This window comes from Limnobacter litoralis (assembly GCF_030160455.1).
In the GTDB taxonomy this organism is placed as follows: Bacteria; Pseudomonadota; Gammaproteobacteria; order Burkholderiales; family Burkholderiaceae_B; genus Limnobacter; species Limnobacter litoralis.
Genome location: NZ_BSOJ01000018.1, coordinates 57,307 through 104,502, shown reverse-complemented (window position 1 = coordinate 104,502; position 47,196 = coordinate 57,307). Strand labels below are relative to the sequence as shown.

Annotated in this window: 45 protein-coding genes and 1 tRNA gene; 10 read left to right on the top strand and 36 right to left on the bottom strand. The window is 52.0% G+C overall.

Annotated features, from left to right (window positions below):
* The coding region (locus QQJ87_RS09840; RefSeq protein ID WP_284281512.1) for a transposase at positions 1-336 on the bottom strand (336 nt) is incomplete at its 3' end.
* 177 nt (positions 337-513) lie between these two features.
* Here QQJ87_RS09840 and QQJ87_RS09835 point away from each other — a divergent pair.
* Positions 514-981, top strand: coding sequence for a hypothetical protein (locus QQJ87_RS09835; RefSeq protein ID WP_284281510.1), 468 nt, complete (start codon positions 514-516; stop codon positions 979-981).
* 23 nt (positions 982-1,004) lie between these two features.
* Here the strand turns inward: QQJ87_RS09835 and htpG are convergent, their stop codons facing one another.
* From htpG to QQJ87_RS09710, 25 genes are all read right to left on the bottom strand, one after another.
* Positions 1,005-2,903 carry a molecular chaperone HtpG gene (htpG, locus tag QQJ87_RS09830; protein WP_284281508.1) on the bottom strand — a complete coding sequence of 633 codons (1,899 nt, stop codon included), beginning with the start codon at positions 2,901-2,903 and terminating at the stop codon, positions 1,005-1,007.
* Positions 2,904-2,977: 74 nt separating this feature from the next.
* Positions 2,978-3,268, bottom strand: coding sequence for a DUF2818 family protein (locus QQJ87_RS09825; RefSeq protein ID WP_284281507.1), 291 nt, complete (start codon positions 3,266-3,268; stop codon positions 2,978-2,980).
* 31 nt (positions 3,269-3,299) lie between these two features.
* Positions 3,300-4,775 (bottom strand): NADH-quinone oxidoreductase subunit NuoN, encoded by a 1,476-nt coding sequence (nuoN, locus tag QQJ87_RS09820; protein ID WP_431310093.1) that lies wholly within the window; start codon positions 4,773-4,775, stop codon positions 3,300-3,302.
* A 12-nt stretch (positions 4,776-4,787) separates the two neighbouring features.
* Entirely contained in the window at positions 4,788-6,269 is a 1,482-nt protein-coding gene (locus QQJ87_RS09815; protein ID WP_284281506.1) for an NADH-quinone oxidoreductase subunit M, read from the bottom strand.
* A 35-nt stretch (positions 6,270-6,304) separates the two neighbouring features.
* Positions 6,305-8,293: an NADH-quinone oxidoreductase subunit L gene (nuoL, locus tag QQJ87_RS09810; RefSeq protein ID WP_284281505.1), complete on the bottom strand. Its 1,989-nt coding sequence runs from the start codon at positions 8,291-8,293 to the stop codon at positions 6,305-6,307.
* A gap of 9 nt (positions 8,294-8,302) precedes the next feature.
* On the bottom strand, positions 8,303-8,608 hold the full coding sequence (gene nuoK / locus QQJ87_RS09805) for an NADH-quinone oxidoreductase subunit NuoK (protein ID WP_284281504.1): 306 nt from the start codon (positions 8,606-8,608) through the stop codon (positions 8,303-8,305).
* 23 nt (positions 8,609-8,631) lie between these two features.
* Entirely contained in the window at positions 8,632-9,246 is a 615-nt protein-coding gene (locus tag QQJ87_RS09800) for an NADH-quinone oxidoreductase subunit J (protein ID WP_284281503.1), read from the bottom strand.
* 29 nt (positions 9,247-9,275) lie between these two features.
* Complete coding sequence (nuoI, locus tag QQJ87_RS09795; RefSeq protein WP_284281502.1) at positions 9,276-9,767, bottom strand: NADH-quinone oxidoreductase subunit NuoI; 492 nt, start codon at positions 9,765-9,767, stop codon at positions 9,276-9,278.
* A gap of 12 nt (positions 9,768-9,779) precedes the next feature.
* Positions 9,780-10,844, bottom strand: a complete 1,065-nt coding sequence (gene nuoH / locus QQJ87_RS09790; protein WP_284281501.1) for an NADH-quinone oxidoreductase subunit NuoH — start codon at positions 10,842-10,844, stop codon at positions 9,780-9,782.
* Positions 10,841-13,120, bottom strand: a complete 2,280-nt coding sequence (nuoG, locus tag QQJ87_RS09785) for an NADH-quinone oxidoreductase subunit NuoG (protein WP_284281500.1) — start codon at positions 13,118-13,120, stop codon at positions 10,841-10,843. The genes nuoH and nuoG overlap by 4 nt, the downstream gene beginning before the upstream one ends.
* Before the next feature lie 45 nt (positions 13,121-13,165).
* Positions 13,166-14,461, bottom strand: a complete 1,296-nt coding sequence (nuoF, locus tag QQJ87_RS09780; RefSeq protein WP_284281499.1) for an NADH-quinone oxidoreductase subunit NuoF — start codon at positions 14,459-14,461, stop codon at positions 13,166-13,168.
* The gene (nuoE, locus tag QQJ87_RS09775; RefSeq protein ID WP_284281515.1) at positions 14,458-14,934 is read right to left on the bottom strand and encodes an NADH-quinone oxidoreductase subunit NuoE; all 477 of its coding nucleotides are present in this window, start codon (positions 14,932-14,934) and stop codon (positions 14,458-14,460) included. Before nuoE ends, nuoF begins: the two co-directional genes overlap by 4 nt.
* 18 nt (positions 14,935-14,952) lie before the next feature.
* Positions 14,953-16,206, bottom strand: coding sequence for an NADH-quinone oxidoreductase subunit D (locus tag QQJ87_RS09770; RefSeq protein ID WP_284281498.1), 1,254 nt, complete (start codon positions 16,204-16,206; stop codon positions 14,953-14,955).
* Positions 16,207-16,806, bottom strand: coding sequence for an NADH-quinone oxidoreductase subunit C (locus QQJ87_RS09765; protein WP_284281497.1), 600 nt, complete (start codon positions 16,804-16,806; stop codon positions 16,207-16,209).
* 8 nt (positions 16,807-16,814) lie between these two features.
* Positions 16,815-17,291, bottom strand: a complete 477-nt coding sequence (locus QQJ87_RS09760) for a NuoB/complex I 20 kDa subunit family protein (protein ID WP_284281496.1) — start codon at positions 17,289-17,291, stop codon at positions 16,815-16,817.
* Positions 17,292-17,318: 27 nt separating this feature from the next.
* Positions 17,319-17,678: an NADH-quinone oxidoreductase subunit A gene (locus QQJ87_RS09755; protein ID WP_284281495.1), complete on the bottom strand. Its 360-nt coding sequence runs from the start codon at positions 17,676-17,678 to the stop codon at positions 17,319-17,321.
* 86 nt (positions 17,679-17,764) lie between these two features.
* Positions 17,765-17,850, bottom strand: a tRNA-Leu gene (locus QQJ87_RS09750).
* An 8-nt stretch (positions 17,851-17,858) separates the two neighbouring features.
* Complete coding sequence (gene secG, locus QQJ87_RS09745) at positions 17,859-18,221, bottom strand: preprotein translocase subunit SecG (protein WP_284281494.1); 363 nt, start codon at positions 18,219-18,221, stop codon at positions 17,859-17,861.
* Positions 18,222-18,228: 7 nt separating this feature from the next.
* Positions 18,229-18,996 (bottom strand): triose-phosphate isomerase, encoded by a 768-nt coding sequence (gene tpiA, locus QQJ87_RS09740; RefSeq protein ID WP_284281493.1) that lies wholly within the window; start codon positions 18,994-18,996, stop codon positions 18,229-18,231.
* Positions 18,993-20,000, bottom strand: a complete 1,008-nt coding sequence (locus QQJ87_RS09735; protein WP_284281492.1) for an NAD(P)H-quinone oxidoreductase — start codon at positions 19,998-20,000, stop codon at positions 18,993-18,995. The genes tpiA and QQJ87_RS09735 overlap by 4 nt, the downstream gene beginning before the upstream one ends.
* 3 nt (positions 20,001-20,003) lie before the next feature.
* On the bottom strand, positions 20,004-22,163 hold the full coding sequence (gene pnp, locus QQJ87_RS09730; RefSeq protein WP_284281491.1) for a polyribonucleotide nucleotidyltransferase: 2,160 nt from the start codon (positions 22,161-22,163) through the stop codon (positions 20,004-20,006).
* 130 nt (positions 22,164-22,293) lie between these two features.
* Positions 22,294-22,563 carry a 30S ribosomal protein S15 gene (rpsO, locus tag QQJ87_RS09725; RefSeq protein WP_284281490.1) on the bottom strand — a complete coding sequence of 90 codons (270 nt, stop codon included), beginning with the start codon at positions 22,561-22,563 and terminating at the stop codon, positions 22,294-22,296.
* Positions 22,564-22,681: 118 nt separating this feature from the next.
* Complete coding sequence (locus tag QQJ87_RS09720; RefSeq protein ID WP_284281489.1) at positions 22,682-24,223, bottom strand: 2-isopropylmalate synthase; 1,542 nt, start codon at positions 24,221-24,223, stop codon at positions 22,682-22,684.
* Positions 24,224-24,247: 24 nt separating this feature from the next.
* On the bottom strand, positions 24,248-25,069 hold the full coding sequence (gene pssA, locus QQJ87_RS09715) for a CDP-diacylglycerol--serine O-phosphatidyltransferase (RefSeq protein ID WP_284281487.1): 822 nt from the start codon (positions 25,067-25,069) through the stop codon (positions 24,248-24,250).
* A gap of 2 nt (positions 25,070-25,071) precedes the next feature.
* Positions 25,072-25,716 carry a phosphatidylserine decarboxylase gene (locus QQJ87_RS09710; protein ID WP_284281485.1) on the bottom strand — a complete coding sequence of 215 codons (645 nt, stop codon included), beginning with the start codon at positions 25,714-25,716 and terminating at the stop codon, positions 25,072-25,074.
* 198 nt (positions 25,717-25,914) lie between these two features.
* Here QQJ87_RS09710 and QQJ87_RS09705 point away from each other — a divergent pair, with 198 nt between their 5' ends.
* On the top strand, positions 25,915-27,813 hold the full coding sequence (locus QQJ87_RS09705) for an inositol phosphate phosphatase SopB (protein WP_284281484.1): 1,899 nt from the start codon (positions 25,915-25,917) through the stop codon (positions 27,811-27,813).
* Between the two features lie 69 nt (positions 27,814-27,882).
* On the opposite strand, the gene ilvC is transcribed toward QQJ87_RS09705, so the two are convergent.
* From ilvC to QQJ87_RS09690, 3 genes are read right to left on the bottom strand one after another with little or no spacing between them, the layout of a single operon-like run.
* On the bottom strand, positions 27,883-28,899 hold the full coding sequence (gene ilvC, locus QQJ87_RS09700) for a ketol-acid reductoisomerase (RefSeq protein WP_284281483.1): 1,017 nt from the start codon (positions 28,897-28,899) through the stop codon (positions 27,883-27,885).
* Positions 28,900-28,945: 46 nt separating this feature from the next.
* Positions 28,946-29,437, bottom strand: a complete 492-nt coding sequence (gene ilvN / locus QQJ87_RS09695) for an acetolactate synthase small subunit (protein WP_284281482.1) — start codon at positions 29,435-29,437, stop codon at positions 28,946-28,948.
* 18 nt (positions 29,438-29,455) lie between these two features.
* Complete coding sequence (locus QQJ87_RS09690; protein ID WP_284281481.1) at positions 29,456-31,168, bottom strand: acetolactate synthase 3 catalytic subunit; 1,713 nt, start codon at positions 31,166-31,168, stop codon at positions 29,456-29,458.
* Positions 31,169-31,280: 112 nt separating this feature from the next.
* Between QQJ87_RS09690 and QQJ87_RS09685 the strand changes: the two genes are divergently transcribed.
* From QQJ87_RS09685 to QQJ87_RS09665, 5 genes are all read left to right on the top strand, one after another.
* Positions 31,281-31,403, top strand: a complete 123-nt coding sequence (locus QQJ87_RS09685; RefSeq protein WP_284281480.1) for a hypothetical protein — start codon at positions 31,281-31,283, stop codon at positions 31,401-31,403.
* 116 nt (positions 31,404-31,519) lie between these two features.
* Complete coding sequence (locus QQJ87_RS09680; RefSeq protein ID WP_284281479.1) at positions 31,520-32,086, top strand: RNA polymerase sigma factor; 567 nt, start codon at positions 31,520-31,522, stop codon at positions 32,084-32,086.
* The gene (locus QQJ87_RS09675; protein ID WP_284281478.1) at positions 32,079-32,621 is read left to right on the top strand and encodes a DUF3619 family protein; all 543 of its coding nucleotides are present in this window, start codon (positions 32,079-32,081) and stop codon (positions 32,619-32,621) included. The genes QQJ87_RS09680 and QQJ87_RS09675 overlap by 8 nt, the downstream gene beginning before the upstream one ends.
* Positions 32,596-33,117 carry a DUF3106 domain-containing protein gene (locus tag QQJ87_RS09670; protein ID WP_284281477.1) on the top strand — a complete coding sequence of 174 codons (522 nt, stop codon included), beginning with the start codon at positions 32,596-32,598 and terminating at the stop codon, positions 33,115-33,117. The genes QQJ87_RS09675 and QQJ87_RS09670 overlap by 26 nt, the downstream gene beginning before the upstream one ends.
* Positions 33,114-33,614: an RDD family protein gene (locus tag QQJ87_RS09665; protein ID WP_284281476.1), complete on the top strand. Its 501-nt coding sequence runs from the start codon at positions 33,114-33,116 to the stop codon at positions 33,612-33,614. The genes QQJ87_RS09670 and QQJ87_RS09665 overlap by 4 nt, the downstream gene beginning before the upstream one ends.
* Here the strand turns inward: QQJ87_RS09665 and QQJ87_RS09660 are convergent.
* The 6 genes from QQJ87_RS09660 to QQJ87_RS09635 all read right to left on the bottom strand — a co-directional run bounded on the left by QQJ87_RS09660 (position 33,600) and on the right by QQJ87_RS09635 (position 43,902).
* Positions 33,600-34,586 carry an aminotransferase class I/II-fold pyridoxal phosphate-dependent enzyme gene (locus tag QQJ87_RS09660; protein ID WP_284281475.1) on the bottom strand — a complete coding sequence of 329 codons (987 nt, stop codon included), beginning with the start codon at positions 34,584-34,586 and terminating at the stop codon, positions 33,600-33,602. The two genes, QQJ87_RS09665 and QQJ87_RS09660, sit on opposite strands and share 15 nt — an antisense overlap.
* Positions 34,576-36,042: a SpoVR family protein gene (locus QQJ87_RS09655; protein WP_284281474.1), complete on the bottom strand. Its 1,467-nt coding sequence runs from the start codon at positions 36,040-36,042 to the stop codon at positions 34,576-34,578. Before QQJ87_RS09655 ends, QQJ87_RS09660 begins: the two co-directional genes overlap by 11 nt.
* The gene (locus tag QQJ87_RS09650; RefSeq protein ID WP_284281473.1) at positions 36,039-37,343 is read right to left on the bottom strand and encodes a YeaH/YhbH family protein; all 1,305 of its coding nucleotides are present in this window, start codon (positions 37,341-37,343) and stop codon (positions 36,039-36,041) included. Before QQJ87_RS09650 ends, QQJ87_RS09655 begins: the two co-directional genes overlap by 4 nt.
* A 37-nt stretch (positions 37,344-37,380) precedes the next feature.
* Positions 37,381-39,345 (bottom strand): PrkA family serine protein kinase, encoded by a 1,965-nt coding sequence (locus QQJ87_RS09645; protein WP_284281472.1) that lies wholly within the window; start codon positions 39,343-39,345, stop codon positions 37,381-37,383.
* Between the two features lie 200 nt (positions 39,346-39,545).
* The gene (locus QQJ87_RS09640; RefSeq protein WP_284281471.1) at positions 39,546-41,321 is read right to left on the bottom strand and encodes an MFS transporter; all 1,776 of its coding nucleotides are present in this window, start codon (positions 41,319-41,321) and stop codon (positions 39,546-39,548) included.
* Positions 41,322-41,406: 85 nt separating this feature from the next.
* Entirely contained in the window at positions 41,407-43,902 is a 2,496-nt protein-coding gene (locus tag QQJ87_RS09635; protein ID WP_284281470.1) for an acyl-CoA dehydrogenase, read from the bottom strand.
* A gap of 366 nt (positions 43,903-44,268) precedes the next feature.
* On the opposite strand from QQJ87_RS09635, the gene QQJ87_RS09630 reads away from it, so the two are divergent.
* The 3 genes from QQJ87_RS09630 to QQJ87_RS09620 all read left to right on the top strand — a co-directional run bounded on the left by QQJ87_RS09630 (position 44,269) and on the right by QQJ87_RS09620 (position 46,289).
* Positions 44,269-44,733, top strand: a complete 465-nt coding sequence (locus QQJ87_RS09630) for an SRPBCC family protein (protein WP_284281469.1) — start codon at positions 44,269-44,271, stop codon at positions 44,731-44,733.
* A 66-nt stretch (positions 44,734-44,799) separates the two neighbouring features.
* A complete protein-coding gene (locus QQJ87_RS09625; RefSeq protein WP_284281468.1) occupies positions 44,800-45,855 on the top strand; it encodes a saccharopine dehydrogenase family protein in 1,056 nt (351 codons plus the stop codon).
* A gap of 89 nt (positions 45,856-45,944) precedes the next feature.
* On the top strand, positions 45,945-46,289 hold the full coding sequence (locus QQJ87_RS09620) for a DMT family protein (protein WP_284281467.1): 345 nt from the start codon (positions 45,945-45,947) through the stop codon (positions 46,287-46,289).
* A gap of 43 nt (positions 46,290-46,332) precedes the next feature.
* Here QQJ87_RS09620 and QQJ87_RS09615 read toward each other — a convergent pair whose 3' ends face one another.
* Complete coding sequence (locus QQJ87_RS09615) at positions 46,333-47,196, bottom strand: L,D-transpeptidase Cds6 family protein (protein WP_284281465.1); 864 nt, start codon at positions 47,194-47,196, stop codon at positions 46,333-46,335.

The following is a 47,196-nucleotide window of genomic DNA, read 5'->3' as shown; positions in this document are numbered from 1 at the left end:
CAGCGTCAGGATTTGATCATCCATCTGCGTCAGGCGGCTTTGGTGTTTCTTCAAAAGCTGTGGCTCAAACGATCCGTCGCGGTCTCGCGGGGTGTCGATTTGAACTTCGCCGTGCTGGCTCTTCAAACGTTTGGGCGTGCTGCCATTTCGGCTGTTGCCCTTGGCGGGCTTGCTGTCAGCGTGTTTGTCGTAGCCCAGGTGATCCGTCAATTCGGCGCCCAGCGCTGTTTCTACGGTCAGTTTCAGCAGTTCCCGGGACAACGCGTTCAAGTCTGCTTCAGTCTTGATGTCCTTGGCCAGCTCGCTGGCCAAGGCTTGTAATTTGCTACGATCCATTGTGTGTGTACTCATCATCGGTCATTTCCTCAAAAGAGGTTAATTGGCCGAATGCACTTACACAAATTTATTTACAGCCTCGCTTTTTTTATTCCCAACTGTTGAATATCGAAGGGAACTTCATGGGCTCCCATGTGGACACAAAGCCATCAAATGGCCTAACTAAACACAATGCCTATGCACCACCTGTTGGAAAAAGATCTTTTAAGTACCCTGGCGCAATGGGTCAACCGACTTCGGAACCCTTATGAAACCTCCAATCCGAGCCAGGAAACCTCGATTACCTTACGGCCAGGCAGCTTTCCCGATTCCACCCTTCATATCAGCACCGGCCCAAGTCAATCCCTGTCGCTGACCATCGTTCATCCTCTGGCTTGTCTGGAGGAAGAAGATCAATTAAGGGCATTCAGAAAAGAATCAAAACAATTCAACCTAATCATGGAACAGGTGCGTCTCCCGGTTTATGTCTGGGAAAACAAATCCGACAATCGTTTCGAATTGAGATGGGAGGAGAAGCTCGCAAACCGGACGGAACTGGAAGTGCTAAGCACACTGTTCAAACAGTCACTCTACCTGTCCAATGTGCTGAGCAGTAGACTCGGATGGGGTCTAGCGCAGAAGTCCATACCAAAAACCCTGCACTGACCCCTCTCCGTCAATTGAAATAATCAAGCCTTGACGGTCAACAGCAACATGTTCAGTCGACGAACAAAGCCTGCAGGATCTTCCAGTTGTCCGCCTTCAGCCAAGGTTGCCTGGTCAAAAAGAATATTGACCCACTCGTCAAAGTGATTCTTTTCAATTTTCAAACGCTGAATCAAGGGATGCTCAGGATTCAACTCCAGAATTGGCTTGGTGTCTGGCGCTTGCTGACCCGCCTGCTTCAACAAACGCTTCAAGTGCTCACTCATGCCTTGCTCATCCGCCACCAAACAAGCAGGGCTGTCAGTCAGGCGCAAAGTGACGCGGGCTTCCTTGATTTTGTCTTTCAGAAGTTCTTCAATTCTCTTCAGAACATCCTTGAATTCGCCCTCCACCTTCTTCTTGGTCTCCTTTTCCTGCTCATCCTCAAGTTGACCGAGATCCAAGCCACCTTTCGCGCAGGACTGCAGGGCCTTGCCATCAAACTCAGACAAATGGGACAACATCCACTCATCCACTCGATCACTGAGCAGCAGCACTTCAACCCCCTTCTTCTTGAATACTTCAAGGTGAGGGCTGTATTTGGCAGCGGTGTAGGTGTCGGCAGTCACGTAGTAAATTTTGTCCTGCCCTTCCTTCATTCTGCCCACATAATCGGCGAGTGACACTGTTTGATCGGCGGTGTCAGTGTGGGTTGAGGCAAAGCGCAGCAGCTTCGCAATGCGGTCGCGATTGGCCTGATCGTCGCCAACGCCTTCTTTCAACACTTGGCCAAACTCATTCCAGAAGGTGGTGTATTTTTCAGGCTGATTCGTGGCGAGGTCCTCCAACATGCCCAGGACCTTCTTCACAGATCCATCCCGAATGAGTCGAACGTCCCTGCTCTCCTGCAAAATTTCGCGGGAAACATTCAATGGCAAATCGGCAGAATCAATGACACCTTTCACAAAACGCAGGTAGGCGGGCATCAACTGATCCGCATCGTCCATGATGAACACACGCTTGACGTAAAGCTTGATGCCTTTCTGCTGGTTTCGATCCCAAAGATCAAACGGTGCTTTGGCCGGAATGTACAACAGTGAGGTGTACTCTGAAGCGCCACCCTCTACCTTGTTGTGGGTGTGAGCGAGTGGATCCTGAAAGTCAAAGCTGATCGACTTGTAAAACTCGTTGTACTGCTCTTCTGTAACCTCGGACTTTGAACGGGCCCACAGTGCATTGGCCTTGTTGACAGTTTCCCACTCACCAGTGGCCTTCATGCCACCCGACTCTTCATCCCACTCCTCTTTCACCATCTGGATGGGCAATGAAATATGATCCGAATAGCGGGTCAGAATGGATTTCAATTTCCAGCCAGACAGCAATTCATCCTCATCTGCTTTCAAATGAAGCGTGATCTCAGTGCCTCGCTCTGCTTTCTCAATGGCTTCCACCGTGAATTCACCATCGCCTTTGGAAGTCCACTCAACCCCTTGATCAATAGGTAGGCCAGCACGGCGAGAACGCACTTTCACTTCGTCGGCCACAATAAAAGCCGAGTAGAAACCCACACCGAACTGTCCAATCAGTTCTGCGTCTTTTTTCTGATCCCCACTGAGCTTTCCAAAAAACTCCTTGGTCCCTGATTTGGCAATCGTACCCAAATGCTCGACAGCCTCATCGCGGCTTAAACCAATGCCGTTGTCTGTAATGGTGATGGTGCGCTGATCTTTGTCAAACTGAACCCTGATTTTTAAGTCGCTGTCGCTTTCAAACAGTGAGGCGTCGTTAATCGCTTCAAATCGCAACTTGTCGCAGGCGTCTGATGCATTCGACACCAGCTCACGAAGAAATATTTCTTTGTTGGAATACAGTGAATGAATCATCAAGTGAAGCAACTGCTTCACTTCGGTTTGAAAACCCAAGGTTTCTTTCATGGCACCCATTTCATCTCCCAATGCAGTAATTGTTTCAACTGCAAGGAAATGGGGGCGTTTGAATGAAATTCAAGAGCGCGGCTTTATCGCCACAAAAACCGGTAGACGAACCCGGGGAAGCCGAGCACCAGAAACAGACAGAAAGAGACCGCGTAAAACTCCCAGCCTTGCGGTGAATGCTGGCTAACGGTGGCCTCCAGATACATACCCAGAAGGCCGGTCAAACCATATCCGAGCAGAACTTCGCAAACGCGGGCCCAGCCTCCTTTTCGAGAGACCTTAACGACACCGAGCAAGCGATTGCTGACAAATGGAAGATTGGCGAGAAACACACCGAGCAAAAACAGCAACAGATAAGCCAGGTTTTCGCTCAAGGTGGTGTGCCCCTCTGATTTGAAGTGTTATTTATCCAGCCAGTGCTTTCTGGATCACGAAAGCACACAAAGCCATCAACGGCGCTGGCAGAAGACCCAAGCCAATAACAGCCAGACCATTCAAACCCAACATTGCACGTGAACCAGCACCCACAACAGGTGGAGCGAGGTCGTTCTCAGTTGTGTCGAAGTACATGGTCTTGACAACACGGATGTAGTAAAAGGCGCCGATCAAGCTCATCATCACAGCGTAGACCGCCAACCACACGTTACCCGTGGCCAACAAAGCCTTCAAAACCGCCAGTTTGGCTGCAAAACCCACCATGGGTGGAATGCCCGCCAAAGAGAACATCAACAGGAGCATGATCAAGGCCAACCAAGGGGCGCGTTTGTTCAAGCCCTTCAAGTCGCTGATGTTTTCAACTTCAAGACCCTTGTGAGACATCACCATGATCACCCCGAAAGTGCCCAGGGTCGTCATAACATAGGTCACTGTGTAAAACATAGCGGACGAGTAGGACTGCTCTGCATTGACCGTGCTGTTGCCCATCACACCCGACAACATGCCCAACAGCATGAATCCCATCTGGGCAATGGTTGAATACGCCAGCATGCGCTTCAGATTGGTCTGGGCAATCGCGGTCAGGTTTCCAATTGCCAGCGAGGCCACGGACAACACCATCAGCATGTGTTGCCAGTCAATGGCCATGGCCAGCAAACCGTCGACCAACAGGCGCATCATGATTGCGAATGCTGCAATTTTGGGCGCACCGCTAATCAGCAAGGTCGTGATGGAAGGAGAGCCCTCATACACATCGGGCACCCACATGTGGAAGGGAACAACGCCCAATTTGAATGCGAGACCGGCAACCAGGAATACAAGCCCGAATACGTAAATAATCGTATTCGCGTGCGTAGACACACTGGCCCGAGCAATTTCACCCAGTTCCAGCGAGCCAGTTGCACCGTAGATCATGGACATACCGTACAGCAGAAAACCCGAGGCCAAAGCACCCAGAACGAAGTATTTCATCGCTGCTTCAGTGGACCGCGTGCTGTCACGCTGCATGGCCACCGCGGCGTAGAGTGAAAGGGACAGCAATTCCACGCCGAGATAAACCATCAAAAGGCTATTGGATGAAATCATCACCATCTGACCCAACAAAGTGAACATCACCAAGGCGTGCAACTCACCCTTAAACATGTTGCGGTCTTTGGCGTAATCTCCACCAAGAATCAGGGTAACTGCCACCGCGATGGCAGAAAAACCTTTCAAGGCCAGACCCATGGCGTCACTGACGTAAGCCCTGGAAAAAGCCACTTCGGTTTGTGCACCAGGCACCAGCGAGAAACAGTAGACGCCCAACCCAATACAGAAAAGGATCACCAAATTGTGCAACTGGGGAAGAATCCGCCCTTTGGTGAAGCTGTCTACGATCAAAAATGCACAGGCAAAAACCGCCAGGGCAATTTCAGGCAAAGCCAGACAAATATTCAATTGATCCACGGATATTCCTCTTTAAATCTTGGTCTGGGCGACATGATGCAACAAGGCATCCACTGACACTTGCATGACATCGGTGAAAGGCTTGGGGTATAGGCCCATGGCCAGCACAAACACTGCCAACGCAGCCAGCATCAAAAACTCTCTGAGATTGACGTCTGACAAGTCTTTGACGTGCTCGTTTGCCACTGCACCGAAAACAACACGTTTATACATCCACAGGGAGTAGGCAGCGCCAAAAATAAGGGTGGTTGCCGCCAAAGCGCCAATCCAGAAATTAAATTTCACAGCCCCCAGAATCACCATGAATTCGCCAACGAAACCGCTGGTTGCGGGAAGACCCGAGTTGGCCATGGCGAACAACAAAAACAGCGCGGCAAACTTGGGCATGGTGTTCACGACCCCGCCGTAGGCTGAAATTTCCCGACTGTGCACCCGGTCATAAAGCACGCCGATACACAGGAACATGGCACCTGACACAAAGCCGTGTGAAATCATCTGGATGATGGCGCCCTGCATGGCCAGGTCTTGAAACATGAAAAAGCCCAAAGTCACAAAACCCATGTGCGCAATGGAGGAATACGCCACCAGCTTTTTCATGTCACCCTGAATCAGGGCCACCAGGCCGATGTATACAACCGCAATCAGGGAAATGGTGATCATAAAACCAGACAGCGCGTGGCTGGCATCGGGTGCAATCGGCAATGAGAATCGCAAGAAACCGTAGGCACCCAACTTCAACATAATCGCTGCCAAAACCACCGAGCCGCCAGTTGGAGCTTCAACGTGTGCATCCGGCAACCAGGTGTGCACTGGCCACATGGGAACCTTCACCGCGAAAGCCATCAGGAAAGCCAGGAAAATAAAGACCTGTTCCTTCATGGTCAAAGGCAGTTTTTGCCAAGCCGCAATTTCGAATGATCCACACTTGGACTGCAGATAGATGATGGCCACCAAAGTCAGCAAAGAGCCCAACAAGGTGTACAGAAAAAACTTGAAGGCCGCATAAATCCGGTTTGGACCACCCCAGATACCGACGATGATGTACATCGGAATCAAAGTTGCCTCAAAGAACACATAAAACAGCAGACCGTCTGCTGCGGCAAATACGCCGATCATCAGCCCTGACAAAATCAGGAAAGCGGCCATGTACTGCGCAACACGCTCAGTGATGACTTCCCAGGCTGCGACAACCACGAATATAGTGATCAAAGCAGTCAGAATGACAAACCAGACGGACAAGCCATCGACGCCGAGAGAATAACTTGCACCAAACGATTCAATCCAGGGATGAACCTCAGTGAACTGAAGCGCAGCCGTACTTGGATCGAAATGAAAGTAAAGTGGCAGGGTCACCAAAAAGCTGACGATTGCAGCAAACAACGACATGGAGCGCACCATCGGTGCATTTTCATCGTTACCCACCGCCATGATCAGCACACCGAAGGCAATCGGCAACCAGATGGCCAAACTAAGATAAGGAATAGTGTTATGCATTGATAGTATCCGGTTTAAGGGAATTCAACCCCGCCTCAGTATTTAAGTGAAACAAAAGTGATCACCATGCCCAGCACGCCCAAAATCATGGCGAATGCATAGTGGTAGATGTAACCACTTTGAGCAAATCGAATCACACTGGAGAACAAGCCGACCAAGCGGGCTGATCCATTGACGAACAAACCGTCAATGATGATCTTGTCACCCACTTTCCAGAGACCGCGTCCCAACCCTCGGGCACCGCCCGCGAAAAACACCTCATTGAACTTGTCCATGTAGTATTTGTTGTCCAGCAATACATAGAGAGGCTTGAATGCCTTCATCAAGGCAGCTGGAATCGCAGGCGCCACCAGGTAGCAAACCGCAGCAGACACCACACCCGCCAGTGACAGCAGGAATGGCAACGAGGTCAGGGCATGAATCGCCATTTCGGTTGAACCGTGGAAACCTTCGCGAAGCTCGGCCATGGCGCCGTGCGCTGGAAGAACCTTGATGACCCCATCAAAGTAGGTGCCAAACAGCAGCGGCTCGATGGCGATGTAACCGATGATCGCAGAAGGAATTGCCAGCAGAATCAGCGGAAGCGTGACAACCCATGGTGATTCGTGAGGCTGGACCGGTCCATGGTGATGCCCATGATCGTCGTCGTGACCATGGTCATCGTGTTGAATGTCATGGAAACGCTCTTTCCCGTGAAACACCAGGAAGTACACCCTGAATGTGTAGAAGGCGGTGATGAACACACCTGCTACCACTGAGAATGTTGCAAATCCTGCGGCTGGCAGATGACTTACGTGCACTGCCTCAATGATGCTGTCCTTGGAATAAAAGCCTGCAAAAAATGGAGTACCAATCAAGGCTAGTGAACCAATCAAAGACGTTATCCAGGTGATGGGCATGTGCTTCCAGAGGCCGCCCATGTGGCGAATGTCCTGATCGTGATGCATGCCAATAATGACTGAACCAGCACTAAGGAACAGCAAAGCCTTGAAGAAAGCGTGCGTCATCAGGTGGAAAATTGCCACGGGATACGCGGACGCCCCCAGTGCAACAGTCATATACCCCAACTGAGAGAGCGTGGAATAAGCAACCACTCGCTTGATGTCGTTTTGAATAATGCCCAGGAAACCCATAAACAGCGCGGTGATTGCGCCAATGATCAAGATGAAGTTCAGGGCAATGTCCGACAACTCAAACAGCGGCGACATGCGGCTGACCATAAAAATACCGGCCGTAACCATCGTCGCCGCGTGGATCAAGGCGGAAATGGGAGTTGGACCTTCCATGGAATCAGGCAACCAGACATGCAAGGGAAATTGTGCTGATTTACCCATTGCCCCGATGAAGAGGCAAATGCAGGCCACTGCCAACAAGGGCCAGTCGGTTCCGGGGAAGGTCAAACCGACCAGCGAGTCTGCCTTCGCAAACACATCCGAATAATTCAGTGAACCCGTGTAGGCGAGCACCAGACCAATACCCAGCAGAAATCCGAAATCACCCACCCGGTTGATCAAAAATGCCTTCAGGTTGGCGTAGATCGCGGTGGGCTTTGTGTACCAGAAACCGATCAACAGGTAAGACACCAAACCAACTGCTTCCCAACCGAAAAACAGCTGAAGGAAGTTGTTGGACATCACCAACATCAACATGGAGAAGGTGAACAGTGAAATATAAGAGAAGAAGCGTTGATAACCTGGGTCCTCCTCCATGTAACCGATTGTGTAGATATGAACCATCAAAGACACAGAGGTGACAACCAACATCATGGTCGCGGTCAGGGCATCAATCAGGAAACCGACCTCAAACTTCAAGGTGCCGATGGTAGCCCATTCATACAGGGTGCCATTGAAGGTGTTGCCCTTCATGACATCCATGAACACCAAAATTGAGGCAATCAAGGAGATGGCCACACCTGCAATGGTGACCGTGTGCGCACCGGCTCGGCCGATTTTCTTACCGAAAAAACCCGCCAGAATTGAACCGACAAGTGGTGCAAAAGGTACGATGAGATACAAAGGATTCATTTCTCTCTCTTAGCCCTTCAGTTGGTCGAGGTCTTCGACATTGATCGAACTCAAATTGCGGAACAGCACAACCAGAATGGCCAAACCGATCGCTGATTCAGCGGCCGCCACAGTCAAGATGAAGAACACAAAAAGCTGTCCGGACAAATCACCCATGTAATGCGAAAAAGCCACGAAGTTCATGTTCACGGCGAGAAGCATCAGCTCGATTGCCATCAACAGCACGATCAGGTTTTTCCGGTTGAGGAAAATGCCGATCACGCTGATTGAAAACAGAATGGCACCGAGCACAAGAAAATGCGCTAGAGATATCATCGTTCTTAGGTCCTGATTAGAATTTATTGACCAGCTTTGGTTTGCTTGCGTTCAAGGTCTGCTTTCATGCTGACCAGACGCACGCGATCACCGCGCTTGACGCGTACCTGCTGAGAGGGAATTTGTCCTTTTGTGTCTTTGCGTTTGCGAAGCGTCAGCGCAATGGCAGCAACCATGGCCACCAACAAAATCAATGCCGCGACTTCAAACGGAAACAGATAGCTTGTGTAAAGCAGTTTTCCAAGTTCCAAGGTGTTGTTGCCGGCCTGAGCAGGCACGGATGCCTGTGGGTTCCAAAAGCCACGCAACAAAATGACCGACATTTGGAATGCGATCAATGAACCCACCACAGCTGCAACCGGCAGACTTTTCCAAAAACCGGCGCGTATTTTGTCCATGTTGATGTCGACCATCATCACGACAAAAAGGAACAACACCATGACAGCGCCGACGTAGACCAACACCAAGGAAATGGCCAAAAACTCCGCTTCAAGCAACATCCACAGAGCTGAAGCCGAACAGAAAGCCAGCACCAGATACAAGGCTGCGTGCACAGGGTTTCGGGCGGTGATTACTCTCAGGGCCGCGAAAACCAGAATGGCCGAGAAAACGTAAAAAAAGGCAGAGAACGCGTTCATGAATTGTGTCTTTTGCGAATTGAATCAGGTTATCGGAATGCGGCGTCAGCCAGTCGGTTGTCCGCAATCTCTTTCTCGTAGCGATCACCCACAGCCAGAAGCATCTCTTTGGTGAAATACAGATCTCCCCTCTTCTCACCGTGATACTCGTGAATGTGCGTTTCCACGATGGAATCCACTGGGCAAGACTCTTCACAGAAACCGCAGAAAATGCACTTGGTCAAATCGATGTCATACCGTGTCGTGCGGCGGGAGCCGTCGTCGCGCTGCTCAGACTCAATGGTGATGGCCATTGCAGGACAAACTGCTTCACAGAGCTTGCATGCGATACAGCGCTCCTCGCCGTTTTCATATCGGCGCAGAGCATGTAGTCCACGAAACCGCGGGGACATTGGGGTCTTCTCCATTGGATAAAGCACTGTAATTTTCGGACTGAACATGTATTTCATGGTCAAACCCATGCCTTTCAGCATTTCCAGCAACAACAGGCTTTTGAAGAAATCTCGGATAACTAGGAACATGTCGACTCTCTATTAATTCCAGATGTTCAGGGGCGTCTTCATCCAGACAGCCACAACCACAAGCCAAACCAGGGTTAGTGGAATGAACACTTTCCAACCCAGACGCATGATCTGGTCATAACGGTAACGCGGGAATGAAGCGCGGAACCAGATAAACAGGGACACCACCAGGAAGGTCTTCAGGCCCAACCAGATCCAGCCTGGGATCCAGGTGAACGGTGCAAATCCAAGAATGGGCTCCCAACCACCAAAGAACATCACAGAGGCCAGGCAGGAAATCAGGATCATGTTGGCGTATTCAGCCAGGAAGAAAATGGCGAACGTCATGCCTGAATATTCAACCATGTGACCGGCCACGATCTCAGACTCGCCTTCAACCACATCGAAGGGATGACGGTTGGTTTCGGCAACACCGGAAATCACATAAATAACCAGCAAAGGCAACAAAGGCAGCCAGTTCCAGGACAGGAAGTTGAGTCCGTGGCTAACAAACATGCCTTTCGTCTGTGTCATTACGATGTCTGTCATGTTGAGGCTGCCGGTGACCAGCAGAACCGTGACCAACACAAACCCCATCGCCAATTCATAGGAAACCATTTGGGCAGACGCACGCATTGCAGCGAGAAACGCATACTTCGAGTTGGATGCCCAACCGGCAATGATCACGCCATACACCTCAAGAGAGGTAATCGCCATCAAATACAGCAAACCGGCGTTCACGTTGGACAGCACGGTTTCAGGCCCGAATGGCACAACAGCCCATGCGGCAAGAGCCGGCATAATGGTCATAATCGGCGCAATGATGAACAGCCCTTTGTTGGCATTCAAGGGAACAATAATTTCCTTAAACATCATTTTTACGGCGTCAGCAATGGGCTGCAACAAACCCAAAGGCCCTACGTAACTCGGGCCACGGCGAATGTGCATCCAGCCGATCATCTTGCGTTCCCAAAGGGTCAAGTACGCAACGCATCCCAGAAGCGGAAGTGTAATGCACAAAATTTTGATCAGCGCCCACACTGGCGTCCACACGGGCCCAAGCAAACTCGAGCCATATTGCGTAATCAGTTCAATCATGCCTGCACCTCGCTTGCAGCCACGAGGGCTTCAATTTTTACAGCGCCCGAAAGGGTCTTCAAGTTCATGCTTTCTTCGCGACAGGCAGCAACCAAAACGGTGCCATCGGCCACATCATTGTTCAGTGTCAACCTGGCACGCAGAACACCACCTTTGGCGTCTGTCAGCTCCACTTCGGCTTCATTGCTTACACCAAGCGCAAACAACGTTGCCTGGTTGGCACGAACGATTGCCGGATTGGCTGCTTTCGTTTTGCGCAGCGAATCAGCACGACGAACCAGTGAATCTGTGTCGTAGATTGGGACGTAAACGGCCATCTCGACGCCCTCAACCGAGGCACCGGTGGCTGAAGCAGCAGCACTTACCCGGTTGTTCAAGTTCGCAGCAAAACCAGGATTCAAGAACTTGGCTTTGACGTCCTCAGAGCTGTTGTAATCGAACCCATCCAACTCAAACAGATTGCCCAATACACGAAGCACTTTCCAACCTGGACGAGCTTCACCGGCTGGGCGCACTGTCGCCTTGAAGCTTTGAGCTTGACCAGCCATGTTAATGAATGTGCCAGAGGTTTCAGTGGCTGGAGTAATCGGCAGAAGTACATCGGCGTACTCTTTGGCAGCCCCCACGAAGGCGCTTGCGACAACCACAAACTCTGAGTCCTGCAGGGCGCGCTTTGCCGCTTCTCCAAGCCCTGAATCCAGTTCAGGCTCGGTGCCGAATACCAACAAAGCCTTTGACTTTTTGGTCAGCATGTCATGTGCACGCTTGGCGCCATTGGCGGCGCTTTGCACGCCGGCTACAAACGAGCCGACCCAGTTTGCGCCGTCGCCCAGGTAAGCCAGCTTGGCACCTGTTTTGTCGGCAAGTACTTGCGCACTGGCCACGATGTCGTTTGCAAATTCTGACATCAGGACCTGCGGGCCGAGCACCACGAACCGAGACTCACCTGCATTGGTCAATTCATTCACCAAGTCACTGCCAGCCAAAGCCGAGGCCCACTTTGAGGGCGCAAGCTTCATCCATTTGGCTTTTGGCATCAGTGGGTTGGTCCCGCCGGCGTTTACCAACAATACAGAGGCACCCTGCTTGGCTGCTTGACGAATACGCTGAGTCAACAAGGGTTGATCATTTCTTGGGTCAGTACCAACAAGCAAAATTGCATCCGCGTTGGCGAATTCAGTCACAGACGCACCCAACCATGGCTGGGCACCCTCAAGATTCAAATTGGCTGCGTGACGCAACCCCGCGTCAACGCTGCTAGAGCCAACACCATTCATCAACGCTTTGGCCAAAGCCATTTCTTCAAACGTGGAATTGGGTGACAACACCAGACCAATGGCGTTCAAATCCTCAGATTCGCGGCGGGCTTTTTTGAAGCCTTCCAGCGCGGCATTCAACGCTGTTTGCCAATCGGTGGTTACCCACTGACCCGACTTTTTGATCATGGGCTGCAACAAACGATCAGAGGCTTGCAGGCCTTCGTAGCTGAAGCGGTCACGGTCAGAAATCCAGCACTCATTCACGTCATCGTTTTCGAGCGGGACTACTCGCATGACCTTGTCGTTCTTGACTTGCACAACCACGTTGGAGCCCAGACTGTCGTGTGCTGCAACCGATTTTCTGCGGGCCATTTCCCAGGTACGGGCGTTGTAACGGAATGGCTTGGAGGTGAGCGCGCCGACCGGACACAAATCGATCATGTTGCCAGACAATTCAGAATCCACAGAATTGCCGACAAAGCTCAAAATTTCCGAATGTTCGCCACGGTTGGCCATGCCCAGTTCCATGACGCCAGCTACTTCCTGGCCGAAACGCACGCAGCGTGTGCAATGAATACAGCGGCTCATTTCCTGAGCAGAAACCAGAGGCCCGATGTCTTTGTAAAACACCACGCGCTTTTCTTCTTCATAGCGTGACTTCACGCCACCGTAACCAACAGCAATGTCCTGCAACTGACACTCACCGCCCTGGTCGCAAATCGGGCAATCAAGCGGGTGATTGATCAACAGAAATTCCATCACACTCTTTTGGGCATTTACAGCCTTTTCAGAGTTGGTGCGGACGATCATGCCCTGCGAAACGGGCGTGGCGCAGGCGGGCAGCGGTTTAGGCGCCTTCTCAACGTCAACCAGACACATGCGACAGTTCGCTGCAATCGACAATTTCTTGTGGTAACAAAAGTGAGGGACATAGCTACCCGCTTTGGTTGCAGCATCCATCAGCATGCTGCCCTCGGGCACCTCAACCTTCACTCCATCAATCTCTAATTCGACCATTTTTTTATCCCGCCTGGGCCTGCCAGGAGATCAACAATATTTGGATTAAACGTAAGCTGGCACTACACACTGCTTGTGTGTGATGTGATGCTCGAACTCTTCATGGAAATGTTTCAGGAAAGCTCGAACCGGCATCGCTGCGGCATCACCCAAAGCGCATATCGTGCGGCCTTGAATGTTGTCAGCAATCGAGTTCAAAAGATCCAGGTCCTCGGGCCGGCCTTGACCGTTTTCAATCCGGTGGACAATTCTGTAAAGCCAACCAGTGCCCTCGCGGCATGGCGTACACTGACCGCAGCTTTCTTCGTAGTAAAAGTAAGACAAGCGCAGAAGCGACTTCACCATGCAACGGGTTTCGTCCATGACGATGACAGCGCCTGAACCCAGCATGGAACCCGCTTTGGCAATCGAATCGTAGTCCATGTCTGTTGCCAGCATGACGTCGCCTGGAAGCACCGGCATGGAAGATCCGCCAGGGATAACAGCCTTGCACTTGCGCCCACCTTTCATGCCGCCAGCCAATTCAAGCAGCTTGGCAAACGGTGTTCCAAGTGGAATTTCATAGTTGCCCGGCTTCTCAACATCGCCAGAAATCGAGAAAATCTTTGTTCCACCATTGTTGGGCTTGCCAAGCTCGAGGAACCAATCACCACCATTTTGAAGAATGAAAGGCACCGCAGCAAAGGTTTCGGTGTTGTTGATCGTGGTGGGCTTGCCGTAAATACCGTAAGAAGCTGGAAATGGAGGCTTGAATCGAGGTTGGCCTTTCTTGCCCTCAATGGACTCAATCAGCGCTGTTTCTTCACCGCAAATGTACGCGCCATAACCTTGGTGAGCGTGCAGTTGAAACGAAAAGCTTGAACCCATGATGTTATCGCCAAGGTAGCCTGCTGCTCTGGCTTGCTCAAGCGCCTCTTCGAAGCGCTCATAGGTTTCCCAAATTTCACCGTGAATGTAGTTGTAACCCACACTAATGCCCATGGCATATGCGGCAATGGCCATTCCTTCAATGACCGAATGCGGGTTGTAGCGCAGAATGTCCCTGTCTTTGAATGTACCGGGTTCGCCTTCATCTGAATTACAGGCCAGGTATTTTTGACCAGGGAACTGACGTGGCATGAAGCTCCATTTCAGACCTGTCGGAAAACCTGCGCCTCCACGACCACGCAAGGCCGACTTTTTCACCTCAGCAATCACGTCCTCTGGGGAAATTCCCTCGGTCAGAATCTTGCGCAAGGCTTTGTATCCGCCACGCGCCTCGTACCCTTTGAGATCCCAGTTGTTGCCATCCAGGCCAGCAAGAATAACTGGATTAATGTGTCGATCGTGCAAACAAGTCATGACTTCAACTCCTCAACCAAAGCGTCCAGTTTGGCGTTGCTCATAAAGCTACACATTCTGTGATTGTTCACGAGCAGCACGGGTGCATCTCCACAGGCCCCCATGCACTCACCTTCTTTCAGCGTGAAAAGGCCATCAGGCGTTGTTTCGTTGTAATCAACACCCAACTTCTTTTTCAAATATTCAGCCGCGTCAGTGCCACCAGACAGTGCGCACGGCAAATTGGTACACACAGTAATTTTCGAATTCCCTGGCTTTTTCAGGTCGTACATGTTGTAAAACGTTGCCACCTCATAGGCTGCAATCGGTTCAATTTCCAGATAACGTGCAACCGCCTCAATGGCTTCAGATGGCAGCCATCCCAACTCGGTCTGCACGATTCTCAAACCAGCCATCACCGCAGATATCTTTTGGTCGGCGGGGTATTTGGTCAGCTCTTTGTCAATAAGGCGCTGGGCCTGTTCACTCAACATCATGATCATTTGTCCAAATTAGCGGTCGATTTCACCAAACACGATGTCCTGGGTGCCGATGATTGTCACTACGTCGGCCAACATGTGGCCACGGGCCATTTCATCCAACGCTTGCAAATGCGCAAAGCCGGGCGCACGGATCTTGAGGCGGTAAGGCTTGTTTGCCCCATCAGCAACCACATAAATTCCGAATTCGCCCTTTGGATGCTCTACTGCAGCATAGGCTTCACCTTCCGGCACGTGCATTCCTTCGGTGAACAATTTGAAGTGGTGGATCAACTCTTCCATGTTGGACTTCATGTCCACGCGCTTGGGCGGTGCAATCTTGTGGTTGTCACTCATCACGGGGCCTGAATTCGCCCTGAGCCATTGAACGCACTGCTGGATGATCCGGTTGGATTGACGCATTTCTTCAACACGAACGAGGTAACGGTCGTAAGAATCGCCATTGGTTCCGACGGGGATGTCAAAGTCCAGCTTGTCATACACTTCGTAAGGCTGCTTTTTGCGCAAATCCCAAGCGATACCGGAACCGCGCAGCATGGGTCCAGTGAAACCCATTGACAATGCGCGTTCAGGTGAAACAATGCCGATATCAACCAGACGCTGCTTCCAGATTCGGTTGTCGGTCAACAGTGTTTCGTATTCGTCTACGTACTTGGGGAAGCGCTTTGTAAAATCGTCGATGAAGTCCAGCAGAGAGCCGTGGCGATTTTTGTTGAGTTCATCCACTTTCTTGGCAGAACGCACCTTTGACGGCTTGTATTGCGGCATGCGATCTGGCAGATCACGGTAAACACCACCGGGCCGATAATAAGCAGCATGCAGGCGAGCACCTGAAACGGCTTCGTAACAGTCCATGAGGTCTTCGCGTTCGCGAAATGCGTACAAAAACACAGCCATCGCACCCACGTCCAGAGCGTGCGCACCGATCCAAAGCAGGTGATTCAAGATTCGAGTGATTTCATCGAACATGACCCGGATGTACTGGGCACGGATCGGCACTTCGACGCCAAGCAGCTTCTCAACGGCCATGCAATAGGCGTGTTCGTTGGCCATCATGGACACATAGTCAAGCCGATCCATGTAGGGAAGACTCTGGATGAAGGTCTTGTGCTCGGCCAGCTTTTCCGTACCCCTGTGCAACAAGCCAATGTGGGGATCAGCGCGCTGAACAACCTCACCGTCCAACTCCAGCACGAGGCGCAAAACGCCGTGCGCCGAGGGGTGCTGAGGACCAAAGTTGAGCGTGTAATTCTTGATCTCTGACATTTACTTTACTCCACCATACTGTGGCTCACGAATGACACGGGGCGTAATTTCACGAGGCTCAATGGTGACTGGCTGATAAACCACTCGTCCAAGCTCGGGGTCATAGCGCATCTCGACGTGTCCTGAAAGCGGGAAGTCCTTGCGGAATGGATGACCGACAAAACCATAGTCCGTGAGAATACGGCGCAAATCTGGATGGCCTTCAAAGACAATACCAAAGAGATCAAAGGCTTCTCTTTCATACCAGTTTGCAGCCGACCAAACCTCTGCCACCGATGGTAGCGTTGGCAGATCATCGTCTGCGCAACACACTTTAACCCTCAGACGCTGATTGTTTGTAACGGATAGCAAATGCAGAACGACCCAAAAGCGACGAGACTCATTCAGTTCGTTGCCATAGTCGCTGTAGTCCACACCACATAGATCGATCAGTTGCTCAAATTTCAGGCCAGCATGGTCTCGGAGCTTTGTACAACTGTCGATGTAAGACTGGGGATCGAGTTCAACCGTCACTTCACCAAACTCAATTTTTATGGCTTTCGCGGCGTCACCCAAGACGCTTTGGAGTGACAGTTGCAATTCATTTAAGTTCTCTGACATGGAACAAATTACCTCGCGATGGTTGAATTGGCCTTGATTTTGTTTTGCAATTGCAGCAAACCGTACATCAAGGCTTCCGCCGTGGGAGGACAACCTGGCACATAGATGTCAACCGGCACAATGCGATCGCATCCACGAACCACAGAATAGGAATAGTGGTAGTACCCACCGCCATTGGCACAGGAACCCATCGACAAAACCCAGCGAGGCTCAGCCATTTGGTCGTAAACCTTGCGCAATGCGGGCGCCATCTTGTTGCACAAGGTGCCTGCGACGATCATCAGATCAGATTGCCTCGGAGATGGGCGAAAAATAATGCCAAAACGGTCCAAGTCATAACGACTTGCACCCGCGTGCATCATTTCAACCGCACAACAAGCCAAACCGAAGGTCATAGGCCACAAAGACCCGGTACGCCCCCAGTTGATCAGCTTGTCAGCTGTGGTTGTAATAAACCCTTCGTTCAAAACGCCATCAATACCCATTTTTCATCACCTTCACGAAAACGGTGCTCATTCCCAGTCCAAAGCGCCACGGGTCCATTCATAAATGAAACCCACCACAAGAATGCCGAGAAAAATCATCATCGACCAAAAACCCACTGCGCCAATTTCACGATAGGCCAAAGCCCAGGGGAAGAGGAACGCGATTTCCAGATCGAACAAAATAAACAGGATTGCCACGAGGTAATAGCGCACATCGAATTGCATTCGCGCGTCTTCAAAGGCCTCAAAGCCACATTCGTAGGGGGAGAGTTTTTGACCGTCCGGGCGGTTGGGAGAGAGAATTCGGCCGACCAGCATGGCACCACCGCCAACACCAATACCCACCAAAATGAACAGCAACACCGGAAAATAAGACTGTAGATTCACTTGAACTCCGTGTTTAACCAACCAAATTACAACAATCATAAAAAAACCGGTCGTTCGTTATTCACAAAGACCGGCTTTATTTACCTTGGTGCCGACGGCGAGACTCGAACTCGCACAGCCTGTGGCCACTACCCCCTCAAGATAGCGTGTCTACCAATTCCACCACGTCGGCTTGTATATCTACTTCGGAATGTCAGGGGCCGCAGGCACTGAATTCTTGGGAACATCTGCAGCAGGGGGTGCCGTTCCCTCTACTTTTGAAACAGGTGCTTTTTCGATGACGCCCTTATTTTCTGCGCGATTTTCAGCGCGAGAATAGAACGTCAAACCCAATGTACAAAGCAGGAAGATTGTAGCACAAACCGCAGTTGCGCGACTCAGAAAGTTTGCAGAACCCGTTGCACCAAACAAACTTCCAGAGGATCCGCTACCGAAGGCTGCGCCCATGTCTGCGCCTTTGCCGTGCTGCAGCAAAACAAGCACAATTACCGCCACAGCGGCGATCACTTGGGCAATTGCCAGAATTGTATGAAATATCGTCATTTTTAATTTAACCTCTCGCGGCGCGTATTATTCCAGAGAAATCACTCGATGACAAAGCCGCACCGCCAATCAAGCCTCCATCAATGTCGTTTTTTGCAAAAATCTCTGCTGCATTACTTGGCTTGACACTGCCCCCATATAAAACCCGGGTGCTCTGTGCCACTTCAAGGCCCAATTTTTCCTGAACTCGCTGACGAATAGCCGCGTGAACTTCTTGCGCTTGCTCGGGGCTGGCCGTTACGCCGGTACCAATCGCCCACACAGGTTCATAAGCGACAATGACGGGCCACTTCCCATTTTGTGCGTAGCGACCGCAGCGATCAAAAACCGGGTCCAGCTGCGCATTAATCACCTCAACAACACGTCCAGCTTCACGTTCCTGAAGGGTTTCTCCAACACAGACAATCGGAACGATCGACGCCTCGATCGCCGCGAGCGCCTTGTCTGCAACAGCATCGCTGCTTTCAAAGTGATAAGTGCGCCTTTCGGAATGACCTACCAGAACGTGCGTGACGCCAAATTCTTCCAGCATGGGCAACGAAACCTCACCAGTGTAGGCACCATTGGGCATTGACGAAACGTCCTGCGCACCCCATTTGACAGCGCTACCCTGACACAAGCCCTGCACCTGAGCCAAATAAGGCGCAGGCACAAACACCACCACGTCCACAGCATCAGTCACTTCAGGCAAAAAGCCCTTGATCAGAGTCTCGTTAGCCACAAGACTTCCGTTCATTTTCCAGTTACCGGCCACTAGTTTCTTTCGCGCAATCATACGCACCCACCCACTTTCAATACAATTTTTCCAAAATGATGGCCCGACTCCATGCGCTTGTGAGCCTGAACAACGTCAGCCATCAAAAATTCACTGTCAACAACCGACCGCAACAAACCCGATGAAAAACCTTCGTTTAAAACAGGCTGCAATTGGCGACACAGTTCGGATTTGAAACCGATTGACTGCGGCCTCAGCGTTGTGCCATGCATCGAGGCCTGTTTGAACAGTAATTTCGCGGCATCTATGGATGCATTTCGACCACCCAACAGCGCAATCACAAGAATTTTCCCACCAACCGCCAAACATGCCAGGTCTTTGTCAAGGTAAGGCCCAGCGACCATGTCCAGCACGAGATCCGCGCCGCGACCCTCGCTGAGGTCGATTACCCGCTGAACGAAGTCTTCCTCTTTGTAAACAATCACATGATCAGCACCTAAAGCACCGCAAAATCGGCCTTTTTCAGTGTTGCCCACGGTGGCAACCACCGAAGCGCCCAACATTTTGATCAGCTGTATTGCAGCACTGCCGATGCCACTGCTTCCGCCATGCACCAACACCAAGTGGCCTTTTGAGAGGCCACCCTTCATCACCAAATTCTGCCAGACAGTCAGATAAACCTCAGGGATGCCAGCCGCATGCAAAAGAGACAAGCCAGGCGGTACATCCATGCACTGGGAAAGGGGCACCGCGACATACTCGGCGTAAGCCCCCCCGTTGGCCAGCCCCATGACTTGGCGACCAATTTCGGCTTGAGACACGCCCTGCCCCACTTCAACCACAACACCGGAAAACTCGAGCCCCAAACGGGGATTTGCACCCGGTGGAGGTGGATAAAGTCCTTGGCGCTGCAATACATCCGGCCGGTTAACGCCAGCCCCGCACACCTGAACCAACACCTCACCGGCTGCTGGCACAGGCGTATCCACCATTCCGACACGAAGTTGATCCGCCTCACCGGGCGAATCGAACAACACAGCCTTCATGGTGGCGGGACTGCGCAAAGATCAGCCCTCTTGCGAACCTTCCTGAGCAGGCGCTGCCTCAGCGGCAGGAGCTGGCTCATCTGCGGCCAGCAACGCCTTCATTGACAAACGCAGACGTCCTTTCTCATCCGCCTCAAGCACCTTGACCGTTACCTGCTGACCTTCTTTCAGATAATCGGCCACGGCATTAACGCGTTCGTTGGCAATCTGGGAAATATGAAGAAGACCGTCTTTACCCGGAAGTACACTGACGATCGCACCAAAATCGAGCAATTTAAGCACTGTGCCTTCGTAAACGGCACCCACCTCAACTTCAGCGGTAATTTCTTCAATTCGCTTCTTGGCTGCTTCGCCTGCGGCGCTGTCTACGGACGCGATGGTAATAGAACCATCTTCCTTGATGTCGATGCTGGCGCCTGTCTCTTCAGTGATTGCACGAATGGTTGCGCCACCCTTGCCAATCACGTCACGGATTTTTTCAGGATTGATCTTCATGACGATCATGCGGGGTGCGTATGCGGAAAGTTCACCCACATTGCCACCGGTGGCTTCCTTCATGATGCCGAGAATGTGCATGCGTCCTTCGCGGGCCTGAGCCAGCGCAACCTGCATGATTTCTTTGGTGATGCCCTGAATTTTGATGTCCATCTGAAGTGCAGTGATGCCGTTCTCAGTACCAGCCACCTTGAAGTCCATGTCACCCAAGTGATCTTCATCACCCAGAATGTCAGTCAGAACGGCAAATTTGTTGTCCTCTTTGATCAGACCCATGGCAATCCCTGCCACCAGTTGCTTCAAAGGCACACCGGCGTCCATCAGTGACAGTGCACCGCCACAAACGGAAGCCATGGAGCTGGAACCGTTGGATTCGGTAATTTCAGACACCACGCGCATGGTGTACTGGAAGTCTTCAGGCGCAGGCAACATCATTTCAACAGCGCGGCGAGCAAGACGGCCATGGCCGATTTCACGACGCTTGGGCGCGCCCATGCGACCACATTCACCTGTGGCATACGGGGGCATGTTGTAATGGAACATGAAACGGTCACGGTATTCACCAGCAACCGCATCGATCATTTGTTCATCACGACCCGTGCCGAGTGTAGTAACGACCAAGGCCTGTGTTTCACCACGCGTAAACAGCGCAGAGCCGTGAGCACGAGGAAGAACGCCTGTGCGTACGGTTATGGGGCGCACTGTGCGTGTGTCACGACCATCGATACGCGGCTCACCGTTGAGGATCTGGCTGCGTACAATTTTGGATTCAAGGCCAAACAGAATGTCAGACACATCAGCACTGGTGTAGCTGGCCTGCTGCTCTTCTGTCAATTTACCGGGCAATTCAGCAGCAACTTCAGCACTGATTTCTTTCAGACGCTGACTGCGAGCCTGCTTTTGGGTAATTTTATAAGCTGCGGCAAGTTTTTCAGACGCCAACTCTTTGATTGCATTCAGCAAAGGCTCGTTGACGGGAGCTGGCTGCCAATCCCACTCAGGCTTGCCCGCTTTGGATACCAGCGCGTGAATGGCATTGATTGCCGCTTGCATTTGCTCGTGACCAAATACGACACCACCCAGCATGACCTCTTCAGACAACTCATGGGCTTCTGATTCAACCATCAAAACGGCTGCTTCGGTGCCGGCAACAACCAGATCCATCTTGCTGTCAGCAAGTTGGGATTTTGTGGGGTTTAGTACATATTCATTATTGATGTAACCAACACGTGCGCCACCAATCGGACCATTGAATGGGATGCCTGCGATGGCCAATGCAGCGGACGCACCAATCATGGCCGGAATGTCAGGATTGACTTCTGGGTTGATGGACATCACGGTCAGCGTGATTTGAACTTCGTTGAAAAAACCCTCAGGGAACAGCGGGCGCAAGGGTCGGTCGATCAAGCGAGCGTTCAAGGTTTCTTGCTCGGTGCCCTTGCCTTCACGCTTGAAAAAACCACCTGGAATTCGGCCAGCGGCATAGAACTTCTCCACGTAATCCACTGTTAAGGGGAAGAAGTCCTGACCGGGTTTTGCTGACTTGGCTGCCACCACTGTGGCCAATACTACGGTGTCGTCGACATTGACAACCACTGCGCCATCTGCCTGACGGGCGATCTCGCCGGTCTCCAGAGTGACTGTGTGCTGACCGTACTGAAATGATTCGCGATGAATTTCAAACACTTTTATTTGTCCTTTTAATAACTCCGACGGGCCACATCTGCCCTACGGGAAACCACCAATTAAAACACAAATGCCCGCAACCGGGGTTGCAGGCATTCGAGTCAAATCAACGGCTTGTAATGGTGACCAATTACTTACGCAGTCCAAGCTTACCAATCAGTGCTGAATAAGAGTCGGCGTTGGTGCGCTTGAGGTAATCAAGCAGCTTGCGACGACGTGAAACCATGCGCAGCAGGCCACGACGTGAGTGATGGTCTTTTTTGTTCAGCTTGAAGTGCTCTGACAGCTCATTGATGCGTGCTGTCAACAGGGCCACCTGTACCTCGGGAGAACCTGTGTCACCTTTGGCGCGTTGATATTCGGCTACGATTGCCGCTTTGTTGATATTTTCAACTGACATTTTCAAAACTCCACTTGCGAAAACTTCAGCCCGATTGAGCCGAAATTCCGTGTAAAAAAAGCCACCTGACCACCAGGTGGCTAACCGAGCCCGTATTGTAGGGCAATTTCACAAAAAATCAAACCTGCGGGTTCACTTTTTCATGCTTGGAGCGCAATTTGTTCAAAGCCGACAGATAAGCCTTGGCAGAGGCCACCACGATGTCCGGATCTGCGCCCACGCCATTGACGATACGACCCGCCTTCTGCAGGCGCATGGTTACCTCACCCTGACTTTCTGTTGTTCCGCTGGTAATGCCATTCACAGAAAACAACAAAAGCTCAGCACCGCTCTGCTCCACTGATTCAATGGCTTTCACCGTGGCGTCTACTGGCCCATTGCCCTCAGATTCTGCCGTTTGCTCTGCACCGTTGACCGAATAGACGACGCGTGCAGTCGGTCTTTCGCCTGTTTCAGAACGCTGGCTCAGTGCAATAAAACGATATTGCTCGGGATCTTCCCCAGCGACCTCTCCAGACACCAAGGCGTGAATGTCCTCGTCGAAAATTTCTGCCTTGCGGTCCGCGAGGTCTTTGAATCGCTGAAATGCGTCATTCAGGGCCTGCTCGGAATCCAGTTGAATGCCCAGCGCCTCGAGACGCTGCTTGAACGCATTTCGACCAGACAACTTGCCCAGAACGATCTTGTTGGCACTCCAGCCCACGTCTTCGGCCGTCATGATTTCGTAGGTTTGACGGGCTTTCAACACGCCGTCCTGGTGAATACCGGAAGCGTGTGCAAAAGCATTTGCACCTACGATGGCTTTGTTGGGCTGAACGACAAAACCCGTGATGTTTGAAACCAGTTTGGACGCTGTCACGATCTGACGCGTGTCAATACCCACATCGAGGTCAAAGAAGTCACGTCGGGTCTTGACTGCCATCACCACTTCTTCAAGCGAGCAGTTGCCTGCCCTTTCACCCAGGCCGTTGATGGTGCATTCAACCTGACGGGCGCCACCAATCGAAACCCCAGCCAGTGAATTGGCCACTGCCATACCCAGATCGTTGTGACAATGCACCGACCAGACCGCTTGGTCCGAATTGGGCGTCAACTCGCGAAGCTGGCGAATGAAATCGCCATACAGTGAAGGCACGGCATAGCCCACGGTGTCTGGAATGTTGATTGTGCGCGCACCTTCCTTGATCACAGCTTCGCAAACCTTGGCCAGAAAGGGCAGCTCGGACCGATAGCCGTCTTCAGCCGAAAACTCAACATCATCCGTGTATTGACGGGCAAATCGAACAGCACGTATTGCTTGCTCCAGCACCTGGTCAGGCGACATGCGCAATTTGACTTGCATGTGCAGCGGCGAGGTGGCGATGAAGGTGTGAATTCGCCGGCGCTCAGCAGGCGCCAGCGCATCGCCGGCTCTTGAGATGTCTTTGTCGTTTGCACGGGCCAAAGAGCAAACAGTGGAATCTTTGACCACACTGGCGATGGCCTTGATGGACTCAAAATCCCCATTGCTGGATGCAGCAAAACCGGCTTCGATGACGTCTACTCTCAGCTTTTCGAGTTGCTTGGCAATCCTGATCTTTTCTTCGCGCGTCATAGAGGCGCCGGGGCTTTGTTCACCGTCACGCAGTGTGGTGTCAAAAATAATCAAACGGTCAGACACGATGAATTCTCCGATGTGGGGTGTTCAGAAGTGGTTGTCTCGTTCCATGTCCATGCCAGAAATGCGCTGACCACGAAGCTTCTTAATTAAATACACCACATAGCCAGACAGACCGTACAGCACAAACACACCAAACAACACCTTGGGCGGGTCTTGAGAGACCAAAGCAAAGCCCAGCGGAATGAGTGCGAGCACAAGAAAAGGCACACTGCGCCTGAAATGAAAATCTTTGCCACTGAAAAAAGGCACACTGGACACCATCGTCAGACCTGCGTACAAGGTAATGACCCAGGCCGCCCAATCCAGATCCGCACCCGCCATTTTTGCATCATCCATCACCCAGACAAACCCCGCGACCAGCGCGGCGGCAGCCGGACTTGGAAGCCCCTGAAACCAGGCCTTGTCCAGCACTGCTGAATTGGTGTTGAAACGTGCCAGGCGCAAGGCAGCTCCAGCCACATACACAAAGGCGGCAACCCAGCCCAGTTTTCCCATCCCTTTCAAGGCCCATTCGTAAATAATGAGCGCGGGAGCCGCCCCAAAGGACACCATGTCGGCAAGGCTGTCATATTCAGCGCCGAATGCACTTTGGGTGTTTGTCATTCGAGCCACCCGGCCATCCAGACTGTCCAGCACCATGGCGGCAAATATTGCCACTGCGGCGTTTGAAAACGCCATGCTCATGGCCTGCACAATGCCATAGAAACCACAGAACAAGGCTGCCGTAGTAAAAAGGTTGGGCAGTAAATACACGCCTTTGCGCGGCGGCATCGGGGGGCGACCCAGGCTGGTGGCGACGTGGTTCCGCCGCGCACCAAAACGGTTCTTGTTCCGCTTCAAGGCCATGTTCAAGCCACCAGTTCAGCGAGGATGGTTGACGACGCAGACACCTTGTCGCCAATCGCCACCTTGGGCACGCTCTCGGGAGGCAAATACACATCCACGCGTGAACCAAACCGAATAAAACCGTAACGCTGCCCCTTGTCTACCGCATCACCTGCCTTGGCATAGCAGAGAATACGGCGCGCCACCAGACCGGCCACCTGAACGGCAGTGACAAGAACGCCAGACGCAGTTTCAATGACGATGGCATTGCGCTCGTTCTCAGTGCTGGCCTTGTCCAGATCCGCATTGACAAACTGGCCCGGAAAGTAATCCACGCTTTTGACTGTTCCAGGAACAGGAATGCGATTGGAGTGCACATTGAACACATTCATGAATACCGAAATCTTCAGCGCATCGCGCTGAGCGTATGGATCATTGACACGCTCAACAGCGACGATTCTGCCGTCTGCCGGGGACACTACGGCGTTGGCCTGGCTCGGAATGAACCGGGGGGGATCACGAAAGAACTGCAAAACAAAGAGAAACAGGATCCAGGCGATGGCCGCAAGGAATGTAAGGCCGAATGATTGCAGAGCAAATGCAAGAATGGCGGTGATCGCCAAAAATGGCCAACCCTCGCGGGCAATGATTGGATGTGGATAGTTCATGTGTTGTTATAGTTGGTTGGACTCAAATCGATTTTATAAGACAAAAAGACACACAATCCAGAGATACCGTGCAGTTTGATTAATAAGAATCTGAAGACTACGCTCTATTTTGCCTTTTGACCGTTCAATTAATATACATGCTCGGAACTTGATTTAGGCTTTTGTAACAAAGGCTAGGTACCCGACCCTCAGCCCGACATGCCAACCATCAGATCCTGCAAAGCCCCTGTATTCGACAGTGGGTCAAAAAGTGCCTCCTCGCAAAAGCCACACGGGCTTGTGAACGCGGCTCACTTCATTGCGAAAAATCTACTTTCTTCCTTGCAGGACGCATTGAAAGTGGGCAGAAACCTTGCGCCCGGGGACCTCCACAAAGCGGCGTCCACTGACCACGCCATACACTTCAAACTTCTGCAATGCAAGGCAGCCATTTCAGCAATTGATCAAATGGCGCATTCCGGGGTGGCCGCGAATCGGGCTCCCTTTGAGACCATCAAGGCCCAATTGAGAAATTTCATGCAAGCACAGGAGGTGAGCGCACTTCGGCATGAATCAAGTAGCCAGCCAAATGATCTTAAAAAGACAATTGGCGGCAAATACAAAACCTCAACCCTGAAAGACTGGAAAGGCCAGTTCAAAGCTGAACAGTCAAGCTGGGTTCTACTGGGCCGACAAAACAAAGCGATACCCAGTGGCACCAAATACATGCATATTCGCACGGGTCTTGCCAGTTACATACGTGGGCAATTATTGAGGGCCGGGTACAACGCCCTGCCGATTGACGTTCTGGATAACATGATTTTTCAGGAATGCGTCAAAAACCTGAACAGACAGCCATGGAAGCCGCTGAGCAACTCAATCTCACTGTCAGCACGAATCAATGGGCTTAGCGCACGATGGCATTCCTTTTACACGCGTCATACGCCCGCTGCAATGTTGGACGAGGCGCTGGCGAGGTCCTATCAGAGGGATGCCGTGCAAGGTATCTGCAGCTATTCCACAGCGGAAGGCAAACACGCAGTCAATCTCTGGAAAACTGAGTTTGGGCCTGAGCGCAACCACACACAACCGGAGGCCCGACATTTTCATTTTTCAGGTTTGAGACACGGAGTACACGACGCCTACCAAATTAAGCCATCACAAAATCAGGGAACAAGTCGAGAGAGCGCCAACGACAATCGTGTGGCGGAATTTGTACATGCAGCCTTTCTTGCCCATCTCGATAAACAGGGAATAAAGCCTGCCGAATTAGAAAAACAACAAGAGGTTGAATTCAATGTGGTGTCCGTGAATTTGCTGACACCGCTCGGGAGGGAGTCGAAAATGATTGGCCATCAGACCGCTGCTTTCAGGCGTGCCGAGCAAAAAGGCGTTGAGTTGCACCTGAATGGACCCCATGGCAACACAATGAAAGTACTCGTTAAGCCCCAATTTATTGCATTTAACACCCCCGTCAACGCGGTAAGCCTCAGCCACACTGGCCAACTGCTGGGTATTACGCGAACCTCTGACCGCATGAACAAGGCTGGACTGACCGAGTTGATCGGCTCAACCAAAACGAACGCCACAATTGGGGGCCTGGCGGGCGCTCAATTGGCGAAACTCAAGGCAGAGCTCAGGACTACTTCCAGCATGGAGGCTTGGAAGCAAAAAAGTCTTGAAATAAAGACACTGGAACAACTGGTCGCGCAGGTGCGATGCATTTGGCAGAAGCGGCTTCATCACAGTGTGGGCGATGAACCTTACAAACTACCGGTCAGGTTGTTGGCCATCGCAAATGCCTGCAGCAGTGTTCCAGCATTCAATTGCAAAAGCGGCAAGGATCGCACAGGGCAACTGAACGTCGAAATCCGGGATTTTTACGCGCACCTGTGCATGCATGAAGGAAAGCCGCGCGAAATCAATCAAGAACGCATCGGTTTGGCAAAAACAAATTATCAAAAATTGTTTGAGGGCTGCGGCGACAGGGAAATTCAAACACTCAACACAGGGGTCTCTGGCAGCAAAGCTCAACTGAATTTTTATAACAAATTAATGGACACACCCAACGCCACAATTAATCGGGTAAAAGGCCTGTCGCGTTGGGTCGGCACTTGAAAACATGAAAAAGCCCCGCCAGGTCGAACTGACCGGGCGGGGCTTCCGATGACCCTTAAAAACGGTCGATCAGTTCTTGGACTGGTCAACCAGTTTGTTTTTGCTGATCCAGGGCATCATGGCACGAAGCTGGGCACCTACCACTTCAATGGGGTGCTGTGCATTCAGGCGACGACGAGCCGTCATTTCAGGATAGTTTGTTTTGCCTTCCAGAATGAAGCGCTTGGCATATTCACCATTTTGGATGTTGGTCAGACATTCTTTCATGGCTGCACGGGCCTGATCGGCGATGACGCGTTGACCAGTCACGTACTCACCATACTCCGCATTGTTGGAGATTGAATAGTTCATGTTGGCAATACCGCCTTCGTACATCAGGTCAACAATCAGTTTGAGTTCGTGCAGACACTCGAAGTAAGCCATTTCGGGGGCGTAACCTGCCTCAACCAGTGTTTCAAAACCGGCCTTGACCAACTCAACGGCACCACCACACAATACGGCTTGCTCGCCGAACAGATCGGTTTCAGTTTCTTCGCGGAAATTGGTTTCGATCACACCACCTTTTGTGCCACCGTTGGCTGCAGCGTAGGCCAGCGCGATGTCATGGGCATTGCCGGTTGTGTCCTGATAAATGGCGATCAGTGAAGGCACACCACCGCCCTTCAGGTACTCAGAACGCACAGTGTGGCCGGGTCCTTTTGGCGCGATCATGATCACGTCGATGTCGGCGCGAGGAACAACCTGGTTGTAGTGCACGTTGAAGCCGTGAGCGAACGCAAGCGCAGCGCCAGCCTTGATGTTGGGTGCCACTTCTTTGTTGTACACATCGGGAATGTTTTCATCGGGCAGCAGGATCATGACCACATCTGCTTCTTTGACGGCGTCGGCCACTTCCTTCACCTTCAGGCCCGCGCCCTCGGCTTTGGACCAGGACGCACCACCCTTGCGCAGACCCACAGTCACTTCAACGCCTGAGTCACGCAGGTTTTGCGCGTGGGCATGGCCTTGTGAACCATAACCAATGATGGATACTTTTTTCTTCTGGATCAATGACAGGTCAGCGTCTTTGTCGTAATAAACTTTCATTTCTATTCCTTCGGTTTAAATTCGGTTTGTATGGATTGCAGCCGGGTTACACGCGCAAGATGCGCTCGCCCCGACCAATGCCTGAGCAGCCCGTGCGGACCGTTTCAAGGATGGCAGAGCTGTCAATTGCACTGAGGAAGGCGTCCAGCTTGGACTTGTTGCCTGTCAATTCAATGGTGTAGCTTTTCTCGGTGACATCGATGATGCGGCCACGGAAAATGTCGGATGTGCGCTTGATTTCCTCACGTTCCTTGCCCACTGCGCGCAATTTTATCAGCATCAGCTCGCGCTCGATATGCGGGCCATCCGTAAGTTCAACCACTTTCACGACCTCAATCAGCCGATTGAGGTGCTTGGTGATTTGCTCAAGGATGTCGCTAGAGCCGACAGACACGATTGTCATGCGTGACAGCGTTTCATCTTCAGTGGGAGCAACGGTCAGCGTTTCGATGTTGTAGCCCCGGGCAGAAAACAGCCCGACCACCCGCGACAACGCGCCCGGTTCGTTCTCAAGAAGAACGGAAATAATGTGTCTCATTTTGCCTTCTCCTTGAAATTAGAGGTCTTCTGAACCCAGAAGCATTTCAGTCAATCCTTTGCCGGCTTTCACCATGGGCCACACGTTTTCCGTGCGATCTGTGATGAAGTCCATAAAGACCAGTCGATCTTTGTGTTTGGTAAAGGCCTCGCGGAGAACCGGTTCAACATCTGAGGGCTTGGTCACCTGAATACCAATGTGGCCGTAGGCTTCGCAGAGTTTGACAAAGTCAGGCAACGCGTCCATGTAAGACTCGGAATACCGTGACCCGTAATCAAGCTGCTGCCACTGACGCACCATACCCAAGTATCGGTTGTTCAAGTTCACGACTTTGGGCGTGAAGTGATATTGGAAACAGGTGGACAACTCTTGAATATTCATTTGAATTGAAGCTTCGCCCGTAATACAAGCCACCATGGAGTCTGGATTGGCCATTTGCACGCCCATTGCGTACGGCAGGCCCACGCCCATGGTGCCCAAACCACCGGAGTTAATCCAGCGACGAGGCTTGTCGAACTTGTAGTATTGGGCTGCCCACATTTGATGCTGACCCACGTCCGACGTGATGAACGCGTCGCCACCTGTGACTTCCCAGAGCTTCTCGACCACGAACTGGGGCTTGATGACTTCGTCCGATTTGGTGTATTCGAGACATTTGCGTGAACGCCAGCCTTCAACTTGATCCCACCAGGATTGAAGTTTGCCCTGATCAATCCGTTTGCCGCTTTCTTCGAGCAGGGCAATGATGTCGACCAGCACGTCCTTCACGTTGCCCACAATGGGAACATCCACCTTGACCCGCTTGGAAATAGAGGATGGATCAATGTCGATGTGGATGATTTTGCGTGGAATGGACGCAAAGTCTTTCGGGTTGCCGATCACACGGTCGTCGAAACGTGCACCCACGGCGATGAGTACATCGCAGTTTTGCATGGCCATGTTGGCTTCGTAAGTGCCATGCATGCCGGGCATGCCGACAAATTTTTTGTCGGTGGCCTTGAATGCACCCAAGCCCATCAGTGTGTTGGTGCAAGGCGCGCCTGTCCATTCGACCAATCGAGTCAGTTCAGCAGAGGCGTCGGCCAGAATGGCGCCGCCGCCTGAATAGATCATTGGGCGCTCGGCCTCAAGAATCATTTGAACCGCTTTCTTGATTTGCCCCTGGTGGCCTTTAACCACTGGGTTGTATGAACGCATTTCGACAGGGGCCGAATAGTCAAATGTGGTCTTGTGCGTTGTGATGTCTTTGGGGATGTCTACCAGCACTGGACCGGGACGGCCGGTGCGCGCAATGTAGAAAGCCTCTTTCATGACCCGGGCCAGATCTTTAACGTCTTTCACCAAGAAGTTGTGTTTGACACAAGGGCGAGTAATACCCACGGTGTCGCATTCTTGAAAAGCGTCTTGCCCAATGGCATGGGTAGGAACCTGCCCGGACAGGATCACCATCGGGATGGAGTCCATGTAGGCCGTGGCAATGCCTGTGACTGCGTTGGTCAGACCTGGGCCTGAAGTAACCAGACACACACCCACTTTGTTGCTTGAACGAGAATAAGCGTCTGCCGCATGAACGGCCGCTTGTTCGTGACGGACGAGAATGTGCTCAAAGCCGTCTTGCTTGAAAATTGCGTCGTAAATGTAAAGTACTGCGCCGCCTGGGTAACCAAACACATGTTTGATGCCTTCGGCTTCAAGACACTTCACTACGATTTCCGCGCCTGTGTATTCCATTTCTAATCTATCCTGACAAAAACCACGGGAATTTGATCGGATGCCTTCCTGAATCGCGAAGCCGCCGTGGGGCACAGGCTTTATAGAAATGAACCACCTTGTGGGTAAGAACATGTCACAAAGCGCTGGCGATCTCGGCCCGATTGTGTCGGGCAGGTTGGCCATGGGCATTCAATTCACCGGAACTGAAGCCCTAGCGCGTCTTTTGCTGACGCAACAAGGGTATGCTGGCTAGCTAGAGACATTTTTAGGGTAGTAGGCGAGGATAGTTCGTAACGCGCAATTGGTCAAGAGAATTTGACCTGCGCTTTGCTATGATGAGCGAAATTTTTTACAATTGTTGAATGATCGATGGCAAGTTCAGTTGAACTCGAAAATTTTCTGAAAGAGGTGTCCAGCCGGGCGTTTCGGCAGGCTCTTTTTTCCGTAAAAAACGAGGAAACCGCACTGGACATGGTTCAGGAAAGCATGATGAAGCTTGCTGAACGCTACGCCGACAAACCCATTGAAGAAATCCCGATGTTGTTCACGCGCATCTTGCAAAACAACATCCTCGACTTTCACCGTCGACAGAAAGTACGGAACACCTGGACTTCCCTGTTTTCAAGCTTTCAGAAAAATGGTGAGGAAGAATACGACATTCTAGAGACCCTGCTGGCCAAAGACGATTCGATGCACGACAGTGCGGAAACCGAGGTGGACAGGGACCAGACCATGTCATTGATAGAAAAAGCAATTGAAACCTTGCCGGACCGTCAACGAGAGGCCTTTCTGCTGCGTTATTGGGAAGAGATGGACTTGGCGGAAACGGCAAAGATTATGGGTTGCTCCGAAGGCAGTGTGAAAACACACTGTTCCAGGGCGACCAAGGCACTGGCAGCGGCTTTGAGGCAGCAAGGATTTGGGCGAGATGAATGAGGAACTTAGGACAATATTGAAGGTGCGCCAAGCACTGGATGAGTCGGCCCGGCGTTGTGCTGCGCCGGTGCAGGATCGCTTGAACCTGGCCATCGCCAGCGCCATGGCAGTTCATGCACAAAAGCTGTCAGATCAGCCAGCGCAAGTGCCAGCACCACGACAGCCCAAACCGTTGGTGACGCCCGGGCACGCCTTGGGCGAGTTTTGGAATGGTGTTATTCAGTGGGTCAATCAGCCCGCCTTGTCGTTTGCGGTCAGTGCGGCCTTCGTAGTGGCTGCAGTCACGGGCATTGTTCACACGGGCGAGCAGTATTACGACGCCAAGTTGACCGAAGTGGCGAATCTGGACGCCGAAATTCTGGGTGATGACCTGCCGCCATCGGCTTACGTGGATTCGGGTTTTGTAGGTTACACCAGTCAGGAAGCCTCTCAGGAGCTGCTTCAAACAGACGATCAAATTAACCAATGGATGGATTCCATTCCAGCCCCACAACCCGCGGGTGGTTCAAATGCAGCGTCAACTCCGACCAGCTAAAGGCCCAAGCATGCGCTTGTCAGAAAACCGATATTCCCGGCTGGCTTCATGGCTGGCCACATTGGGGCTGCTTTTCATATTGGCTTTACAGTCGCACGCGGTGCTTGCTGCCACGTCTTGGTCTTCACTGAACAGCAAACAACAGGAGCTCCTCTCTGGTCTGCAACCGGAGTGGAATCGCATGAGCGATTCTCAAAAAGAGAAATGGATCAAGGTTAGCAAAAAATATGAAAAAGCCAGCCCTGAAACTCAGGAAAAGATGCGTGATCGGGTAACCGTGTGGGCCAACATGACGCCCGCTGAAAAAGAGGCGGCCCGACGAAATTACAAGGCCCTTCGCGATCACAACAGGGGCGAACGCAACTCCAACTGGAACAGCTACCAGGCCCTGAAGCCGGATCAAAAAAACCAGTACAAAGAGTCACAGGTGGAGCGCAGGGAGCAGACCGACCTCAATCCGTTTCTGACTCCTGGGGCTGCAGCATACAACCGATGACTTTTGCACTGGACAATGGATTAGTTGGACCGAGTCGAAAACGACTGTTTGCCTGTGTGGTTTACGAGGCTTTGTTGCTTTTTGGTGTTCTTTTTATTGCCGGCTATTTGTTCGACACGCTGACCCAAAGCCACTCTGGACTTACGGTTCGCCACCAAAGGCAAGCTTGGCTGACCTTGGTTCTCGGCGTGTATTTCGTCTGGTTCTGGACGCATGGCGGACAAACCTTGGCTATGAAAACCTGGCACATTAAATTGGTGAACAGCGCCGGGGAACCCCTTAAAATTACCACTGCAGTGATTCGCTTTGCAATGGCGCTGTTTTTAACACCCACGGGCTTGAGTTTTGTTTATTCCTGGATCGATCGACAAGGGCAATTTCCTCATGATCGATTGCTTGACACCCGACTGGTCATCAGCCAACCGACCCGCCGTGGTGTTGAAAGTGTTCTGCGCTCTGAATCAGAGCACGCCGAGAACAGTTCAAGCCTCACCTAATTTCAGTGAACGTATGGCTTTGTCCAGACGATCCCACTGACTTTCATCCCGTGGCAGTCCGCAGCGAACAAGATGGGTGTCTGCCTCATAAACCCTGACCAAAATCCCAATTGCTTCAAGCTGCTCAGCGATCAGTGAAGCCTGATCGTGCTCGAAACTGACGAAGTATCCACCTTGATAACACCGAGTGCCTGTACCAAGGCAATCTTGCCAAAGCGCTGCCAAACGGCTTGAACCACTGGCAAGCAAAGCAATTTGAGATTCACGCCAGAGCTCTGCATCGAAATAATGCAGGGCAAGCCACCACTGAGCCGCTGAAACAGCCTGCGTGCCGACTTCATTCAACAACGCTGTGCACACTGATTTGGGCGCGCAAACAAAAGCAAGATTTGCCCCTGGCAGCCCGCTGAAGGGGGCCATTGATCGCAAGACGATGGCAGGCGATGCCTCAATAAATGACGTGTAGGACTCTTCGCCGGTCCAATCCAGATAAGCCTCATCCAGAATGAGCCATCCACCCTGCTCTCTCAGCCGGCTGGCCAGTTTGCGAACCTGCGAAATTTCAATCATTTGACCTGTTGGATTGACGGGGCGGCCTAGCACGACGACGTCACATTCCGGTATTTCACCTTCAAGAATCAGCTCAACCGGCCAATCCAGCACGATGTGACTCGCCCGTCGAAACCGGGTGTCCCATTGATCGAAACCCGGCTCGGCTAGCACCACACGCATGGAACCATGCCAAGTCTGAAACAATCGGGCCAAAGCAGAAATTCCACTCTCAATGCCAGTGACCGCCAGCACCGCCTCACATTCAAAAAAAGACCTCGCTTTTGAATGAAACTGACTGCGTAGGGAATCCGGATGGTTCCATATTGAAGCAGGCATATCGGGGACAGGTAAACACACAGGCGAAACCGAGCCCGACAAGTCGAGCTTGGCTTGCGCTTTGAATTGCGTGTCAATGTGCATCTTCACATTCCAGGATGACAGGAAAACCCCACAAACGCTCCACGAAGGCCAGTGTCTTTTCACTTTCGGCGGCCTCCAAAGGACGGCCACGGCGGTTGGTGTAAGTCAGGGTCAATGAACGGTCGGTCATTCTCGCATAAGCGCTGACCTGAATATCGGGCACCATGTTTTCTCGGGAATATTGGTCCGCCAACAGGGAGCGGATTCGACGATAGCCTTCATCGTTGTGGATACTGTCGATGTAGAGATCGCTCTGATCTTTGTGGTCTGCGATGGCAAACAATCGAAAATCGCGAATGACCCTGGGCGACAGGAACTGCCGGATGAACGATTCGTCCTTGAAATTGCGCATGGCGAAGTCGAGGACTTTCAGCCAGTCGCCAGCCCCGGCAATGTCCGGGAACCATTCGCGATCCTCCGGGGTCGGGTTTTCGCACATTCTGCGTATGTCACTGAACATGGCGAAGCCAAGCGCATAGGGGTTAAGCGCACGGTATTTCCCATCCCGCGAATCAGGCTGAAACACCACATTGGTGTGCGAAGTCAGAAATTCAAGCATGAAACCGTCGGTGACCTGATCGGTGTCATACAGGGTATTGAGCAAGGTGTAGTGCCAAAAGCTGGCCCAGCCCTCATTCATCACTTTGGTTTGGCCCTGCGGATAGAAATACTGCGCCATCTTGCGCACGATGCGCACCAACTCTCGTTCCCAATCTTGAAGCTTGGGTGCCTCTTTCTCGATGAAATACAACAGATTTTCGACGGGCTCAGGTGGGTATTTGTCCTTTTCACGCTCGATGCTGGCAGCTTCCTTGGGGGACACGCGCGCCATGATTTCATCGTACTGCCGGCGTTTTTCCTCAACCAGTTCATCACGACGTGCCCGCACAGAGGCTTCGGATTCAAACCGCCGCTTGTAGCGGTCTACGCCAAAGTATTGCAGGGCGTGGGCAGCGTCCAGCACTTCTTCAACGGCTTCGAATCCATACTTCTCCTCACATTCCATGACGTATTTTTTGGCGAAAACCAAATAATCAATGATGGCATCGGCCTGGGTCCACTGCCTGAACAGGTAATTGCCCTTGAAAAATGAATTGTGACCATAACAGGCATGGGCAATCACCAGCGCCTGCATGGTCATGGTGTTCTCTTCCATCAGATAAGAGATGCAGGGATTGGAATTGATGACAACTTCGTAAGCAAGGTTTTGCTGCCCGGTCTGGTACAGGTGCTCATTGACCGAATAGGATTTGCCATAGCTCCAGTGCGGGTACATGACGGGCATTGCACCGCTTGAGTAGGCATCCAGCATTTGTTCCGCACTGATGACTTCGATTTGATTGGGGAAGGTGTCCAGCTTGTAAGTGTTGGCTGCAATGTCGTGAATTCGCTCGTCGGCCTCGCGAAGCAGCTCAAAGGTCCATTCGTTGCCAGCCCGGTCCAGTTTTCTGTTCATGGTGTTGCTCCACTGAGAGCCATGGCACTTTTCTTTTCAAAAAGCCCCCTGAACACGGGATAGATGTCTCGCCGGCTGAAGAGTTTACGCATGGCAAAGTGACCAGAAAACTCGTCCTCGAGTGACTCAAAATGCTCCCAAAGGTCCGATGCTCGGGAAATGCCGAACATGGGCGCGGGCATTGTCTCAACATAGGCGTAATAACGCACCTGGGGCATGATTTGTTCAGCAAGGTAACGGGCACTGCGTTGTGCATCCCGAGAGGTGGCATCTCCGTCTGACGCTTGCGCAACGTACACGTTCCAGGCGGAGCCCGGATAGCGGTCCTTGATGATGTCGTGCATCAGCTCCATTGCAGGGTAGACCTCGGTGCCGCCGCTTTTTTTGCCAAAAAAGAAGTCCTCTTCGCTGACCTCCTCTGCCTCATCGGTGTGCCGGATGAACACCAGCTTGACCTCTTCGTATTTGCGGGTCAAAAACAGGTACAACAGGGTGTAAAACCGCTTGGCCAGGTCTTTCTTGGATTCATCCATCGAGGCAGAAACGTCCATCAGACAGAACATGACTGCATTTGTGGAGGGTTCTGGGTACACGATACGATGCCTGTACCGCAGGTCCACCTCATCCAGGAAGGGCACATACTGATTCTTTCGAGACTCCCGACCCTCGGCAACCACTGTCTTGGTGCGCTCCAGGCCGACGTCTTCCTCGTCAGGCTCTTCAGGCTCTTCATCCTCGTCCTCTGAAAGCGCGTTTTCCATGGCCATTCGGCGCATCAATGACGCCTTCATGGTTCGGATGACCGATAGCGCCGTTGGCGCACCCGACTTGGAAAAGCCCGCATTTCGACTTTTGAACGACTTCACCGTCGAAATTTCGCGCTTGAGCAGTTCCGGCAGTTCAAGATCATCAAAATAGAGATTGAGGAACTCTTCACGCGACAGCACGAAAGTGAAGGTGTCTTCACCTTCGCCCTGCCCCGCCTCGTTGCCTTGCCCTTGGCCCTCGCCCCCTTTGGGTCTGGGTATCCGGTCGCCTGGCGTGAAATCGCGGTTTCCGGGCACCACGCGCTCGACATCCCCACCCTGACCGTACACCCAAGTGGGTTCGGTCACCTCGCGGGCAGGAATTCTTACTTTGACTTTACCGGGTTGGCTGACGTCGGAAATGGATGACTCACCCGCGACGTCAGACACCGCTTTCTTCAGTTGCGACTTGTAACGGCGAATGAAGCGTTCCCGATTGGGCAAGCTTCTGTTTTTACCGTTCAAGCGCCGGTCAATGATGGTCGAATCGCTCATCGCAATCACCTCCTGCGGTGGCTGTTTACGTGAGGTTTCAGGATGCCTTTTTCACGCGCAGGTGCCACTCAACCAGCAAGCGCACCTGTTTTTCGGTGTATCCCTTGGTAACCATACGTGCCACAAAATTTTCATGTTTCTCTTTGCTTTCCTTGGAACCCTTGGCATCAAAGGAGATGACGGGCAACAGGTCTTCGGTTTTGGAGAACATGCTTCGCTCGATCACCTCACGCAGCTTTTCGTAACTGGTCCACAGCGGCATTTGACCTGAATTGCTGGCCTGGGCACGCAACACAAAGTTGACCACTTCGTTGCGGAAGTCTTTGGGGTTGGCGATACCTGCAGGCTTTTCAATCCGGTTAAGCTCTTCGTTCAGGGATTCCCTGTCGAAGATCTGACCTGTAGCCGGATCGCGGAATTCTTCGTTTTGTATCCACTTGTCTGCGAATTGGATGTAGCGCTCGAACAGGTTCTGGCCGTATTCACTGTAGCTCTCCAGATAGGCTGTCTGAATTTCCTTGGCCACAAACTCGGCGTAGCGTGGGGTCAGGTAGCCCTTGATGAAATCGAGCAGCTTGCGGGTCTGTTCCTCGGGCAGATTGTCTTTAATGACCTGTTGCTCAAGCACATACAAGAGGTGAACCGGGTTGGCCGCAACCTCATGATGGTCAAAGTTAAAGACTTTGGACAACACTTTGTAAGCCCACCGGGTTGATGAACCCTGCATGCCTTCGTCGGGGCCGGCAGCGTCACGGTATTCTTGAATGGGCTTGGCGTGCGGGTCCACGTCCTTGAGATTTTCACCGTCATACACCCGCATTTTGCTGAACAGATTGCTGTTGGCGGGCTCTTTGAGACGAGTAAGCACGGAAAACTGGGCCATCATCTTCAGGGTGCCTGGGGCACAAGGTGCATGGCGGAGCGAAGAATGCTCCAGCAGCTTTTCGTAAATTTTGATCTCTTCAGACACGCGCAGGCAGTAAGGCACCTTGACGATGTACACGCGGTCTAGAAAGGCCTCATTGGTTTTGTTGTTGCGGAACTGCGTCCATTCTGATTCGTTGCTGTGCGCCAGAATAATGCCGTCAAACGGAATGGAGCCAAACCCTTCTGTGCCCTTGAAGTTGCGTTCCTGGGTGGCCGTTAGCAAGGGGTGCAGCATCTTGATGGGGGCCTTGAACATTTCGACAAATTCGAGCAAACCCTGGTTGGCCAAACAGAGACCGCCCGAGAAGCTGTAGGCATCGGGATCGTCTTGGGAATATTGGTTTAGCTTGCGAATATCGACCTTGCCAACCAAGGCCGAAATGTCCTGGTTGTTTTCGTCACCAGGTTCGGTTTTGGCGATTGCCACCTGATTCAATGTGGATGGCACCAGACGCACCACTTTGAACTTGCGCAAATCACCACCAAACTCAGCCAGCCGTTTGGTCGCCCAGGGGCTGGCAATGCCTGTCAGGTAACGGCGTGGAATGCCGTATTTGTCTTCCAGCGATGTACCAAACTGGACTGGATCAAAAAGGCCCAGAGGGCTTTCATTGACGGGGGAGCCTTTCAGGGCGTAGATCGGCATATTCTCCATCAGCGCTTTCAGGCGTTCAGCCAGAGAAGACTTGGCACTGCCGACAGGCCCGAGCAAATAAAGCACCTGCTTGCGCTCTTCAAGTCCTTGGGCAGCGTGCCGGAAGTAAGCAACGATGTTCTCGATCACCTCTTCCATGCCGTAAAAGTCTTCAAAGGAAGGGTAACGGCGAACCACGCGGTTGCCGAAAATTCGGGACAGCCTGGGGTCACTGCGGGTGTCAATCTCCTCGGGGGTGCCAATGGCCTTGAGCATCCGCTCTGCGGCACTGGCGTACACCAAAGGATCTTCTTTGCAGAGGTGAAGGTAATCTTCAAGGGACATCTCGGTTTGCTGCATGTTTGCAAATCGGGATTGGTATTGACCGAAGATGTCGGTCTCGCTGGAATTCAAATCGCTTTTGCCCAATTCAGTGTTCATGATGTCCTCCTTCACAACGCTGCTTTGTACTTACTCGAATCCTATTTCGCGCCTTTTTTCACAAACCGGTTTGATGATTAAGCTGCAAAAAGCAAGCCAACTCAGGCGCTTCATTTTGGTGCAGTTTCAATTCGGTTCAGTGTCAAAAGTTAACTCCTTTGTGTTCACTATCCTCTTGAGCTGGCCATTAGGCCAATCGATCAAAAGGGTGGGCTGTCATTACTTAGACGCAAAACGACACGATTCATTCCGTCCATTTTGGTCTTTTCTTCAAAAAACTCAAGCACGGTCATGCGGACACCCTTGCGCGCCAACACAAGCGGCAACTCGTCGAGCTTGTATTGTTTTCGAAGCAATTCAAACATGGGCTTGTCGATGGCGATGGACTGGCCGGCCTGAATTTGCTTGGCAATGCGCTGAATCAATTGACGCTGGCTTGCGTCTTCAGACAATTTTGAAAATTCAAAGACAAATTCTTTTTTTCTGAGCCACTCGACAAATCTGGAGCTTTTGAGACGGCCAGAGAGAACAACCGCAAATGGCATCGAAACGCTGGACATTCGGGCCAGATAATCAGTGTGCAGCAAGGTGGGAAACACAAGCAGACAACCACCTTGAGGTGGCGGGTCTTCCAGCCCTTGCACAAGCTGCAACTGGCGGGCCCGCACACGCAGCAACAGGCGAGCGCGCAACAACAGATAACTGTTTCGACGGCACCAAGCAATCAAGATGAGCAAGTTGAAGATGGTGACGGCAGCAAAGACCCAAAGTACCTTGCCACGCGTTAGCCAAAGAATGCCGACAGACATGATGGCAGACACAACCATAAACATGGCATTGACAATGTTGTTGGCGGAAACCACACGCGATCGACTGATTCTGGGCGCGTAGGCCTGCATCGCGGTGTAAAGCGGGACACTGTACAGACCCACGCCAACACTGATGACCAAAAACAGAAAACACATCTCAAGGTGCACTGGATCCAGAAAAAACTGCCCCAAGTCCACCTGCCTGACCGCGGGCTGGTGATCGATCAGCGCTTGATGGAGAACTAACCCGCCAAGCGCCATCATCAGAAGCCCCCAAGGGACCAACCCCATTTCTATGCGTTTGTGCGACCACCTTTCACACAGAAATGCGCCCAAGCCAAGCCCGGCCGTAAACAGAAAGAGCAGAAATGTGGCAACCCCCGGGCTGGCGTTTAGCACAACTTTGGTCAACAACGGAAACTGGGTCAGATAGGTGGCACCCACAAACCACAGCCATGAAATACCAAGCAGGTAAGGCCACACCTGCGTCAAATTACGGGCAAAGCGGATGTTGTGCCAAGTTTCAGTCAGGAAATTCCAGTTGACCTTCAGATCGGCGTGCGCCGAGGGTGTTAAAGGCATTTGGCGAGAAGACCACACACCCGCCAGTGCGACACAGAAGGCAAATCCACACACGGCATACACCGCAATGGACGCCGAGGAGTGACTCATCAAGGCACCACCTGCGATGGTGCCGAGCAAAATGGCGACAAAGGTGGCTGTTTCAACCAATGCGTTGGCGAGCACCAATTCGCGGGCCTGCATTTGCTCAGGCAGGTAAGCGTACTTGGCAGGACCAAAAAAGGCGGCCTGTGTACCCAGCAGGAACAGGGCTGCCATCAAAATGTAGACTGAATTCAGCACAAACCCCAAGGTCGTCAAAATAACGATGGGAGGCTCCAGGTATTTGGCCATGCGCATGACCTGCGTTTTGTCATACTTGTCAGCCAACTGGCCACTTGTGGCTGAAAACAGAAAAAACGGAAGAATAAACAGCGCAGCAATTAGATTGACCAAGAGGCCGGGGGAGTAGGTACCGCGCAATGAATCGTTGAAGGTGACGGCAAGTGTGACTGCAAACTTCAACAGATTGTCGTTGAATGCGCCCAGAAATTGCGTCGTGAAAAACGCGCCAAATCGCTTTTCAGTAATCAGGTGTTTTGTCATGCATTCAGCATATCTGAAACAGGCCCGCTACAAAACAAAAAGCCCGCATCAATGCGGGCTTTTTGATTGCGACGTGGCTTTTTGATTAAGCCGCTTCGCGATACTCCACCACAGGCTTGACGTTCATTTTTACATCGGGAATTGCGCCAGCCGAGGCCAGGTATTCCTTGCTGAAATCGTCGGTCAAGATGGCATCGAATCGCATGGGTTCAAACTCACGGATGCCCTGAGCCAATGCAGCGTCAATAACCCGCTTCTCGACTGCGTCTTTCAATTGCGCTTCAAGACCGTCACCCACAACCTTGCCGGAAGACACTGCCTTCAGGAAGTTGCTGTACCCAGGCTCGATCGACAACAGTTTGTCAGCCGCTTCCAGAATTCGGCCTGTCGGATCGGAAGAACCTTCGCCCACAAACACCTTGTCCAGCAGACGCTCGGCAAACACGTTACGGGTCATCAGCAATTCAGCCGCATCCGCATTCAGGGAGTCGCTTGGGCCTTTGCATTTGCCCATTCCGAATGGGAACGCCACGAAGCTCAACAGACGACCAACAGCCTTGTTGGGGAAGTTGCGGTTGAATTCGTTCAAAGCCTTGTCGATTTCAGCCAGTGAATCTTCAAGCGCCCACTTGGCATGGACCAGTTCTTCGGCGTTGCGTCCGTTGGTTTCATAATACTTGATGACAGCAGAAGCCATGTACAAGTGGCTGAGCACATCGCCAAGACGGGCAGACAGACGCTCACGGCGCTTCAGTTCACCACCGAGCACACCCATGGCCACATCGGCTGTGAAAGCCAGCGCTGCAGAGCGGCGCTCAATTGCCTTGGCGTAAGGTGCCATTTCACCAGAGACTGGGCTCTTGGCCAGACGATTACCGGTCAAACCGAGCACCAGAGCGCGAATTGCGCGGTTCACGATGTGACCCAAGTGACCGAAGAATGCCTTGTCGAAGTCACGCAGTCCTTCTGCCTTGTTCGGGTTCTGGGCGGCTTGCATTTCCTTCAAGACCCAGGGATGACAGCGGATGGCACCCTGACCAAACACGATCAGGTTGCGGGTCATGATGTTGGCGCCTTCAACTGTAATGGCAACCGGCATGGCCTGATAAGCCTGCCCCAAATAATTGCGTGGGCCAAGAATGACGGTACGACCACCATGAACGTCCATGGAACGCAGAATGATTTCACGCATCATTTCGGTCATGTGGAATTTCATCATCGCGGTGATGACTGAAGGTGCGCATTCAGCACAGGCAGTCGCAGTCAAAATGCGCGATGCTTCAAGTTTGTAGGTCAAACCAGCGATCTTGCCTGTGGCTTCCTGAACACCCTCAAACTTGCCGATTGGCAATTTGAACTGACGGCGAATGCGGGCGTAGGCACCCGTGGCAAGGTACATGCCCCAGCCAGAGGCAGCAGACAGGGCTGGCAATGAAATACCGCGACCCGCAGACAGGCACTCAACCAACATGCGCCAGCCTTTACCGGCCATTTCACGACCGCCAATAATCGAGGTCAATGGAATGTAAACATCTTTACCGAAAATTGGGCCGTTCATGAAGGCCGCACCGGGGTAATGACGACGACCAATGTCAACGCCCGGTGTATTCGCTTCAAGCAAGGCACAAGTGATGCCGTATTCGGTCTTGTTAGGGTCACCCAGCAGACCGTTGGGGTCTTTCAATTTGAAAGCAAGACCCACCACGGTGGCCACTGGCGCCAAGGTGATGTAACGCTTGCTGAAGTTCAGCATGATGCCGAGTTCTTCTTTGCCATTGACCTTGCGCTTGACCACAACGCCCGTGTCGGGAATTGCAGAGGCGTCAGAACCCACCTCAGGGCCAGTCAAACCGAAACATGGAATTTCGGTGCCATCTACCAGACGTGGCAACCAGTATTTTTTCTGCTCGTCTGTGCCGTAGTGCATGATCAACTCGCCTGGGCCCAATGAGTTGGGAACCATAACGGTGACCGACGCTGTCAATGAGCGAGTGGCAATTTTTGCGACCACACAAGACTGCGCGTATGGAGAGAAACCGAGACCGCCGTGCTCTTTGGAAATCAACATGGCGAAAAACTTGTTCTTGCGCATGAAGTTCCAGACTTCCTCTGGCAGATCTTTCAGTTCGAAAGACACTTTCCAGTCATCCACCATTTTGCACAGTTGCTCAGTTTCATTCTCCAGGAACGACTTTTCATCGGCAGTCAGTTCGGTGAATTTCACATTCATCAGCTTGGACCATTCAGGCTTGCCACCGAACATTTCGGCTTCCCACCAAGTGTCGCCAGCTTCCAGAGCGTCTTTCTCGGTCTGACTCATCGCGGGCAACGCTTTGGAAAAAGCTTTGAAAATCGGAGCGCTGAGCACTGCGCGGCGCAAACCGGCCACGTTCAGCAACAAAGCGACGGGCACGTAAATGGCTGCGAACACGATCAAACCTGTTTGGCCAAGGCCACCCAGTCCGTAAAAACCAAGGGCGACCAGACCCACAACGGCGGTGAATGTGAACAGACTGGCTGCCCTGTACACCAAGCCAATCAGCACCAAGGCTGACAATGCGGCAAAGAGAACGTTTGACATAAAAACTCCTCGGGTTTATCAAAGTTACTTGAGCGTAACATGCGCTTTTACTGCCGCGATGTCAACCTCATTGCACCAAAAACAGGCCGAATTTTCTAGAGCAGAAACTCAAAAAAAACAGGCAGTTAATGTGCAGCGCACCATAAAAATGACGCACCCCTCCAGACATGCTCTTTTTTAGTGATTTATGAATTGATTTATAAATGCTGCGTCGCAACAAGCCAATCTGTTACCAGAGAACCTTGTTTGCAGGCACTGAATACCCTGCAATCAAAGACAAGTCGACGGCGCACTATCGGTTCTCGCACCCACCGATTAACGCTACACTTCAGATATAAGCAATACCAGACAACAAGCGAGGAGATTATGGCGGTAGACATCAAGGTTTCCATTGACAAAAAATTCGACGTGGCTTGCAGCGCAAAAAAGGCATTTGACCAATTGGTTGACGTCGCCAGCACTGTAACCATGTTTCCCAAGCTCGACAAAATCGTAGACCTGGGTGATTCCGTTTGGCGCTGGGAAATGGCCAAAATCGGTGCCGCTGGCATTTCGCACCAAGTAAAGTACACCGTCAAATACAGCAACAATGGCTCAAGCACCATTGATTGGAACCCGGCACCTGGCGAAGGCAATGCCACCGTGAGTGGCGGCTGGGTCATCACTGCGAAAGGAGACAAGGCCTGTACGATCGGTTTCAGGTCAACGGGTGAGTTCGAGATGCCAGTGCCAAGGCTGATGAAAGGCATCGCGGAAGGCATCGTAAAGTCAGAATTTGATGGACAGGTCAGCACCTTCCTGGACCGAATTAAAGCCAAGCTTGAATCCTGATCTTACAACACCCCCAAAGCCCCCTGGTTTGCCAACCCGGGGGTTTTTCACGCGTGAGGAGACGCAATGCCCTGGATGATTTATGGCGCAAATGGCTACACCGGAAACCTGATTGCCCGTGAAGCGGCCAAACGCGGCCTGAAGCCAGTGCTGGCAGGACGTAACGAAACAGCCCTGCAAGCCCTGTCGAATGAACTCAATTTGCCATACCGGACATTCGGATTGGACGAGCCTGAAGCTTTGCTGGCTGGCCTGGACAATATTGACCTGGTGTTGCATTGTGCCGGGCCTTTTTCTGTGACCGCGGAACCGATGATGTTGGCTTGCCTCGAAAAACGGGCCCATTACCTCGACATCACTGGCGAGATCAGCGTGTTCGAGCTGGCTCAGTCACTGAGTGCGAAAGCCAAAAAGCAGAAAGTAGTGCTGTGCCCCGGCGTTGGCTTTGATGTCATCCCGACTGATTGCGTAGCAGCCAGACTGCATGAACAGATGCCGGATGCCATAACCCTCGCATTGGGCTTTGATTCCCGAAGCGGACTGTCTGCCGGCACTGCCAAAACCACGGTTGAAGCCATGAAAAATGGCGGACAGATTCGATCCGATGGCGTGATCCAACGGGTGCCTCTTGGCTACAAAACCCGAGAAATCAACTACGGCAACGGCACCAAATTTTCAGTCACAATTCCTTGGGGTGATGTGTCAACAGCCTTTCACAGCACGGGCATTCGAAACATTGAGGTTTACATTCCCTCCTCGCCGAAATCCGTACGCATGATGAAAATGGCCAACTTGGCGAAGCCGCTTTTGGGACTTTCAGTGGTTCAAGGCGTGATGAAAAAGCAGGCTGCGAAGGTGGAAGGCCCAACCGAGGCGGCGCGTGCCAAGATGCCCGCTTTTGTGTGGGGAGAGGTCACCAACCCCGAAGGAAAAAAGCTGGTCGCCCGCTTGCGAACCATCAACGGGTACTCTTTAACCGTGCTAGGTTCTCTGGCAATCGCCAGTTACATCCTGATGGAAAAATCCATTCCTGGTGGCGCCTACACGCCTTCCAAGCTGATGGGCAGTGACTTCGTTGAAAGGCTAGACGGCTGCGGAAAAATCCAATTGTTCGAAAACTGAATAAATTCTTAAGTTGATTGTTTACAAACCCGCCCATTGGCGGGTTTTTTTATTTATAGTGGCCGCAGTTTTCTTTGGAGCAGTAATCAATGAATCCTGTCTACAGTACCGTTGGGTTGCTGATTTGCAGCAACATTTTCATGACTTTCGCGTGGTACGGTCACCTCAAAGAGCTCAACAACAAGCCGTGGATTATCGCGGTGGTGGTCAGTTGGGGAATTGCCTTTTTCGAATACCTGCTGCAGGTGCCAGCCAACCGAATTGGCTACACCCACTTCACCTTGGGGCAGCTCAAGATCATTCAGGAAGTGGTAACCCTGTCTGTGTTTTTACCATTCTCGATCTTCTTCATGAAAGAGCCACCCCGCCTCGATTATCTGTGGTCTGGCATTTGCCTGATGGGCGCGGTGTATTTCATGTTTAGAGGCAAATAAAAAAGGAGGCCGAAGCCTCCTTTTAAACGCTGTCGAATCTACATCACTTCTTGTCGAAGCTTTCGCTTTGGATTTTCCAGGAACCGGAAGCCTTTGACAGTACGAGAGTCTTCTCGCCTGAGTCGGTATAGCCGTCCGATGTGTAGTCCTGCTTGAAGGTGACATTGGCCAGAGAATCAGACTGCATGCTGATTTTGACGTCAGACACGTTGACGCTGATGGAACCAGGTTTGCCAAGACGCTGCTTGCGCTGAGCCACCCATGCTTTGCGTGACTTCATGTGGTGCTCGAAAGTGTCGGCATAGTAACTCAGGTACTTGTTGACATCCTTGGAAGACCAGGCCTGGGCCCAACCATTGACCATGTCATTGATTGCAGCAGCATCGTCAACTTGCCCACCGGTTTCCATAGAAGGGGCTGGCGCTTCCACCGAGGCACCCAGATCAACTGCTGGTGCCGCCGCTGCAGGCGCAGGTGCGGGTTCAGCGGGCGCTGGCGCAGCGGGCGCTTCACCTGCTTTCACGATGCTGGGGGGAGGTGGTTCCAGCTCAGCAAGCTTGACCACCTTGTAATCCTGGAAATAAACCGCGTAAGGCACGTATTTCTCGCCATCGTTGCCGTTTTTCTTCAACACATAATCCCAGCGCTTTTCGTTTTCCTGATTACTCAGCATGGGTGGCCCAAGGCGATTGCGCACCTCGAGTGGGGTCATGCCCAGTTTGATTTTGGCGAGATCAATCGGTGTGATGAATTCACGGGGCGAGGCGTTGTCGAACTCGGAATCAAGCGCCTCAGGCACGTCACGAATGGAGTGCATGTTGCTACAGGCGCTGAGAACCACAACCGAGAGGGCCATCGAGGCCCTGACAAAAAATCGGGTTGCACGGGCTCGATCTAGTTTGTTCAA

Coding starts and splice junctions, on each gene's coding strand:
- ilvN (WP_284281482.1), bottom strand. CDS start 29,437: ATGAGACACATTATTTCCGTTCTTCTTGAGAACGAACCGGGCGCGTTG.
- QQJ87_RS09655 (WP_284281474.1), bottom strand. CDS start 36,042: ATGAACAGAAAACTGGACCGGGCTGGCAACGAATGGACCTTTGAGCTG.
- nuoF (WP_284281499.1), bottom strand. CDS start 14,461: ATGACTTGTTTGCACGATCGACACATTAATCCAGTTATTCTTGCTGGC.
- QQJ87_RS09685 (WP_284281480.1), top strand. CDS start 31,281: ATGTCACAAAGCGCTGGCGATCTCGGCCCGATTGTGTCGGGCAGGTTG.
- QQJ87_RS09635 (WP_284281470.1), bottom strand. CDS start 43,902: ATGTCAAACGTTCTCTTTGCCGCATTGTCAGCCTTGGTGCTGATTGGC.
- nuoI (WP_284281502.1), bottom strand. CDS start 9,767: ATGTTCCTAGTTATCCGAGATTTCTTCAAAAGCCTGTTGTTGCTGGAA.
- QQJ87_RS09770 (WP_284281498.1), bottom strand. CDS start 16,206: ATGTCAGAGATCAAGAATTACACGCTCAACTTTGGTCCTCAGCACCCC.
- QQJ87_RS09815 (WP_284281506.1), bottom strand. CDS start 6,269: ATGCATAACACTATTCCTTATCTTAGTTTGGCCATCTGGTTGCCGATT.
- nuoE (WP_284281515.1), bottom strand. CDS start 14,934: ATGTTGAGTGAACAGGCCCAGCGCCTTATTGACAAAGAGCTGACCAAA.
- QQJ87_RS09705 (WP_284281484.1), top strand. CDS start 25,915: ATGCCAACCATCAGATCCTGCAAAGCCCCTGTATTCGACAGTGGGTCA.
- QQJ87_RS09640 (WP_284281471.1), bottom strand. CDS start 41,321: ATGACAAAACACCTGATTACTGAAAAGCGATTTGGCGCGTTTTTCACG.
- QQJ87_RS09665 (WP_284281476.1), top strand. CDS start 33,114: ATGACTTTTGCACTGGACAATGGATTAGTTGGACCGAGTCGAAAACGA.
- QQJ87_RS09650 (WP_284281473.1), bottom strand. CDS start 37,343: ATGAGCGATTCGACCATCATTGACCGGCGCTTGAACGGTAAAAACAGA.
- tpiA (WP_284281493.1), bottom strand. CDS start 18,996: ATGATTGCGCGAAAGAAACTAGTGGCCGGTAACTGGAAAATGAACGGA.
- QQJ87_RS09835 (WP_284281510.1), top strand. CDS start 514: ATGCACCACCTGTTGGAAAAAGATCTTTTAAGTACCCTGGCGCAATGG.
- QQJ87_RS09645 (WP_284281472.1), bottom strand. CDS start 39,345: ATGAACACTGAATTGGGCAAAAGCGATTTGAATTCCAGCGAGACCGAC.
- QQJ87_RS09710 (WP_284281485.1), bottom strand. CDS start 25,716: ATGAACTATCCACATCCAATCATTGCCCGCGAGGGTTGGCCATTTTTG.
- QQJ87_RS09670 (WP_284281477.1), top strand. CDS start 32,596: ATGCAGCGTCAACTCCGACCAGCTAAAGGCCCAAGCATGCGCTTGTCA.
- rpsO (WP_284281490.1), bottom strand. CDS start 22,563: ATGTCAGTTGAAAATATCAACAAAGCGGCAATCGTAGCCGAATATCAA.
- QQJ87_RS09680 (WP_284281479.1), top strand. CDS start 31,520: ATGGCAAGTTCAGTTGAACTCGAAAATTTTCTGAAAGAGGTGTCCAGC.
- QQJ87_RS09760 (WP_284281496.1), bottom strand. CDS start 17,291: ATGGGTATTGATGGCGTTTTGAACGAAGGGTTTATTACAACCACAGCT.
- htpG (WP_284281508.1), bottom strand. CDS start 2,903: ATGGGTGCCATGAAAGAAACCTTGGGTTTTCAAACCGAAGTGAAGCAG.
- pssA (WP_284281487.1), bottom strand. CDS start 25,069: ATGGCCTTGAAGCGGAACAAGAACCGTTTTGGTGCGCGGCGGAACCAC.
- QQJ87_RS09690 (WP_284281481.1), bottom strand. CDS start 31,168: ATGGAATACACAGGCGCGGAAATCGTAGTGAAGTGTCTTGAAGCCGAA.
- QQJ87_RS09620 (WP_284281467.1), top strand. CDS start 45,945: ATGAATCCTGTCTACAGTACCGTTGGGTTGCTGATTTGCAGCAACATT.
- QQJ87_RS09625 (WP_284281468.1), top strand. CDS start 44,800: ATGCCCTGGATGATTTATGGCGCAAATGGCTACACCGGAAACCTGATT.
- QQJ87_RS09765 (WP_284281497.1), bottom strand. CDS start 16,806: ATGTCAGAGAACTTAAATGAATTGCAACTGTCACTCCAAAGCGTCTTG.
- QQJ87_RS09675 (WP_284281478.1), top strand. CDS start 32,079: ATGAATGAGGAACTTAGGACAATATTGAAGGTGCGCCAAGCACTGGAT.
- nuoK (WP_284281504.1), bottom strand. CDS start 8,608: ATGATATCTCTAGCGCATTTTCTTGTGCTCGGTGCCATTCTGTTTTCA.
- nuoL (WP_284281505.1), bottom strand. CDS start 8,293: ATGAATCCTTTGTATCTCATCGTACCTTTTGCACCACTTGTCGGTTCA.
- ilvC (WP_284281483.1), bottom strand. CDS start 28,899: ATGAAAGTTTATTACGACAAAGACGCTGACCTGTCATTGATCCAGAAG.
- QQJ87_RS09630 (WP_284281469.1), top strand. CDS start 44,269: ATGGCGGTAGACATCAAGGTTTCCATTGACAAAAAATTCGACGTGGCT.
- nuoG (WP_284281500.1), bottom strand. CDS start 13,120: ATGGTCGAATTAGAGATTGATGGAGTGAAGGTTGAGGTGCCCGAGGGC.
- nuoH (WP_284281501.1), bottom strand. CDS start 10,844: ATGATTGAACTGATTACGCAATATGGCTCGAGTTTGCTTGGGCCCGTG.
- secG (WP_284281494.1), bottom strand. CDS start 18,221: ATGACGATATTTCATACAATTCTGGCAATTGCCCAAGTGATCGCCGCT.
- QQJ87_RS09660 (WP_284281475.1), bottom strand. CDS start 34,586: ATGCACATTGACACGCAATTCAAAGCGCAAGCCAAGCTCGACTTGTCG.
- QQJ87_RS09800 (WP_284281503.1), bottom strand. CDS start 9,246: ATGAACGCGTTCTCTGCCTTTTTTTACGTTTTCTCGGCCATTCTGGTT.